Raw genomic sequence first — 44,381 nt, 5'->3', positions numbered from 1 at the left:
AGCAGGCGATCATCAGGTTGCAGACCATCTCGGCCGAGACGCCCGCCGTGGTCGCCGACCACGCCATGATCTCGCGGTCGCAGGCGTCGATGGCAAACAGCACGCGGACGACCGCTCCGTCCCGGCAGCGCAGTTCGAGGTGATCCGAGCACCAGCGCACGTTCGAACGCAACGCCACCACGGTGCCGTCGTGGGTGCGGCCGGGCCGCCGGGCGGTGTGCGGCGCGAGGGTGAGCCCGTTCGCCCGCAGGATGCGCAGCACCCGCTTGGCATTGACGCTCGCTTCGCCGCGCGAGTGCAGTGCCCGGTTCACCAGTGCGGTGACGCGGCGATAGCCGTAGCTCGGGCGGGCATCGACGATCGCGCGGATCGTCGGCAGCAGCTGCGCATCCTCGGGCTTGTGGTAGAGGCCGCGCGGCCGAACAGGTCGATTCAGGCGCTCGGCCAGGTGGGAGCGGGCTACACCGAGCGTGTCGGCGACCGCTTTCACCGCGAACCGCCCGTCGAACCGCCCCAGGAGCTGAGCGGCGAGGTCGGTTTTTTTGTGCGGGCGAGGTCGAGCGCCTCCTTCAGGATCTCGACCTCCATGGTCTTGCGCCCGAGCAGGCGTTCGAGGTCGCGCACGCGCCGCTCCAGCTCGCGAACCCGGCTGGTTCCAACGACCTCCTCGTCGGCGTGCACGGCCTGATGGCCGCCCTCCAGCATGCGCCGCTTCCACGAGAACAGCAGGCTGGGCGAGAGGCCGTAGCGGCGGGCGACGAACGACACGGACGAGCCGGGCTGCTGGCTCTCCTCGACGAGGCGGATCTTCTCGGTGGTGGACCAGCGCCGTCGACGCTGAACGCCAGTCAGGATCTCGCCGTGCACCGGCGGGGCGGTCGGATCGGATGACATAGCCTTACCCATAGGCCAACGCCTATGCCTTCGTGAGCTATGCCGCCTGTCCGGTCAAAACGGGGTGCGGTTCACGTGGTGGCGTGAGGGCAGGGTGGTGCAAAGAACATGCGGACACCAAGTTTTGCTCTCTGACCGATCACCGACTATGATCATGATGAAAGGGTCTCTGCCCTTCCTAGGCTATGGGATCGGATGGTTAATAGATCTTAGCCGAAACAGTCGATCCTATGCGTCATGTTCCATAAGATATCTTATGCGAATTCGAAATTCGTCCTTCCATCATGCTTGGAGCCGGACCAAAGGCAGGGTCATGTGGTGGAATTGGCCGGAAATTTGTGCCCGATGTGCCTACGAAAGTGCGAAAGCTATGCTTTGCACGGAGCCCATGTTGCAGAATGATCTTGGGAGGGGCATCAGGCGCCCTTCCCTGCCTATTCCGCCATCTTAAACGCGCTTCCGTCTACACTTTCACTCTTGAACGTAACGGAAGAAAGTAATTTATATCTAGATCTATTTCAAAGTCGACTTGCTTCTCGATCCAGACGAAGAAGTAATTGTGCTGCATATCTTACTGCGCCAGCTTCGACCCAGTATCTTATGGTCTTGACAGGTGCCGCCGGACGTGACTCCAAGGTCGCGACGTGGCTTCGAGCGCGTAGTGTAAAGCTCGTTCGATCTAATTGATCTATACCTTCGTAACGGCTTGGCCATAAGTGCATCGCATCAGTCGAGCGGATCCGTTCAATGAGGTCGGACATTGTTGAACCAGCGGGTGCGATGTCGCGTACGCATCCCCGCGTACCGTGGACGTCGAAAATTACCTCGTTCCGGAGCTGTCCGCTTCTGACATCGGCGACACGTCCGGCTGGCCAAGATAGACCAGCTCTGCCCAGTGGCATGATGTGAGGCAATCGGGCCGTTCGACGGTTTATGGGGGACATACGCGCTTCGTTGACCAATCGGTACTCCCAGGGCCCCCTATGGAGTCGGTCGTGCACGATCTGCCCGTCGCCTCTCCATCCCAGAACGATTAGGTCCTCACCGGCTTGGACCTCGAGCGTTTGTTGCAATGCGCTAGCCTGGTTCCAAAGCGTCTGCGTGTTCCAAAAGCCTTGGCGACGACGAAGGGTGCCGGGCTCCGCGATCCGGTGCGTGACGACGAAACCGCAGCGTATGGCCTGACAGACGCGCACGGATGGTTCAGGGGATATATCGGTGCCGTCCTGCGACAAAATTCCTAGAGCGGCCTCGCGTATCACGTGCCTGAGCAGGGGAACTTCGATGGGCAGGTAGTCGGGTTCTTTGGTCTACATGGGGCCCTCGGAAGTTGGACCCTTCTTCACATCACCCGAGTTTTGCTTTCAGTCAAATGCGTGCTCCGCAGACGCTGTTGAGGGCGCGCTGCGATCACGCTGGGGTAGCTGAAGTCAGCAAAGCCTATACCAAGCAGACCTGCACCGCCCGTGGCAGCATCGGCGATCCGGAAGGTGGAGTGGTACTCGCGGTCAGGCGATGGTCGTACTATAAATTTGGTGAGTAGCATGAGGGCGACCAGAGGCGGGGCCGAACATCGCCCTTCACAATCCTCAACGTGATCGTGAGGGACGGAGCGCCATGGCAAATCGCTTGACCGGCAAGTCAGTCGCTCAGTCAGCTCGGCCCAAAATACCGGTCAGGTCAATCCGACTCAATTGATTTGCGATGATGTAATTCGCATAGCAAAAATTCTGGAATGCGGCGATTAATTCTGTATCATCGGCACTTATACTACGATATGCTGCCCCGAGTCATCACGAAGTCATCGCGAAGGACGGCTGCAGCCCGCGACCAGGGCGGCGAGACCGCTCCGGGCGCCGGCCAGAGGGATCCGCTGCGTGTCGCCAGAGAGCGTCACGCGAAGGGTCTTGCCGGACAGGATCCGCACCCAGTCTTGCGTCAACGTTGTCGTGGTCTGGAGCACGATCTGGTCGTCGAGTTCCAGCTGTTTCGCCCGCATCGGCAGCGAGAGCGTGCCGCCCTCTGAGGCGAACTCGACCTCGGCCCGGGTGCCGTCCCGAGCGCGGTCTCTGTCGTCGTAGTAGTCGACACTCAGCTGTCCGCCCCGCGTGTCGCAGGTGAGCGCGAGGCCCTGCGCGCCGCTGTCCGGAATCTCGTAGGCAAGATGGACGCGACCGTCCCCTTCCCGCTTCTGCCAGCGCATCTCCTGCGCCATCGCAGGGACTCCAAGACAAGACCCTAGAATTGCCACGGTAAGAAAAGTGATCTCACGGCGCATGGCCTTCGATGTCCTCACGCTTCGTCCATGGAGTTGCTGCATGATGGGTGGATTCTGTTCCGCGCGTGTATCCGGCCGGTGGCGCGTGCTCGATGATGCTGCGTGCCAGGCCGGAAGGCCGTGGAAGCCCCCGGCGCTGTCGGGCGGCCTGTCGTCGCCCGACATGTGACCGTCTTCGTCGACGCCGGGTCGAGCGCCAGCCCTTGTCCGCATGGTCGAAGGCGTGTGCCTCGGGCGATCCGGGGGCCGCCGTCGATCGCGCGGAGCGCCAGAGCCGTCACGATCGCGTCCGGGAATACGCCGAACCCGTCTTCATTCCTCTCACACGCGCCCTGCGGCCGTACGGCTGCGCGCCGGCGTTGCCTCACGGTGGCGCTCCCTCTGTCATGCGAACCGCAGCCAGCAGAACAGAGCCACGGTGCCCAAACCTGTCCGATGGCATCGTCGGAGCCGGTGGCCCTGTCCAGAGGACTAGCTCATCGCCGCGCCGTGACGTTCGCTGCAGCGCGGGGTACCATGCGAGGGCGCTAGACATGGACAAGCCCCGTGCTCTTCCGGCGCAACACCGGCCGGACCCGGAGCCGACGGCACGGATGCTGCCGGCGCGCTGCGCGAGATGGATGAAGTCTTTGGGAAAGCGTCCGGGACGCGTCGGCAGGATCTCGACAACGGTGCAGGACCGGCTCGACCGCCCGCCCCTCGATCCGTGCGAGGCACGGGGAGATACGGGTCACAGCGCCCTCCCCTCTCCGCGGCCATCGGGCGTCCCCGGAGGGCGGCGTGCCCGTCGACCGAACCTTCCGGCGCTGACGAGGATCGTGCATGCCCCGTTTGGCGATCACCGGCACTGAGCAGCGATACAACACGGTCGCGGCCGTCGAAGACGGCGGGCGGTGGCGCATGATCCTGCCTTTTCCGCAGGACTCGATCCGGGCCGCCGCCCTGGTCGGCGCTGCGGGACTGGTCTGCCTGTCCGATGACGGGGAACTCTGCCTGATCGACTGGCGGGCGGGCCGGGATCGCGTGCGGCGCCGCCTGCCGGGCGAGGGACCCTTCAATCACAAGCTGTTCGTCACCCGCGATGCCGACCGGATCGCGGTCTATCGGAGCCATGGTCCGAAGAACGACGAGCAGTACTTCGACGACATCGTCGTCCTGCGGGCGTCGGATCTCGAGATCCTGCAGCACGGGCGCGGACTCGTCTGGCATGCCGATGGCCCTGTCGGGTCCCTGTCGCCCGAGGAGGCCTATCCGCCGCGCCCGGACGGGCCGACCATCCTGACCATTCACGGCGACCTGTTCGAGGATCCCGGAGGGCGACTGGCCTTCATCGGCTTCCGGTGCGGGCCGGGCGGGTCGGCCTACGGGCTGTGTCGGCTCGAACGGGCCGGCGCGACGCTGCGCTACGACCCGCTGCCGGACGCGGTGAAGCCCTACTGGTTCAGCCCCAGCGGCCGCTACGCCGTTACGCCGCACTCCGATCCCGCGCGCGGGGGCCCACCGGAGGCAGCGGCCGATACGGGGGACGCCGGCCCTCCCCGCCTCGGACAGGCCGTCGAACTCTGGACGACCGGGCCCGTCGCCCGCGCGGCGACGCTCGTCGCGCGGCCCGGCTCCGAGCCTCCGCGCGCGATCACCGAGGTGGCCTGGGAGCCCGACGAGCGGGCGTTCTGGATCAAGTCGGGGTATTTCTGGGATCGGACCACGGACTTCCAGCGCATCGGCCTGGACGGCACGCGCTCGCCCGTCTTCTCCTTCGCGCGCTACGACGGCGCGAAGGCCGTCTCCGCCTTCGCCGACGTGGCGGATGCGGAGCGGGTCGAGATCCGCTTCTTCAGCGACTCCGTCTACATCCCGCGCGCTCGATGCGCCGACGCGGCGCCCGCCCGGACGATCACCCCGGAGGAGGACGGCTATCGGCCCCGGCCGTCGGCAGGCCCGAGCGCGTCGGCGGTCCGGTGCTTCCTGGCGCGCTCGCAACCGGTGGTCACCGTCGCGGCGTTCTCGGCCGCCGCCATCGCCGAAGCCCTGGACGCGCTCACCGGCCGGATCCGAGCGGATCTGGGGGGACTCCTGCGGGGCGACGTGCTCGCGTTGACCTTCGAGGTCGGCGGGCGGGCGATGACGGAATCGGCCTTCTTCGCGCGCATCGCCCGCGAGCGCGTTGCCGTGGTCCCGGCGCTGCGCGCACTCCTCACGACTTATCTCGCGGTCCAGCCGGGGGTGGTGGAGGCCAGGAAGCTGTATCGCCAGCTCTGGGGGCCCGAGGACGATCAGGGTGCGCTGGCACCGGCCATGCAGGCGCTGCTCCACCTCGATCCGACGGCCCACGACGTCTTCCGCGACTACCTCGCCCAGCGCGACGGGGAGCACGAGGTCTACTCCACCGACGTGATGATGAGGACCTACATCGCCGAGGCGGGCTGGCGCGACCGGGCCATGATCCGGTTCGGCGTCTATTTCGCGCTGATCCGGTACAGGGATGGCCTGATCACCCTGAGTGGCGGATTCCTGGAGGAGTACGGCGTCCTCGATGCCGCCGAGGGCCTGCTGGAGCCCGCCGACTTCGCCGCGCTCATCCTCGAGGAACTCGACGGGTTCGCGGCGCGCCCCGATCTCGACTGTCGCCTCGGGAGGGACGACCTCTACCGCGAGCTCCGCGCGAGCCTCGCGACCACCGCTTACGGGCGGACGGTCCTGACGGCGCTCGCGGCCCGATCCGCCGCGTCGTCCCGCCTCGCGTGAACGACCCGCGCGCATCGCGCGGCGGTCCAGCCTCCGCGGGGCTGCCGGCCGAACCGACCTGTCCCCACTGACGTCCGGGCCGACAACCGATACGGTGGCGGGCGATGTACAAGCTCCCGCCCGGCAGCCTCTACCGGCTCCGCACCCTCGCGCAGACCGGCGCCCGCTTCTATCAGGTCAGCGGCTACATGCGGCGCATGGAGGTCCTGGGACTGGTTCTCGCGACGGGTCGGACGGATCCGGACGCGAAGACCGTCGAGTACCGCATCACCGAAGCCGGCCGAGCCGAACTCGAGGAGCGTCACGGTCCGGCCTGGCCCGGCTCGGCCGAGGACGAGGCCTGACGCGCGGCGACGGCGCGACCCGAGCGCGATGGCCGGTGTCGCAGCCGCCGCGCGGCGCGAGCGGTTCAGGGAGAGGCCGCCGGCAACGGGGCCGTGACCGGGGCCGTGCCGGCGGATCGTCGACGGCTATCGGCTGCTGCCACCGCTGCCGCCCTGCGGCGACGGGCGCTCCGGCTGGTTGGCGTTGCCCGCGGCTGAGGAGCTGTTGGAACGCGTGTCGGCGGCTTGCCCGGTCGGCGACCCCGTCACCGCGCCCGGCGCGCCGGTCGCGCCCGATTGAGGCGTGACGACGCCCGAGGAGGTCGGCGGCGCGCCCGGCGCGGTGGCCGGCGCCTGCGCGTAGGCCGTCCCGGCGAGGACGGCCGCCAGCGGCGCAGCGGCCGAGAGAGTACGCAAGAGAGTACGGTGTTTCATCGGGACCTCAATCATGGATTAAAGTCTTCAACGCCGGATGCGGGAAGAAGGTTCAGGGCGGACGAGAGCCGCCTTCGCGGATCTCGGTCCTGAAACGGCCCCGTCCGGCGATGAGCCGGACGGGGGCTCGCGGGTCGCCCCCGGATCAGGCGGCTCGGACGGTGGCCATGAAGCGCCCCACCTCGGCAGCGAGATGCTCGGATTGGCGCGACAGCTCGGAAGCCGCTCCCAGAACCTGGCTCGCCGCCGCGCCCGTCTCCTCGGCCGCGCCGGCCACGCCGGCGATGTTGCTGGTCACTTCGCCGGTGCCCATCGCGGCCTGGCTGACGTTGCGGACGATCTCCTGCGTCGCCGCGCCCTGCTGCTCCACGGCCGCGGCGATCGAGGTGGCCACGTGGCTGATCTCCTGGATCCGCACGGTGATCGACCCGATGGCCGATACGGCCTGACCGGTGGAGGCCTGAACCCGGGCGATCTGCCCGGTGATCTCCTCGGTGGCCTTGGCGGTCTGCTCGGCCAGAGCCTTCACCTCCGTTGCCACGACCGCGAAGCCGCGGCCGGCGGCACCCGCGCGGGCCGCCTCGATGGTGGCATTCAGGGCGAGCAGGTTGGTCTGTCCCGCGATGGTCGAGATCATGCCGACGACGTCGCCGATGCGCGCGACCGACGCGCTCAGTTCCTGCACCAGCGCGCCGGTCTGGTCGGCCTCGTTGACCGCCACCCGCGCCATGTCGGCGGAGCCGTCGACCTGCCGGCCGATCTCCTGAACCGAGGAGCCGAGTTCCTCGGCGGCGGCGGCGACCGTGTTGACGTTGCTGGCGGCTTCCTCGGCCGCGGCCGCCACGGTGGTCGACCGGCTGGCCGTCTCGGTGGCCGTCGCCGTCATCGTCTGCGCCGTGGCCTGGAGTTCGGTGGCCGAGGACGAGACCATGCCGATGATCCCGCCGACCGCGCGCTCGAAACCGTCGGCGAGCTCGACCATCGTCCGCTTGCGTTCGACGGCCGCCGCCGCGTCGGCAATGCGCCGGATCTCGGCCTGCTCGGCGGCCTTCTGCGCCACCATGGCCTTGATGCCCTCGACCGCCTTGCCGACGGCACCGATCTCGTCGCCGCGGGCGGCCTCCTCGATCTCGGCGTCGACCTCGCCCCTGGCCATCCGCTGCAGCACGCCGACGAGGCTGGCCAGCGGCCGGTTGATCCCGAACAGCACGATCCCGCCGAGGATCCCGAATGCGACGAGAAGGCCCGACGCGGCGATGACCGTGAGCGTCAGCTTGATCTGCTCGGCGACGGCGACGGCGTGGTCCCTGGAGGCTCTGAGCTCCCTGGCGTTCGTCTCGGTCCGCATCTGGACGCCTTCCAGCACTTTGGCCCGCGCGGGGCGGCCCTCGTCGACCGAGATCGTCCGGGCCCCTTCGGCATCGTTCTTCATGCCCAGGGCGATGGCGCGGTCGGCCGCCGCGAAATACGCGCCCATATCGACCTTGATGGCTGCGTTCGCCGAATGCCGAGCCGGGGTGTCCGCGAGGGCGATGAGGCGGTCGATCGCCTCGTAGGCGAGCGTCCGCTCGCGCTGGAAGTGCTGACGCTCGGCAGCCATCGTGGCCGGATCGGTCTGTATGATGATGTTCTTCTCAGAGATCGTCGCGTTGCTCATGGCCAGCGCCATCTGCAGCGCTGTGACGGCGCGAACGGCGGCCACGTCGACGATCTGCTGGGTGTTCTTCTCGAGCTCGTCGATCGCCGACCGCGCGAAGAAGACGATGCCGATGGCGGTCGCGAGCAGCAGGGCGGCCGGTATCGCGATCTTGGTGCCCAATCGCAAATTGCGAAACCGACCCATGACATCCCCTCCAGTGTTCAGGATCGCAGAGAGCTCCGCAGCTTGCTCAATGCGGAAGGCGTTGAGCCAAGATGCGGGTGCGAAACTAAATGCAGGTTAATGATCGCAGTCTTCTTGCCAGGGATATCCAATAGTGATTTGAGGTTGCGCGCTCGGCGTCAGAGCGTGATCAATAAAAACCGCGCTCGTCCGGGATTAAAATTCCGCGGCGTGCTTCACAACCGCTGGATGAACTTCCGTCGAGCGCGTGACCGCAATCACGGACACCTTCCCGCGGCGGTGTTCCAACGTCGCGACCCGGGCGCAGCGACGCTGCCGGGGGGTGACCATCCGGACGAACCGGAGAAGCACTGCCGGCGGGCCGGGCGGCTGGCTCGGACCGTTGGCGGACCGTCTGCCCGGATGCGGAGGCGAGGTGGCGCCACCCCCGACCCGATCACACGGTTCCGCCGGACGCTCCGACTCGCCGCGGCGGGTGATGCCGGCCCGCAGATCCGCGCGATCGCGCGCCGTTCCCGACCTGCCGCGGAGCGCGGATATCCTGTCCGCTCGTGGACCGTTCGCGAGGCACGCAGCCCACCCTCCTCCGCGAGCGGGGAGGCCCGGGCCGCGCCGCATCGGCCAGCGTCTGATAACCCTTTCTTATCAGACGTAGCGTCACGCTCAGGCGCGACCGAGGGAGAGAGCCATGACGCTGCCCGCCACGCTTGCCGCCCGCGCCCGCGCCTTCGCCGACGAGGCGCTCTCGGAGAATTCCCGTCGGGCCTACCGCGCCGACTGGCAGCACTACGCGCGCTGGTGCAGCGGCCACGATCTCGCGCCCCTCCCCGCGGGTCCCGAGCAGGTGGCGAGCTACCTCACCTCCATGGCCGAGACCCACAAGCGCGCGACGATCGAGCGTCGGCTCGTCACGATCGGTCAGGCGCACAAGCTCCAGGGGTTGCCGTGGGTCCCAGCCCATCCGGCCGTCCGGGCGGCGCTGCGCGGGATGTTCCGGCGCTACGGCAGGCCGAAGAAGCAGGCCGCCGCGCTCGGCGTGCCCGAAACGCTCCGGATCGTCGCGGCCTGCGAAGGGACGGTCGCCGCGCTCCGGGACCGCGCCCTATTCCTGTTGAGCTTCGCCGGCGCGTTCCGGCGCTCCGAGGTCGCGCGGATCCGCCACGAAGATCTCGCGTTCCGGGACGGCGCCGTCGATGTCTTCCTGCCGCATTCGAAAGGTGATCAGGACGGCGAGGGCACGGTCGTGACCGTCCTGGCGGGCGGGAGCCCCGCGACCTGTCCGGTTGCCGCGCTCCGGCGCTGGCTGCAGGCGGCGCCGGCCGACGGCTACGTCTTCCGGGCCGTCCGGGCGGACGGCACCGTGATGGACGACGGGCTGCATCCGGACTCGGTGGGCCGCATCGTTCAGAAGCGCGCGGCGGAAGCCGGCCTCGTCGCCGGACCGCGCGAGCGCATCTCCGCCCACGGGTTCCGCGCGGGCTTCATCACCGAGGCGTACAGGCGCGGATCGCGCGACGAGGAGATCATGGCGCATTCCCGCCACCGGGATCTCAAGACGATGCGGGGCTACGTCCGCCGGGCCAAGCTCGCCGACGCGCATCCGGGCCGCAACCTCGGCCTCTAGCGCCGGGGCGGCGCTTCGGGCCTTCGGGAAGCCCGCGGTCGCCGCCGCGGCGGCCGTCGACCGTTTCACGGCAGGGAATGGTGAATTGCGACGACTCGCTGTTCCGGAGCGCGCCGCGTCCCTGCATCATGGTCGCGCCGTCGGGTTCGCGCGTCCGGGCCGCGGCCCGGTCAGGCCGATCGCCGTCCCGCACGGCGGTCGCGCCGTCCGACCCGGCGGTGACGATCCCGACGCATGCCGTCCCGCCAGGATGAGGCGCGCGATGACGCGACACACGCACGGAGACGAGATGACGGGGCGCGGACCGGCCCGCGCGACGCGGCGGCGTGTGCTCGCCGGCGGCGTGCTGGCGACGGGCGCGGCGGCGTCGGGCGCCGTGCGGGCGGAGGTCCACCCCGCGCGGGCCGGAGACGTCCGCCACGGCACGGTCCGGGCCGACGGCGTGGACGTCTTCTACCGGGAGGCCGGTCGCCCCGACGCCCCGGTCATCCTGCTGCTGCACGGCTTCGCCAACTCGTCCTTCTACTTCCGGCACCTCATGCCGAGGCTGGCCGATCGCTTCCGCCTGATCGCGCCGGACCTGCCCGCCTTCGGGTTCACGCACGTCCCGGTGGATCGCGCTTACGTCTACGACTTCGCGTCGCTGTCGCGCACGACGGAGGCGTTCGTCGGCGCGCTCGGCCTCGACCGCTACATCCTCTACACGTTCGATTACGGGGCGCCGGTCGGATGGGATCTGGCGCTCGCCCATCCCGACCGCGTCGCCGGCATCGTGTCCCAGAACGGCAACGCCTATCTCGACGGGCTCGGCGACGCGGCCTGGGCGCCGCTGCGGGCCTACTGGGCCGCGCCGAACGCGGCCGCCGTCGCGGCGATCCGCGCCCGCATGACCCTCGACGGCGTCAGGGCCGCCTACGTCCAGGGTGTGCCCGACCCGTCCCGCATCGAGCCCGAGACCTACACGCTCGACGCGGCCATCCTGGCGCGGCCGGGCAACGTTGACCGGCAGGTCACGCTCAAGCTCGACTACAAGCGCAATCTCGAGCGTTACCCGCTGATCCAGGCCTTCTTCCGCGCCCGCCGCCCGAAGCTCCTCGCCGTCTGGGGGCGCAACGACGCGTTCTTCATCCCGCCCGGCGCCGAGGCGTTCCGGCGCGACATCCCGGAGGCCCGCGTCACCTTCCTCGACACCGGGCACTTCGCCCTGGAGACGGACGGCGACGCGATCGCGGAGGAGATCCGGCGCTTCTTCTGACCCTCTCCACCGGGCATGGCGCGGACCGGATCGGACCGCCGCATCCGACACTATCCCCGGCCTGATCGTGACCCTACGGTCGCGGACCTGGATCACGGAGATCGGGCGGGTCGCGCCCGTCGAAAGGGAGATCGCGGTGCCGCAACCCCAGTCCGCCTCGTCGGCCATGCTGTTCCACATGGTCTCCGGAGGGCCGCAGCCGGTCGCCCCCTTCAGCCACGCGGTCGAGGTCGACGGCTTCGTCTTCGTCACGGGTCAGATGCCCGACACGCCGGACAGGCCCGGCGTCCTGCCCGACGGGATCGAGGCGCAGACCCGCAACGTGATGGCCAATCTCGCGACGGTCCTGGCCGGCCTCGGCCTCGGCCTCGAGAACGTCGTCGTCGCGCGCGCGTTCCTGACCGAGTTCAAGCGCGACTACGCCGCCTTCAACGCCACCTACAGATCCTTCTTCCCGCCCGACCGGCTGCCGGCCCGCACCTGCGTGGGCACGACCGGGCTCGCCTACGACGCCCTGGTCGAGATCGACCTGATCGCCCACCGCGGCGGCGCGACGTCGCCGTCGTCGGACGCGCGATCGGGCTGAGCCGCGTCCTCCGCGCCCGGGCCGATCGGACGCGTCCGCGCTCAGCCTCGCAGCTGGCCGCCGCCGCGCACGACCAGGCCCAGGCCGACACACGCCGCGGTCAGGCCGAACACGACGACGTAGAGATGGTCGACCTGCAGTCCGGCAGCCGGGTAGTAGGCCGACCTCATCCATTCCGCGACCTGCAGGGCCGGATTGAACTTGGCCCAGTAGTACAGCCGTTCCGGCAAGTAGCTCGGCAGGAAGAGGACGCCGCTGGACACGTAGAGGATGATGCTGAACAGGGCGTAGCCGATCAGCCATCCGGGGAAGAAGCCGATGATCGCGACGTTGATCGTGCCGATCCCGATCCCGAGCGCGATCGCGGCGAGGTAGCCGCCCACCGCCGTCAGCGGGTCCGCCGGGACCGGGTTCGTGCCGAGCGCGACCAGGACACCGCTCACGACCAGCAGGGCCAGGAAGCCGGTGACGATCTCGACGAGCACGCGGGAGAACACCAGGTCGAACAGCCTGACCTGCGGGTAGTAGGTCAGCGGCCGGTTGACGATCACGGACTTCATGACTTCGCGCGAGATGTACTGGAAGACGAGCACGGGCACGGCGCCCGTCGCGAAGAACAGGGCCCTGTCGTCGCCGAGCGGCGCGGGCAGCTTCTGAACCGTGTAGATCGTGATCAGCACGAAGACGTGCACGCACGGCCAGAGAACGACGACCCCGTAGCCCCACATCGACGCGCCGAAGCGGGTGCGCATGTCGCGCAGCATCAGCGCGTGCAGGACGTGGAGGTAGGCCTCGACCGCGTTCCTCCGCGGCTTCACGCTCGTTCGCGCGCCCATGGACCATGGCCTCTGCTGTCCGACGGCGGTCGGGAGGGGACGACGGTGCGGATGTCCGGGGGCCGGGGCGATGATCGAGGTCGGATCCGCCCGGCCGCATCGGCGCCTAGGCGGCGCGCGCCCGCGACGCGTCCCGCAGGCGCGTCACCGTCAGCCAGGCCGCGGAGACGAGGAAGTAGAAGGCGCCGAACGCCGCGTAGGGCGCGACATCCACGATCCCGGGGACCGCGGCGCCGGCCGCCTGCCGGATGAAGAAGCCGCCGGCGAGCGCCGATTGCGCGCCGCTCAGGACCATGGCCCACTGGGCGCCGGCCCGCCAGCGGCGCGCGCCGGTGAGAAGCTGGAGCAGTCCCGAGAGGATGGCCCAGGCGCCGAACACCGCGAGCACCGCGTTCGGGCCCCGTCCGAGGGCGACCGCGACCGCGACCGCGATCGCGGTCGCCGCGCTGATCGCCGCGTTGAGGGCCTGGCTGGGACTGCCCGCGAGGCCGCCGTTGCGCCGGGCGTCGGCCAGGTTGGCGAGCGCGTCCCAGGCGGGATAGGCGACCAAGAGCGTCGCGGCGACCGCCGGCATGCCTCTCCCGAGGCCGAGCGCGGCGGCCACCCAGGCGGCGGCGACGCCGGCACGCACGAAGTAGTAGGCGGTGAGCCAGGGCAAGGCAGGACCGCGATCGCGCTGCGGGTCGGTTCTCATCGTCGGCTCCTTCGTGTACTGAGCGCGGCTCGACGGACCGGATCTATTCGTGAACAAGGCAGATGGACACGATAGATGCCGATTTATAGCTTCGTAGATCCGGACGCGCCGAGCGAATACGCGCTTCGATGGGCCCACGTTTAGGATCGGGAGCCGGGGCCAGCCATGTCGGAAACGCTGGAAAACTTGACCGATCTTCCGGAGGGCGGGCCGCGCAGCGCCGCGTCCGGCGACCTGCTGTCCCACGTGCTCGCGCAGATCCGCCTCACCGGGGACCGCGTCGAGTCCCGGCCGGTCGCGCCGGGCGAGCGCCTGGATCTGGATGCCGGCGCAGGCCACGTCCTCGTGGTGATCGCGGGCGCCCTCATCCTCGAAGGCGACGGCGAGTCCCTCGCGGTCGGCCCCGGCGACCTGCTGTTCCTGCCCCGCGGCCTCGGAACCGGGCGGTTGGTCGCCGCCGAGGGCGCGGACGTCGTCGCCTGCCGGTTCTGGTTCGATCCCTACACGCTCCGCAGCATGATCGCGCTCCTGCCGAAGCAGATCTGCATCCGGCGCGAGGAGGGCGCCGGATGGCTCGACGGCCTCGTGCATTTCCTGCTGGTCGAGACGACCGACGCCGAACCCGGCGCGGCCCTGATGATCTCGCGCATCATCGACCTCGCGGTCATCCGCACGCTGCGGACCTGGGTTCATCTCGGCCGGACGTCGGGGTGGCTGGCCGGCCTGGCCGATCCCCGCATCGCCCGCGCCCTCAAGGTCATGCACGAGAGGCCGCTGCAGCGCTGGAGCGTGGAGGCCCTGTCGGACGTCGCCGGCATGTCGCGGTCGAGCTTCTGCGAGCGGTTCAACGCGCTCGTAGGTCGCTCACCCCTGCGCTACCAGAACGAGTGGCGCCTGAACCTCGCGCGGGACATGCTCGCCGCGGGCGACGCCCGCGTCGGCGAGATCGGCCTGCGCGTCGGATACGAGTCGGAGGCGGCGTTCAGCCGGGCCTACAAGGCGCTGTTCGGCCACTCGCCCCGGGAGGCGACCGGTCGCGCCGCCGGGGCGCGGTCGGAAAGCTGAGTTCCGGCGCTCCGGCAGGCTCCGCCCGGGCCGATGCCGGCCGATCCCGTGTCAGCTCCCGCGATAGGTGGAGTAGCTCCACGGCGTGATGAGCAGCGGGACGTGATACTTGGCGTCCGGGTCCGAGACGCAGAAGCGCACCGGCACGCGGTCGAGGAACGGCCGCTCGGCGCCGGCACCCGTCCCGGCGAAATAGGCGCCAACGGCGAAGACGAGCTCGTAGGTCCCGGGCGTCAGGGCGTCGCCCGCGAGCAGGGGGGCGTCGGTCCGTCCGTCGCCGTTGGTCGTGGCCGACGCGACGGTCTCCCCGGTGCCGTCCCCGCTGCCGTCCCCGGCGAGGCGCCGGAGCTCGACGGTGACCCCGGCCGCCGGCTTGCCGGCGGCCGTGTCGAGGACGTGTGTCGAAAGATGGCCCATCGGCGTCCTCCCGGACGGAAAGGCCCGCGCCCGCGGCCCGAGGCGGGCGAAGGTCTGTCGGGCCGAAGGAGACGGTGGAGACGAGCACGGGGCGGGGGGCTCGGACAACCCGGAAAGCGCCCGGCATTTTCCGAACGATTTTGAAGGTCCTTGGCGCCGCGGCGGGTCGCTGCCGGCCGCGGTTCGGGGCACACCCGGGGTCGCGGCTCGGGCCGAACCACGAGCCGACATCGAGGCCGAACCCGGCCCCACGACAGATCGCGGAGGATCCGTCCCATGTATCCGATCCTGCACGAATGGGGCGGGTTCCTCATTCGATGGACCCACGTCGTCGCCGCGATCGCCTGGATCGGCGCGTCGTTCTACTTCATGCATCTCGACGCCAGCTTGCGCGCCATTCCGGCAATCCCGACCGGCAAGGGCGGCGAGGCCTGGGAGGTGCACGGCGGCGGCTTCTACCAGGTGCGCAAGTATCTCGTCGCGCCCGACCGGATGCCGGAGCACCTGATCTGGCACAAATGGCAATCCTACGCGACCTGGCTGTCGGGCTTCTCGCTGCTGTGCTGGGTCTATTACGGTCAGGCCGACCTCTACCTGATCGATCCGGCGGTCCGCGTGATCACGCCGATGACCGGGGCGGCCATCGGCCTCGGCGCCCTCGCCCTCGGCTGGCTGATCTATGACGGGCTCAACCGCTCGCCCCTGGCCAACCGGCCGCCGCTGCTCGCGGCCGCCGTGTTCCTCACGGTCGTCGCCTTCGCGTACGGCTTCCAGCAGGTCTTCTCCGGCCGGGCCGCGATGCTGCACACGGGCGCGGTGATCGCGACCTGGATGACCGGCAACGTGTTCTTCGTCATCATGCCCAACCAGCGCAAGGCGATCGCCGAGCTGGTCGCGGGCCGGGTCCCGAACCCCGCCTGGGGCAAGCAGGCGAAGAACCGCTCGTCCCACAACAACTACCTGACGCTGCCGGTGCTGTTCTTCATGCTGTCCGGCCACTACCCGATGGCGTGGTCCTCGCCCTACAGCTGGACCATCGTCGGCCTCGTGGTGATCGCGGGCGGCGTCGTCCGCCACTACTTCAACGTGCGCAACGCCGGTGGGGGCGACCGCTGGTGGACCTGGGGCGTCGCGACGGCCTGTGTGGCGGTGGCGGTCGCGATCAGCGTCGCCTCGTCGCCGGGCGCCCGCGAGCAAATCGGCCTGTCGACCGCCGCCGAGGCGGCCCCGGCTCCGGCCCCGGCGATCAGCCTCGCGGCGGCCGGGGCGGGCGCGCTCGAGGGCCCCGCGGTCGACGACGCCGTGATGGCCGTGGTCGGGACGCGCTGCGCCATGTGCCACGCCGCCGAGCCCCTGTGGCCGGGCCTGACGAGCCCGCCCAAGGGCGTGCTCCTCGACAGCCCCGAGCACGTCGCGCGCTTCGCGCCGGCCATCCGCCTGCAGGCCGTCCTGACGCACGCGATGCCGCCGAACAACATCACCGACATGCAGCCCGAGGAGCGCGCGGCGCTCGCCCGCTGGCTCGCCGCGCGATAACCGTCGGACCCCGTCTATTCGCGCCAACGCAGGATCCCGCCCGTGACCGCACCGGATACAGACGGCCCCCCGCGCGACTTCGTCGGCTACGGCGAGGCGCCGCCCGACGCCCGCTGGCCCGGCGGCGCCCGCGTCGCCGTCCAGTTCGTGCTGAACTACGAGGAGGGCGGCGAGCGCTCCGTCCTCGACGGCGACCCCCACGCCGAGATCTTCCTCTCCGAGATCGCCGGGGCCACGCCCTTCCCCGCGCGGCACATGAGCATGGAGAGCCTCTACGAGTACGGCGCGCGCGCGGGCGTCTGGCGGATCCTGCGCCTGTTCCGCGAGCGCGGCGTGCCCCTCACGGTCTTCGGCGTCGCGCAGGCGCTCGCCCGCAATCCGGCCGCCGTCGAGGCCTTTCTCCGCGACGGCCACGAGATCGCCGGCCACGGCTGGCGCTGGCTGCCCTACCAGGACGTCCCGGAGGCGATCGAGCGGGAGCACCTCGCCCGCGCGGTCGAGACGATCCGGAGCCTGACCGGCGAGACGCCGCTCGGCTGGTACACCGGCCGCGACAGCCCGAACACCCGGCGGCTCGTGGTCGAGCAGGGCGGCTTCCTCTACGATTCGGACAGCTACGCCGACGACCTGCCCTACTGGGTCCGCGTCGCCGGCCGGGACCACCTCGTGGTGCCCTACACCCTCGACACCAACGACATGCGCTTCTCGATCCCCGGCGGCTTCCCGTCGGGCGAGCAGTTCTTCGCGCACCTGCGCGACGCCTTCGACTGCCTCTACGAGGAGGGGGCGAGCGCCCCGAAGATGCTGTCGATCGGGCTGCATTGCCGCCTCGTCGGGCGCCCGGCGCGCCTGCCGGCCCTCGCCCGGTTCCTCGACCACGTCCTGGCCCGTTCCGACGTCTGGGTGACCCGGCGGATCGACATCGCCCGGCACTGGGCGGCCCACCATCCTCCCGGCGCCCCGGCGGCGGGACCGACCCCGGAGAGGACAGGTCCGTGATCACCATCGCCGCGCTCAACGCGCTCGCGCGCGACGCCTTCGTGGACCTCCTCGCCGAGGTCTACGAGCACTCCCCCTGGGTCCCCGAGGCGGCCTTCGACCGCGGGCCCTTCGCGGGGCGCGCGGACCTGCACGCGGCGATGGAGGCGACGGTCGCCGGCGCCGACCGCGTCCGCCAGCTCGCGCTGCTGCGGGCGCATCCCGAGCTCGCCGGGCGGGCCGCCCAGCGCGGCGCGCTCACCGCGCATTCCAGCCGCGAGCAGGCGGGAAGCGGATTGCTGGGCGGCCCCTCCCCCGCGGTGGCGCGGCTGCGGGACCTCAACCGGGCCTACGCCGAGCGCTTCGGCTTCCCGTTCATCATCGCGGTCCGGGGCCTCGACCGCGACGCGATCCTCGCCCGGCTGGAGCAGCGGCTCGGCAACCCGCCGGAGACCGAGCGGGCCGAGGCCCTGCGGCAGGTTGGACGGATCGCCGCCCTGCGCCTTGAGGCCCTCGTCGCGGCCTGAGGCGCCCGCCTCAGACCGCCCGGCCGCCGACCAGGGCGAGCTGCTCGCTCACGTGCTGGCGCAGGGCCTCGTGCGTCATGTCGACGAAGGTCTTGGTCCGGGCCGACAGCATCTTGCGGGACGGGTAGAGCAGGCCGAGCGTCACGCTGGTCGGCGGGGTGTGCTCCAGGACCGGGACGAGCCGACCCTCGGCGATGTGCGCCGCGACCTCGAACAGCGGCTTCAGGACGATGCCCTCGCCGGCCAGCGCCCAGGCGGTGAGCGTGTCGCCGTCGTCGGCATCGATGTGCCCCGAGACCGGCAGGGTCACGGTCTCCTGCCCGTCGACCAGGGTCCAGCGGAACTGCTCGGCGCCGGGATAGCGCAGCAGCAGGCAATCGTGCTGCAGCAGGTCCGCCGGCTCGGCGGGCGCGGGGTGCCCGGCCAGGTAGGCCGGCGCCGCGCACAGGACCCGCTCGATCTCCGCGACTTTGCGCAGGGTGAAGGTGGAATCGCGCATCTGCGACAGGCGGACCGCGACGTCGACCGCCTCCTGCACGAGGTCGAGGAGGTGCTCCGACAGGCGCAGCCGGACATCGGTCTCGCCGTGGCGGGCGCGGAAGCGGGGCACGAGCGGCGCGACGACCCGGCGGCCGAGGCCGAGCGGCGCCGTCACCTTCAGCACCCCGCGCGGCACCGCGCCCGCGGTCTCGACGCTCTTCTCGGCTTGCTCGACCGCCGCGGTGATGTCGAGGCAGCGGTCGTAGAAGATCCGGCCGGCCTCCGTGAGGCTCATGCGCCGCGTCGTCCGGGTGAGCAGGAGGCAGCCGAGATGCTCCTCCAGGGTCTGGATCCGGTAGCTCACCACCGACGGTGACAGCCGCAGCGAGCGGCCGGCGGCCGAGAAGCTTCCTGTCTCCGCCGAGCGCAGGAAGATGCGGATGCTCTCCAGGGAAATCATGGGCGGGGATCGTTAGGAGCAGTTCGGACCTGTCAACGGACTGTCCCGCCAATGTGAACTCGGCGTCCGACCCGATCATCCTCCGCGGCGTGACGCTTCGGTCGGTGCAGCCCGCTCCGTCATTGCGAGCGCAGCGAAGCAACCCAGGGCTGCGGGACATCGGGGAACGTGGTGCCGGCTGGATTGCTTCGCTCCGCTCGCAACGACGGCGGAACCGATCTGATCGACCGAAACGGCATCAGAAGACGTGGAACGCGACGCCGGCGAGGAAGCTCTTCTCCTCGGTGCCCTTGAAGGTCGCGGTCTCGACGTTCCCGAACTTGTTGTGCCAGTACTGGAACCCGACGAAGACATCGACCCGGTTGGGCTGATCGTAGACGAGCTTGCCGAGATCGAGCACGAGGTTGGTGCGCGACAGGAATTCGAGCCCGCGGGGCGGGTTGAAGGCGAAGGCGGCCGGGTTGCTCACGCCCCGCCCCTTCGGCAGCACGATGTTGTTGAAGCCGACGAGGCTGAGCGGCAGCCCCGTGAAGGTCAGGGGAAAGTTGTAGACCAGCTCGAATTCCGGGACCGTGTCGAAGCTCTGGTCGCGGTCCGGCTGGAGATTGAACCCGTTCCGGTTCCACTCCTTGTAGGCTTGCACGGAGAGGTTGAGAAAGCCCGCCGGCACGTCGAAGGCGAAGTTCAGGCCGCCGACGATGTCGCGCTTCTTCGAGCCGAAGGCGTCGTTCTGGGCGTTGGCGTCGAAGCCGAAGGCCAGCGACACCTCCTTGACGAGGCCGGGAACCGTGAAGGCCTTCGTGCCCGTGAGCGCGTTGAGGCTCAGCGTGCCGCGATACAGCCCGTAGGCTTCGGTGTTGCCGTAATCGGCGAAGAACGGGGCGGCGACGGAGCCCGGCGCGTTGGTGGTGCCGGCCGGGAACTGGGACCCGGACTTGAGGATGTCGAGGGAGAAGAAATTCGTCCCGTAGGCCCAGGCATCGGCGTGGGAGATGTTCAGGATGTGCTTGGGCGCCGCGCGGGAGACGAAGCTGCCGTCGGGGCGCTGGATCTGGATTCCTGGCGAGACGGTGGGGAACTGGTAGCGGTAGCTGATCTGGGTGTCGGCGAAGAGGAAGAACGGGCCGTCCTCCACCACCGTCGTGGCCTCGGGCGCCACCGGCGCCGAGGAGGCCGTCCCGAGGTCCTGCGCCCCCGCCGCGCACGTCATCCCGAGCGGCAGCAGCGCGGCCGCGATCCGACAAGCCATGGTCATGTCCGCCCCCTCCTCCCGGCCGCCTTCAGTGCGAAGCGTCGGCCCGCAAACCCGCGCGCTGGCGCGCGACCTCGTCCGGCGTGACCGCCTGACCCTGCCCGCCCCACTCGGCCCGCATCCAGGTCGCGAGGTCGGCGAGCGCCGCGTCGTCGATCAGGGCGGCGAAGGGCGGCATGGCCTCCATCCGCTCGTTGCCCGGGAAGCGCTGCGCCGGGAGCCCGACGAGGATCGCCCGCAGGAGACCGCCCGCGCCCGCGACCCGCATCGCGGTGTTCGTCCGCAGCGGCACGGAGACGTGGGGGATCCCCTCCCCCGCCCCGCCGTGGCATCCGGCGCAGAGGCCGGCGTAGCTGGCCCGACCCCGGGCCGCGACCGCCGCGGGGATCGCCGCGGGGGGGACGGCGACCGGCGTCTCGGGCTCGGCGGGCAGGGCGTCGCGGTCGAACAGGTAGGCGGAGAGCGCCGTGAGGTCGGCCGCGTCCATGTGCTGTGTCGAGAAATGCACGACGTCGAACATCTGGTGCGTCGCGCCGCCCTGGGCCGAGAGCCCCGTGCGCATGAACCCGACGAGCCCGTGCGGGGTGAAGCCCATACGCGCGAGGCCCGCGGGCGTGATGTCGGGCGCCTCGACGCCCTCGATCGTGGCGCCGCGATAGACGGCGTCCGGGCGCATGGCCTGGATCACGGTGCGCGGCGTGTGGCACTCGCCGCAATGGCCGAGGGCGTCGGCGACGTAGCGGCCCCGGTTCCACAGGGGTGAGCGGCCCGGATCGGGCGCGGCGACGGTCGCCGGCAGGCTCAGGAGGTTCCAGGCCGCCAGGGTCCAGCGCTGGTCGAACGGGAAGGCGAGGGTATTGGCCCTGTTCTCCACCGCGACCGGCGCGCGGGTCATCAGGTAGGCGTAGAGGGCGTCGACATCCTCCGGCGTCAGGCCGCGATACGACGTGTAGGGCATCGCCGGGTAGAGGTGGCGTCCGCCCGGCGCGATCCCGTCGCGCAGGGCCCGGTGGAAGTCGGCGCGGCTCCAGCCGCCGATGCCCTGCGGGCTCGGCGAGATGTTGGTGGCGTGGATCGTGCCGAAGGGCGTCTCCAGGGGCAGTCCCCCCGCCCAGGGGGCGCCGCCCCGGGCCGTGTGGCAGGCGAAGCAGTCGGCCGCGGCGGCGACCTTGGCGCCGCGGGGGGCGAGGCCGCGCACGGCCTCCGCGCTCAGCGGGGTCTCGACGGCGCGCGCGACGACGCTGCGCTCCAGGGCGCCGAAGGCGACGAGGCCGGCCGCCGAGACGGCCACCGCGAGGGCGGCGGCGAGCCCGGCGCCGACGCGCCGCGCGGGGGTGGTGAGGGACGGGATCCGCACGGCGCGCCTCAGGCGGTCACGAGACCGGGGGTCGCCAGCACGAGGTCGCGCACCGCCTGATGGTAGCGGACGTAGCCCGTGCAGCGGCAGATGTGGCGGTCGAGCGCCTCGGTGACGACCCGCTCGACCTCGTCGCGGCGGATCGGCTCGCGGCGCAGGCGCTCGATCAGCACGCTCGCCCCGGTGACGAAGCCCGGCGTGCAGTAGCCGCACTGGAAGGCGAAATTCTCGATGAAGGCCTGCTGGACCGGCGAGAGCACGACGGTGCCGTCCGGCGCGGTGCGGGCATGGCCCTCGACGGTGCGGATGCTCCGCCCCTCGAACCAGTGCGCGCCGGTGATGCAGGCGCGGATCTCCCGCGGGCCGGCCGCCTCCTCCAGCATCACCGTGCAGGCGTGGCAGATGCCCTGCCCGCAGCCCATGCGGCTGCCGGTGAGGCCCAGCCACTCGTGCAGGACGTCGAGCAGGCTCGTGCCGACGGGGACGGGGATCGGACCGACCGCCGCGCCGTTCACGCGGAGCGAGAGGTCCTTGATCTCGATGGCGGCGCTCATGCCAGTGCCTCGCGGATGCGCTCGGGCCGGATGGGGAGTTCGTGGAAGCGGTGGCCGATCGCGTGCGCGACGGCGTTGGCCAGCGCCGGGACGACGGCGATCATCACGACCTCGGCGATGCCCTTGGGCGGGTCGGTCTCGGAGAGCGGCGGCAGGATCTCCACCGTCTGGTTCCACGGGGCCACGTCGCGGGCGCGCGGGAGCTCGTAGCGGTTCCAGTTCCACGTGCCGTCGCCGGGGCCGTCCTCGTAGAGGGGCAGCACCTCCTTGAGGGCGTGGCCGATCCCCATGGCGAGGCCGCCCTGCACCTGGCCGGAGACCAGCTCGGGCACGATCTGGCGGCCGCACTCGAGGATCGAGTGGTGGGACAGGATCGTCACGTCGCCGCTGGCGGTGTCGACCGCGACCTCCGCCAGGGTGGCCATCGGCGCGTAGTAGGTCGTGCCGACATTGTTGCGCTGGGTCGGCGGGTAGAAGACCGCCGCCCGGGGCACGAAGTGCCAGCCCGCATCCGCCATCAGGGCGCGGCGCTCGGGCGGGGCCCCGGCGCCGTAGCGCACCGCCAGGGCGTCGACCGGCAGGCGCGTCCGGCCCGTTGCGGGCAGGTCGAACTCGGCCTCGGCCCATTGCCAGCGGTTGAAGGTGTGGAGGGTCACGCCCACCGGCAGCCCGAGCCGGTGCGCCTCGGCGGCCACCGCCTCCAGGGACAGCGGCGGCAGGCCGCCGCCCAGCACTTGCCCGTCCACCAGCCGCAGGTCCTCGCGGGCGACCACGTGGTAGGAAGCCAGCGCCCCGCCGCCGCCGCCCCGCGCCCAGAGCGCGCGGGCGGCGGGCCAGACGGCGTGGTCGACGAGGAACCGCGCGGCCGTCCGGGTGGCGTGGCCGAGGTAGTAGGCGGAGTTGGTCGCGCTCATCGGCGAGGTGAAGCGCGGCGTCCAGCGGGGGTTCTGCGCCCGGCGGTCCTCCTCTTCCTGGGACGTCGTGTAGGGCTGGTCGGAGGTCTCCAGCGGCATCTCGGGCCAGCGCACCACGCCGAACGCGGTCTCCGAAGGCACCCGGCCGAGGATCTCGGCCACCATGACCGCCTGCGAGGTGGTGACGCCCGGGCCCATCTCGTGGGCGACGTGGCGCAGGCTCAGGCGGCCCCGCGGGTCGAGCTCCAGCGACGCGACCGCCGCCTCGGCGCCCGTGCCGTAATCCTTGTGCACCTGCGCGAAGCCGACGCCGTAGCGGCGGCCGGGATGGACGGCCTCGTAGGCAGCCTTGCGCGCCGCCCGGTCCCGCCAGAGCGGGTGCGCGGCGGCCTTCGTCAGGATCTCCGCGTTGCGCAGCGCCCCGGCCGGGACCGCGCCCTGGCTGTTGCGCTGGCCCGAGCGGAGCACGTTGCGCAGGCGCAGGTCGATCGCGTCGATGTCCAGGAGCGCCGCCGCCTCGTCGACCATCATCTCGGTGGCCGACATGGTCTGGAGCGTGCCGAAGCCCCGGGTCGATCCGGCCTCCACGGCCCGCGAGGCCAGGGCGATCGCCTGGAAGTCGCTCTTCGGCAGGTAGTAGATCGACTGCGCCGCGGTGGCGCCGACGAAGGAGACCGCGACGGAGTAGTTGGGGCGCCCGCCGCCGTCGCAGGCGAAGCGCCCGGTCATGGCCCGGAACCGGCCGCTGGCCCGGTCCACCAGCAGGACGTTGTCCATGCGGAAGGCGTGGCGCTTCAGCCCGTTCTGGAACTGCTCGAACCGGTCGTTGGCGAGGCGCACCGGCCGGCCGCCCGCGTAGAGCGCGGCCACGACGCAGAGGAACGGGAAGATGTGGTGGTCCTTCGTCCCGTACCCGACCGTGTAGCCGACCTTGAGATCGACCTCCCTGAGCGGGAACCGGGATTTCGAGACCAGCGCGGCGGCGGCCTCGGCCACGTCGTAGGGCGACTGCGTCGCCATCATCAGGCGCAGCGTGCCGGTGGCCGGATCGTACCAGACGTTGCCGTTGTCGGCCTCCATGGCCGAGGCGTCCGTCGACTGCGACCGGTAGGTCCGCCGCATCACCAGGGCGTCCGCGCCGGCGCCGTCGATCTCGGCGGCGATGGCGGCCGCCGCCGCCATGCCCCGGGCGAAGGGGCCGTCGTCGCCGGCCTTCGGCCAGGCGGGCTCGTCGCCGGAGAAGCCGGCGAAGATCGGGGACTGCGCGAACGGCGAGAACCGGTCGGGCGCGTCCGGCGCGTCGCCCTCGATCCGCACCCAGCGCGAGGCGCCGTAATGGGCCGGCGGCCTGGGACCGGTCTCGGCACCGTACTGCACGACGTCGTCGGCGAAGCGCAGGGCGCGCTTGGCCGCGGCGAAGCGCGGGAAGTCGGCGTAGATCAGGATCGCCACCGGCTGCCCGAGCAGGCGCGGCGTCTCGCCCTGCGGCACGAGGAACCAGTCGCCGAAGAAGTCGGCGTGCGGGACCGAGACCCCGTCCGCCACCAGGTCCTCGTGCCGGACGATCCGGTCCGGCCGCAGGGCGGCCGGGAGCCGCGACAGGTCGAGGCCGGCGAAGCGGCGGTCGGCGCGGGTCGCCGCGACGAGGAAGGCGTGGGCTTGGCCGTCGGGCCAGCCGGCGAGGTCGCGGGCCCGGTAGTCGCGGGAGAAGGTCTTGGCGCCCGTGACCTTGGCGACGGCGTCGAGGCGGTAGCGGGGCCGGCCCGGCGCGGCCCACGGGGAGCCGGCGGACAGGCCGCTCTCGGCGAGCTGCGCCCGGGCCGGGGGCGCCAGGAAGGAGACCTTCACGGCGACGCCCGCCGCCGCGCCGGCCTTCAGGAAGTGGCGCCGCGAGAGCGCCTTGGTCGCTTCGGCCGACATGGCTTCTCCCCTCAGGCCCGGTCCAGGACGGCCGCGTGCGGGAAGGCGGGCTCCGCGTCGGCGACGCGGTGCTCGGCCCCGGCACCGAGACGGTCCGAGTTCAGCAGCAGGTTGAGGACGATCGCCCCGATGGCGCCGAGGGTGATCCCGCTGTGCAGGATCGGCCCGGCCCAGTCCGGCGCCGTGGCGGCGAAGAGCTTCGGCGCCGCCATCGGGATCAGGCTCAGGCCGATGCTGACCGCGACGACGATCTGGTTCCGGCGATCCCCGAGATCGGCGCCGCCCACGATCTTGAGGCCCGCCGCCGCGACCATGCCGAAGATCACGATGCCGGCGCCGCCGAGCACGGCCGGCGGGATCGACGCCACCGCGAAGGCGACCTTGGGCAGGAGGCTGACGCCCAGGATGATGAAGCCCGCCGCGACCGTGACGTAGCGGCTGCGCACCCGCGTCATGTTCACGAGGCCGACGTTCTGGGAGAACGAGGTGTGCGGGAAGGTGTTGAGGCAGCCCGCGATCAGCGTCGAGAGCGAGTCCGCCATCAGGCCGCGGGTCAGGGTCCGCTTGTCCACCGGGCGCCCGACGATGTCGCCCACCGCCAGGAACATGCCGGTCGACTCGACCAGCGTGACCATCATGACGATGCACATCGCCGCCACGGCCGTCAGGTGGAAGGTCGGCCAGCCGAAGTGGAACGGCGTGACGAGGGCGATGAGCGGGCGCTCGGCCAGCCCGTCGAGGCGGAACAGGCCGAGCGGCCAGGCGAGGCACAGGCCCGCGGCGAGGCCGATCAGCACGGCGACGTTGGCGACGAAGCCGGTGGCGAAGCGGCTGACCACCAGGATCACCGCCAGCACGAAGGCCGCGACGCCGAGATGGACCGGGGCGCCGAAATCGGCGGCCCCGAAGCCGCCGCCCGCCCAGTTGATCCCGACCGGCAGCAGCGTGACGCCGATGATCAGGATGACCGTGCCGGTGACCAGCGGCGGGAAGAAGCTCGCGAGCCTGGAGAAGAACGGCCGGAGCAGCAGGCCGAACACCCCCGCCCCGATGGTCGCGCCGAAGATGCCCGGCAGGCCGATCATCGGGTCCTGCGCCATCGCCACCATCGGGCCGACCGCCGCGAAGCTGACGCCCATGATGACCGGCAGGCGGATGCCGAAGATCCCCAGGCCGAGGGACTGGATCAGGATCGCGATGCCCGTCACCAGCAGGTCGCAGTTGATCAGGTAGGCGACCGTCTCGGTCGGCAGGTTCATCGCCGCGCCGAGGATGAGCGGCGGCGCGACAGCCCCCGCGCTCATCACGAGCACGTGCTGCATGCCGTAGGCGAGGAGCTTGGGAAGGGGCGGGATCGCGTCGACCGCGTCCACCTCGCGCGTTGTCCTGTCGTGAGACGTCATGGGCGTGTCCTCCGCCAGCCGGGACCTGTCGAGGCGTCGTCCCGTGATGGTGTCGTCGGGGACCCGGCAGCGGTGGCCGGACCTCTTCCGGGTCCGGGCCGCCAGGAGCGGGTGTGGGGCCAGTCGCAGGGCGGGCCGTGGCGGCACGCCCGGGGGGCGGGGGAGCGGGCTCTCGGCGGCCGCTCCGGGGTCATGCGCTGCCGACTTGGCTGGCTCTCAAACCTTGCATGGCTGGCCGCGAATGCCATGCCGGGATTTCGGAAGCAGTTTGCGAAAAATCGCCAAGGTGGCCGGTGGCGGCTGCCGTATGCTGCGGCCCGCTGACGGCCCCGAGACGGTGCGCCCGGCACGGCGTTCCTGCTGCCAGAGGGCGGCATCTGGCCGTGGGGAGGCGTCGCGGCCCGTCCGGCGCGACCTCCAGGGCGTACCCGGAGAGACGCGATGACCTCCCTGCTGCTGACGAACGCCGACATCCTGGTGACGATGGACGCGCAGCGCCGGGAGATCCCCGGCGGCGCGGTCTACGTGGAGGACAACCGCATCGTCGCCGTCGGCCCCGCCGCCGAGGTGCCGCAGCGGGCCGATACCGTCCTCGACCTGCGCGGCCACGCGGTGATGCCGGGCCTCGTGAACACCCACCACCACATGTACCAGACGCTCACCCGCGCGGTGCCGGCCGCGCAGGACGCCGAGCTATTCGGCTGGCTGAAGGCGCTCTACCCGATCTGGGCCCGGCTCACGCCCGAGATGGTCCGCGTCTCGACGCAGACCGCGATGGCGGAGCTGATCCTCTCGGGCTGCACCACGTCGAGCGACCACCTCTACATCTACCCGAACGGTTGCCGGCTCGACGATTCCATCGAGGGTGCCGAGGAGATCGGCATGCGCTTCCACGCCGCCCGCGGCGCGATGAGCGTCGGGGAGAGCGCGGGCGGACTCCCGCCGGACTCGGTCGTCGAGGACGAGGCGGCGATCCTCGAAGACACGCGCCGTCTGATCGAGCGCTGGCACGATCCGGAGCGCTTCGCCATGCGCCGGATCGTGGTGGCGCCCTGCTCACCGTTCTCGGTGAGCCGCGGCCTGATGCGCGATGCCGCCGAGCTGGCCCGGCACTACGGCGTCTCGCTCCACACCCACCTCGCGGAGAACGACGACGACGTCCGCTACAGCCTGGAAAAATTCGGGATGACGCCGGCGGAGTACGCCGCCGACCTGGGCTGGACGGGCCCGGACGTGTGGCACGCCCACTGCGTCAAGCTCGACCGCGCCGGCATCGCGCTGTTCGGCCGGACCGGGACCGGGGTGGCCCACTGTCCCTGCTCCAACATGCGCCTCGCCTCGGGCATCGCGCCCGTCCGGCAGATGCGGTGCGCGGGCGTGCCGGTCGGGCTCGGCGTCGACGGCTCGGCCTCCAACGACGGGTCGCACATGCTGGGCGAGGCGCGGCAGGCCATGCTGCTCGCCCGCGTCGGCTTCGGGCCGGCGGCCATGACCGCGCGGGAGGCGCTGGAGATCGCGACGCTGGGCGGCGCGAAGGTGCTGAACCGGGACGATATCGGCGCGCTGGCCCCCGGCATGGCGGCCGACATCGTCGCCTTCGACCTGCGCGGCCTCGGCATGGCGGGGGCGCTGCACGACCCCGTCGCCGCCCTCACCTTCTGCGCGCCGCAGACGGTGGCCTGGAGCGTCATCAACGGGCGGATCGTGGTGCGCGAGGGCCGCCTGACGACCCTCGACGCCGGGGCGCTGACCGCCCGCCACAACGCCCTCGCGGCGGCCCTCGTGCGGGACGAGGCGTAGGCCGGCCTACTCATCCTCCGCAGAGGGGCTCGCGGATCCAGACATCGGGTTCGGCGGCGCGGCTCCAGGATCGGGCGAACGTCGATGTCCGCTGGAGATTTGAGAAGATCCTGGCATCCAGAGCTGGAGGCTGGAGTAATGCCCTCTTATAATCTCTTCGATTGACAATCCATGCGCGGCTGTCTTTGCGAGCGAAGCGAAGCAAGCCAGAGCCGCGCAACGTCTGTAAAGGTCGCGCGACCATGGGTCACTTCGCTTTGCTCGTGATGACGGCGAGGAATGCGTCGACCGCAGCATTCGGACGAAAGATGTATTACCTTCGGGTCGAGACCGTCAGACATCCACCTCCGTCGCCAGCCCCTTGGCCACCGCGCGGTCGACCGCCACCGCGGCGACCGCGAGGTCCTGCAGCCCGACCCCGGTGCCGTCGAACAGGGTGATCTCGGACTCCGAGACGCGGCCGGGGTGATCGCCGTTGATCACCGCCCCGATCTCCACGATGGAATCCGCGGCGAGGAGCCCCCGCGCGACAGCGTGCTGCGCCTCGCCGATGCTGACCGACTGCGCGACCTCGTCGGTGCACACCGTGGCGGCGGCGAGCAGTTCGGCCTCCACCTCCTGCTTGCCGCGCGTGTCCGTCCCCATGCAGGCGAGGTGCGTGCCCGGCCGGACCTGCGCGGCCTTCAGGATCGGCGCGAACGAGGACGTGATCGTCACGACGACGTCGGCCTCGGACCCGAGCCGGTCGAGGTCGACCGCCTCGAACGCCACGCCGTGCTCCCGCGCCACCGCCTCCATCCGGCCGAACATGCCGGGATGCAGGTTCCACGCGAGGACCCGCTCGAACGGCCGCTGCGCCAGCGCGGCGCGCAGCTGGAACGCCGACTGGTGGCCCGCGCCGATCATGCCCAGCACCCGCGCATCTTTGCGGGCAAGGTGCCGGACGGAGATGGCGCAGGCCGCGGCCGTGCGCAGCGCGGTGAGGAGGTTCCCTCCGACGACGGCCCGGCAGCGGCCGGTATCGGCGTCGAACAGGAACACCGTCGACTGGTGGTTGGTCAGGCCCTTCGCGGCGTTGCCGGGCCAGAAGCCGCCGGCCTTGAGGCCGAGCGCGAGGCTGTCCCGGTCGAAGCCCGACTTGAAGCCGTAGAGCGCGTCGGCGTGGCCGATGGCTTCCCGGACGACCGGGAAGTTGCCGGCTCGCCGCCGCGCCATGGAGGCGAAGACCTGTTCGACGGCGGTAAAGCACTCCGCCTCGGTCAACAGCCCGTCGATCGCGTGCTCGGGAACGATGATCATCGCGGATGTGTCCTCAATTCGTGAGCCGGCATGTCGCCCCCGTCATCGCGGGCGTCGCGAGGCGACCCAGGGCAGCGGGCCCCGTCGAGGCGCGTCCCCGGATCGCTGCGCCGCGCTCGCGATGACGGACGGTGTGCAGGGTGCGTCAGTAGGCCTTGCCGCGGGCCGAGACCGGCCAGAGCGTCTCGACCCGGCCGTTGCGGACGCCGACATACCAGTCGTGGACGTTGCAGGTCGGATCGCAGTGGCCGGGGACGAGGCGCAGACGGTCGTTGACCTTCAGCCGGCCCTCGGGATCCTCGATCACCCCGTGCTCGTCCGAGCACTTGATGTATTTCACGTCGTCGCGGCCGAAGACGAAGGGCAGGCCCGAATCGACCGACTGCACCTTAAGTCCCGCGTCGCAGATCGCCTTGTCGGCCTTGGCGTGGCTCATCACGCTGGTGAGGATGAACAGGGCGTTCTGCCACTCGCCCGCGTCGATGCGCTTTCCGTCCCGGTCGCGGATACGCCCGTAATCGGCGTCCATGAACGCGTAGCTGCCGCATTGCAGCTCGTTGTAGACGCCGGATCCCGCCTCGAAATAGTAGCTGCCGGTGCCGCCGCCGCTGACGAGCTCCGGCTCGAGGCCCTCCCGGTTCAGCGCCGCGACGGCGTCGCGCACCTGGGCGATGGCCGCGTCGAGCTTGGCCCGCCGCTCCTCGTAGCCGTCGATGTGCTGCATGGCGCCCTGGTAGGCCTGGAGGCCCGCGAAGCGCAGGTTCGGCGCGGCCGCGACGGCCTGGGCGATCGCCACCACCTCGGGGGTCGTCCGCACGCCGCAGCGGCCGGCGCCGCAATCGATCTCGACGAAGCAGTCGAGTTGCGTGCCGTGCCGCTGCGCCGCCGCCGAGAGGTCGGCGACGTTCGCCACGTCGTCGAGGCAGACGATGATGCGGGCACCGTGCAGCGGCAGCCGCGCCAGACGGTCGATCTTGCCCGGGTCGCGCACCTGGTTCGAGACCAGGATATCCTTGATGCCCGCGCGGGCGAAGACTTCCGCCTCCGAGACCTTCTGGCAGCAGACGCCGCAGGCGCCGCCGAGGCTCTGCTGGAGTTTCAGGATGTCGACGGACTTGTGCATCTTGCCGTGGGCGCGGTGGCGCATCCCGTGCGCCTTGGCGTAGTCGCCCATCTTGCGGATGTTGCCTTCCAGCGCGTCGAGATCGACGATCAGGCAGGGCGTCTGGATCTCGTCCTCGCGCATGCCGGGCAGCGCGGGGACGTCGAAGCCGACTTCGAGATCGGCGGATCGGGCGTTCATGTGCATCGTGGGCCTCCCGTTATTGCCAGGGCAGCGCGTCGAGATCGACGTTCCCGCCCGTGATGATCACGCCCACCCGCTTGTTCGCGAAGAAAGGGCGGTTCTTCAGCACTGCCGCCAGGGCGACGGCGCTGGACGGCTCCATGACGATCTTCAGCCGCTTCCAGATCAGCTGCATCGCCGCGACGATCTCGGCCTCGGAGACCGTCAGGATATCCGCGACGTGGTGGCGGACGAAGTGCCAGGTGAGGTCCTTCAGCGGCACCTTCAGGCCGTCCGCGACCGTCACCGGCGCGTCGTCGGCGATGATCCGTCCGGCCTTCAGGCTGCGATGGGCGTCGTCGGCCTGCTCGGGCTCCGCCGCGTAGACGGCGATGTGCGGGGCGAGCCCGGCCAGCGTCAGGCAGGTGCCCGACACCATGCCGCCGCCGCCGATCGGGGCGATCACCGCGTCGAGATCCGGGACCTGCGCGATCAGCTCGCGGGCGCAGGTCGCCTGCCCGGCGATGACGCGGGGATCGTTGTAGGGATGCACGAACTCCGCGCCGGTCTCGGCGACGACCTCGGCGAACACGGCCTCGCGCGATGAGGTGGACGGCTCGCACTCCACCACCCGGCCGCCGTAGCCGCGCACGGCGTCCTTCTTCGCCTGGGGCGCGGTGCGCGGCATCACCACCGTGCAGGGGATGCCGCGCCGGCCCGCCGCGTAGGACAGGCAGGTGCCGTGGTTGCCCGACGAGTGGGTCGCCACGCCCCGGGCGGCCTGCGCCTCGGTGAGGCTGAAGACGGCGTTCGAGGCGCCCCGCGCCTTGAAGGCGCCGGCCTTCTGCAGGTTCTCGCACTTGAAGAACAGCTGCGCGCCGGCGGCTTCATCGATGATCCGCGAGGTCAGGACCGGCGTCTCGTGGATGTAGGGCCGGATGCGCTCGTGGGCGGCCAGGACGTCGTCGAGGGTGGGCGTGATCAGGGCGCTTTCCATGGCGCGCCCCCTCAGGCGGCGGCGCGCAGGGCGGCGGCCGGGGCGCGGCGGTACACCGCCTGCGCGGCCGCGACCCCCGATCCCAGCGCGATGCGCAGGCCGAGATCGACCATCGCCATCTCGGCGGCTGCGATCCCCGACAGCGCCATCACATCCGTGAGGCTGCCGAGGTGGCCGATGCGGAAGACCTTCCCGGCGACCTCGCCGAGGCCCACCCCGAAGGCGACGTCGTAGTGGCGCGCCGCGTGGGTGACGATCCGCGTGGCGTCGAAGCCCTCCGGGGTGCGGATCGCGCTCACCGTGTCCGAGTAGAGGTCCGGGCGCGCGGCGCAGAGTTCCAGGCCCCAGGCGGCGACGGCGGCGCGGATCCCGTCCGCGATGCGGCGGTGCCGGGCGAAGACGGTCTCGAGCCCCTCGGCCAGGAGCAGTTCCGTCGACAGCTTCAGGCCGTTCAGGAGGCCGACCGCCGGCGTGTAGGGATAGGCGCCGTTCGGGTAACCCTTCGCCATGTCGCGGATGTCGAAATAGGTCCGCGGCAGCGTCGCCGTCGCCGTGGCGGCCATGGCCTTGGGCGAGAACGCCACGATGGCGAGGCCCGCGGGCAGCATGAAGCCCTTCTGCGAGCCCGTCACGGCGACATCGACGCCCCACTCGTCCATGCGGAAATCCATGGACGCGATCGAGCTGACGCCGTCGACCAGCAGCAGAGCCGGGTGGTTGCTGGCATCCAGCGCGCGGCGCACGGCGGCGACGTCCGAGCGGACGCCGGTCGCCGTCTCGTTGTGCGTGACGAGCACGGCCCGGATGCGGTGCGCCTTGTCGGCCGCGAGGGCCTCGGCGAAGCGATCCGCCGGAAGCCCCTCGCCCCACGGGGCTTCGATCATCCGGACATCAAGGCCGTGGCGGCGCGTCATGTCGATCCAGCGGTGGCTGAACATGCCGTGGCGCGCCGCCAGCACCGTGTCGCCGGCGCTGAGCGTGTTGGAGAGCGCGGTCTCCCAGCCGCCCGTAGCCGTCGACGGGAAGATGAACACCTCGGCGTCCTCGCTCTTCAGGACCTTCTTCACGCCGGCGAGCGCCGGATGAAGGATCTGCGCGAAGAGCGGCGACCGGTGATCCAGCGTCGGCATGTCGGCCGCGCGGCGAAGCACTTCCGGCATGTTGGTCGGGCCGGGAATGAAGACGGGATTCTGTGCGAACATCGGCGGCGCTCTCCTCCAATACGGGAACAATAGCACCGCCGATCCCGTATTGATATTTTCTTGAAAAACTTTTTCATACGGGGTCGGAGCGCGGAAACGCGCGCCGCGACAACGCCTTACCTTTTTCCGTTGTGAGAAAAATTTTTCCATCCTAGGGATGGGTTGGGTGGGCTAGGGCGAGGGCGCCATGGATTCGGGAAACCGGCGGCGCGGGCGGCCGAAGGGGTTCGGAGGCGCCAAGCCGGCGGCGACCATCCAGGCGCTTGACCGCGCCCTCGATGTCCTCGACGTCCTGGCGGGCGGCGACGGGCTGACGCTCTCGGAACTAGCCGGCAGGCTCGAGCAATCCGTGGCGACCATGCACCGGGTCCTCGCGACGCTCGAGCGCCGCGGCCTCGTCGAGATCAGCGCCGACAAGCAGGAGTGGCACGTCGGTGCGGAGGCCTACCGGCTCGGATCGGCGTTCCTGCGCCGCCACAACGTCGTCGAGCGGAGCCGGTCGATGATGTGGACGCTGATGCAGGAGACGGGCGAGACCTCCAATCTCGGCGTCGAGAAGGACGGCAACGTCCTGTTCGTCAGCCAGGTGGAGACCCACGAGACGATCCGCGCCTTCTTCCCGCCGGGCTCCCTGTCGCCGCTGCACGCGTCGGGCATCGGGAAGGCTCTGCTGAGCACCTACGCGCCGGCCCGGACCGAGCGCCTGTTCCGGGGAAAGACCTTCGCGCGGTTCACCGACAAGACCATCGGCTCACTGGACCAGTTGCGCGACGACGTCGAGGCGACCCGCCGCCGGGGCTACGCGATCGACGACGAGGAGCGGAGCATCGGGATGCGCTGCGTCGCCGCCCCGATCCTCAACGTCCACGGCGAGGCTATCGCGGGGATCTCGGTGTCGGGGCCGACGCACCGGCTGTCCGACGAGAAGCTGCGCGCGATCGGCGAGCGGGTGCGGAGAGGCGCCGCTGCGGTCTCGCGCGCCCTCGGCGCGCCCGCCGCGACGATGACCGCGACGCCCGACGCGCCGGGCGAGCCTGACCAGGACTGACCAGCGGTGCGGCGAGGCGCGCCCTAGCGCCCGGGATGCGGGCGGCGCGGATCGACGGTGCCGACCGCCGACGGGGGCCTGCCGTCGCCGTCGAGGATACCGGCGCGCCCGTCCGGCGCCGTCCGCGAATCCGCGAGCGTCGCGCGGCCCTGGAGGCCGCCGGGGGCGGTGACGGCCGGGATGCCGGCGGGGGCGGTGAAGCTCTGCGCCAGGGCGGGCCCGGACAGGCCGATCCCGATCACGGCGCCGATCAGAAGACGAGAGGTCATGGCGGAGGTCCAGCTCAGGTCTGTCGCCGGGATCATCCCGGCCGCGTTACGCCTCGATGTGGGATCCGCGACCCCGGGGTCCAACACGCGGGATGAGCCCCCGTGCGCCCGCGCACTGCGCCGCGTGCCGCGCCGCCCGGGCGGTGCCGCCCCGCGGCCCGCGTCCGCCCCGCAGGGCTCCGTGACCGTGGCGGGCGAAAGTCCGGAACGGAGAAGCCGAGCTTCGAGTTGAGGGGCCGCTGAATCAGGGGCCATCCGTGAGACCGTCTCTCCTCGCCACGCTCGGGCTTCTGCTCGTCGCCTACCCGCACGCGTCCGGGGCGCAGGGCGTTCCAGACTCGCGAGGCGTCCAGAGCGTCCAAGACGTGCAGGATGTCCGAGACCTGCCGGCCGCGACCGTCGAGCCGGGCGAGCCTCGCCCGGGACCGCCCCCGCCGCTCCCGGACATCTCGGACCCGAACGGCCGGGCCGGCGAGGCCCTGAACGAGCCCGGCGAGCGCTCCGGCATCCCGAAGGCCCTGCGCTCCTCCGGATCGAAGGCGGGCGGGCCGGCCAACGATCTCAACCCGAGCGGGCAGGCAGAGGCGCCGGCACCGCCGAAGGGCGACCTGGGCCGGGTCATCGCCGGCAAGGAGCTGTTCCACGGCAATTACTGCGGCACGGGTCAGCGCGGCGAGGGGCTGCCGCCGACCGACGCCCTCGATGCCGCGTGCATGCGCCACGACGCCTGCTACGACGCGGCGGGCTACCGTTCGTGCGCCTGCGACGCGACGCTGAGGCGCGAGGCTTCCACCGTGTCGGACAGCCCGGACGCGGCGCTGGAGGTGCGGCGCCGGGCGCTGAGCGTGATCGAGGCTACCGCCGCGATGGCGTGCCGCGCGCCCTGAGCGCCCGCCGCGATGCGGGGATCTCGCCCCGGTGACGCCACCATGGACTTGCATCCCGGCGCATGCCTGCTTTCACGGGCCGCAGTCGAAGTCCGGTCTCGCCCCTTGTCCCACCGCACCGCATCGCAGGGTCCTGTCGCGCCCGCCGCCCGCCGCGGGGCGGGCGCGGCGCGCTGGATCCCGCCCGCGATCCTGGCCGCCGGCCTCCTCGCGACCGGGCTGAGCACGGCCCTCACCTGGCAGGCGGCGGCGCTGCGCGACCGCATGACCTTCGAGCACGCCACCGAGATCGAGCTGCGCACGGTCGAGGACCAGTTCCGCACCTACACCGCCCTCCTGCGCGGCGCCGCCGGCCTGTTCGCCGCCGAAGGCGCCACCGTCACGCTGGCCCAGTTCCGGGCCTACGTGCAGCGGATCGAACTGCAGCGCCTCTATCCCGGGTTCCTCGGCATCGGCTTCACGCCGACCCTGCCCGCCTCCGCGCGGGAGACGTTCGCCGCGCGCGCCGCGGCCCTGGGCGTCGAGAATGCCCGGGTCCGGCCGCCGACCGACAACCCGATGATCAGCCCGGTCCTGTTCGCCGAGCCGCCGAACCCGCGCAACCTCGCCGCCATCGGCTACGACGTGATGTCGGACCCGGTGCGGCGCGACATGGTCGAGCGGGCCCGCGACACCGGCCAGCCGGCCGCCTCGGCGCGGATCCAGCTCGTGCAGGAGATCGACGCGAACAAGCAGGCGGGCTTCCTCGTCGCCATGCCGGTCTATGCCGGCGGCGCCGTGCCGCCGGACCTCGAGGACCGGCGGCGGCGCTTCCTGGGCTTCGTGTTCGGCGCCTTCCGGGCCGACGACCTGTTCAACAGCATCGTGGCGGCGGAGGCCGAGGAGGACGCGGCCTTCGCCATCTACGACGGCGCGCCGAGCGAGGCGAACCTGCTGCACCGGTCCGCGCGGGCCTCCGCCGCCGGGGCGGGGCGCCTCACCCGCGAGGCGCATCTCGAGCTCGGCGGCCGCACCTGGACCGTCGCGTTCGCGCAGCGCGTCTCGCCCCGGCGCGGCTCGGCGCTGCCGGAGATCTGGCTCGTCTGCGGCGGCGGCCTGTTCGCCACCGCCCTGCTGGCCTTCGCGGCCTACCGGCAGCGCCGCACGCAGGACGAGATCCGCCAGCTCAACGCGTCGCTGGAGGCCCGCGTCGAGGAGCGGACGCGCGATCTCCGGGCGGCGGCCGACCGTCTGCGGCAGGCCGGGGAGGAGCGGGCGCGCATGGAGGAGGCGCTGCGCCAGTCGCAGAAGATGGAGGCGGTGGGCCAGCTCACCGGCGGCCTGGCGCACGACTTCAACAACCTTCTGGCGGGCATCTCGGGCTCGCTGGAGCTCATCGAGGCCCGCATCGCCCAGGGGCGGTCGAAGGATGTCGGCAAGTACATCGCCGCCGCCCAGGGCGCCGCCCGGCGGGCCGCGGCGCTGACCCACCGCCTGCTCGCCTTCTCGCGCCGCCAGACGCTGGCGCCCAGGGCGATCGACGCCGATCGGCTGGTCCGCGGGATGCTCGACCTGATCCAGCGCACGGTCGGGCCGAGCGTCGAGGTGCGGCACGTCGGGGCAGACGGGCTCTGGGCCGCGCTCGCGGACCCGTCCCAGCTGGAGAACGCGCTCCTGAACCTCTGCATCAACGCGCGGGACGCGATGCCCGGGGGCGGCCGGATCACCATCGAGACCGACAACCGCTGGATCGACCGGCAGCAGGCCGACGCCCAGGACATGCCGGAGGGGCCGTACCTGTCGCTGTGCGTGTCCGATACCGGCACCGGCATGCCCCCGGAGGTCGTCGCCCGGGCCTTCGACCCGTTCTTCACCACCAAGCCGATGGGCGAGGGCACCGGCCTCGGCCTGTCGATGATCTACGGCTTCGCCAAGCAGTCGGGCGGTCAGGTCCGGATCACCTCGACGGTCGGCCAGGGCACGAACGTGTGCATCTACCTGCCGCGGCACTTCGGCGAGGCGGACGCGGACGGCCCCGACCCGGCCAGGGGCCTGATGGCGCAGGCCGAGGCGGGCGAGACCGTGCTGATCGTGGACGACGAGCCGACGGTGCGCATGCTGGTGACGGACGTGCTGAGCGACCTCGGCTACACGGCGATCGAGGCCGCGGACGGCGCGGGCGGCCTCAGCGTGCTGCAATCGGGTGCGCGGATCGACCTGCTCGTCACGGATGTCGGCCTGCCCGGCGGCATGAACGGGCGCCAGATGGCGGATGCCGCCCGGGTCGGTCGACCGGAGCTGAAGGTGCTGTTCATCACCGGCTTCTCCGAGACCGCGCTGCCGGGCGACGGGCGTCTCGAGCCCGGCATGGCGGTGCTGACTAAGCCCTTCGCCGTGGAGGCCCTGGCCGCCCGCATCCGCGAGCTGATCGCGCGCTGAGCCGGGCCGGCCGCGACGGCGGCGCATCGCCTGTCTCGAGGTGCGCCGGATCGGCGCAGGGCGCCCTCGGGCGGCACGGCCGCGGCCACCGCCGCCCTGCCATTCGTTGAGATCGCGGCCCCGGAGGCCTATGCAGGGACACCATGGAACTCCAAGCGTCCACCGCCCGTCCCCTGGCGCCCCCCGTCCGAACGCCGTCGCCGCGCGGGCCCGCTGCGCCGTTCCTGCCCATGAGCCGAGCCGAGATGGCGGCCCTGGGATGGGAGTCCTGCGACATCGTGCTGGTGACCGGTGACGCCTACGTGGACCACCCGAGCTTCGGCATGGCCATCATCGGCCGGCTGCTCGAATCGCAGGGCTTCCGGGTCGGCATCATCGCCCAGCCCGACTGGCACTCGGCGGAGCCGTTCAAGGCGCTCGGCAAGCCGAACCTGTTCTTCGGCGTCACCGGCGGCAACCTCGATTCGATGGTGAACCGCTACACGGCGGACCGGCGGCTGCGCCACGACGACGCCTACACGGCCGGCGGCGAGGGCGGCCGGCGCCCGGACCGCTGCACCATCGTCTACACGCAGCGCTGCCGCGAGGCCTTCAAGGACGTCCCGGTCGTGCTCGGCGGCATCGAGGCGTCGCTGCGCCGGATCGCGCACTACGATTACTGGTCCGACAAGGTGCGCCGCTCGATCCTGGCGGACGCCAAGGCGGACCTGCTGATCTACGGCAACGCCGAGCGTGCCGTGGTCGAGGTGGCGAACCGCCTCGCGGCCGGCGAGGCGCCGAACCAACTCGACGCGATCCGGGGCGTCGCCCTGTTCCGCCGCGTGCCCGCCCACTACACCGAGCTGCCCGCCGACGACCTCGACTCGACGGACGAGGCCGCCACCCGCCGGCCCGGCGAGACCGTGATCCGGCTGCCCGCCTACGACGAGGTCAAGGACGACAAGGAGGCCTACGCCCGCGCCTCGCGCGTGCTGCACCGGGAGGCCAATCCCGGCAACGCGCGCCCCCTCGTCCAGCGCCACGGCGACCGCGACCTGTGGCTCAACCCGCCGCCGATCCCGCTGACCAGCGACGAGATGGACGCGGTCTACGACCTGCCCTACGCCCGCGCCCCGCACCCGTCCTACGGCGACGCGAAGATTCCCGCCTGGGACATGATCAAGTTCTCGGTGACGATCATGCGCGGCTGCTTCGGCGGCTGCACCTTCTGCTCGATCACCGAGCACGAGGGCCGCGTCATCCAGAACCGCTCGGAGGGCTCGATCCTGCGCGAGATCGAGCGGATCCGCGACAAGACCCCGGGCTTCACGGGCGTGATCTCGGATGTCGGCGGGCCGACGGCGAACATGTACCGGATGGCCTGCAAGGACCCGAAGATCGAGGCGGCGTGCCGGCTGCCCTCCTGCGTCTTTCCGGACGTCTGCCCGAACCTGAACACCTCGCACGACGACCTGATCCGGCTCTACCGCAAGGTCCGCGAGGTGAAGGGCGTCAAGAAGGTGATGGTCGCCTCGGGCGTGCGCTACGACCTCGCGGTGAAGAGCCCCGAATACATCAAGGAGCTTGTCACCCACCACGTCGGCGGGCGCCTGAAGATCGCGCCCGAGCACACCGAGCGCGGCCCCCTCGACAAGATGATGAAGCCAGGGATCGGCACCTACGACCGGTTCAAGGAGATGTTCGACGCCGCCGCCAAGGAGGCGGGCAAGAAGTACTACCTGATCCCGTACTTCATCGCGGCGCATCCGGGCACGACCGACGAGGACATGATGCACCTCGCGCTCTGGCTCAAGAAGAACAACTACCGCGCCGACCAGGTCCAGACGTTCCTGCCCTCGCCGATGGCGACGGCAACCGCGATGTACCACACCGAGATCAACACGCTGCGGGGCGTGAAACGTGGCGGCAGCGAGTCGGTCGAGGCGATCAAGGGGCTGCGCCAGCGCCGGCTGCACAAGGCGTTCCTGCGCTACCACGACCCCGAGAACTGGCCGCTGCTGCGCGAGGCGCTGCGGGAGATGGGCCGCGCCGACCTCATCGGGCCGCGGCCGGACCAGCTGGTGCCGTTCTCGCAGCCGCCGGGGACCGGCGCCGGTGCGGGCCGGACGGGGGGCCAGCCGCGACCCCGCTACACGGGCGGCGGCCAGCGCTTCACCACGAAGGGCGTGCCGCTGCGCAAGTGACGGTTCGTGACGGGTCCGGCGCGCCGTAACGAATTGATACGCGCCGGCCATATTGCCGCGCGGCCGGCCGGTCAGCCTCACCGGCGATCGACACGGAGGTCGCGATGGCTGTCGCCTGCCCTGTTCTGACGCCCGAAGAGCGCAAGGCGTCCGAGATCCTGGACGCCGCGCAGCGCGCGATGATGGAGACGGTGCAGGCGGCCGTGGCGGAGGCCGCCGCGCGGGTGCGCCAGCAGAATCTCGACGCCGGCCTCGACCTCGCCCCGCCGCCCAGGGCCTATTTCGAGTCCGTGGTGCACCAGCGGATGTACCTGACGCTCTGCGGGGCGGCGGTCGGCACGTTCGCGGGCGGCGATGCCAGGACGGCGATCGGTCTCATCCGGAATCAGCAGCTGATCGCCAACCGCTACTGGGGGGCCGGGATCGCGGTGACGCCGAGGGCGCCGTGACGGCGGCGCCCGAGAGCGCCGCCGGGATCGTCCTGGCGCGCGTCGACCGGCTCGCCGGGATCAGCGCCTACCCGTGGACCCTGACGCGGCGCGTCTTCAGCCCGCAGCAGGCCGAGGCCGAGGCGCTCGTCATCGGCTGGATGGCGGAGGCCGGCCTGTCGGCCCGGCGCGATCCCGCCGGCAACCTCGTCGGCCGGATCGAAGGCGCGGTCCCGGGCGGCCCGGCCGTCGTCGTCGGGGGCCACGTCGACACGCGCGAGGATGCCGGCCGCTACGACGGGACGCTCGGCGTGCTGATCGGCATCGCCGCCGTCGAGCGCATGATCCGGCACGGACCGCCGCCGCGCCACGCGGTCGAGGTCGTCGCCTTCGTCGCGGACGCGGCCGGCCGGTTCGGTCCCCGGCAGCTCGGCAGCCGGGCTGTGGTCGGGCGGCTCGCCCCGGACGCGCTGGACTGGGACGACGCCTACGGCGTCACCCTGCGTCGCGCCCTGGAGGCGCACGGGCTCGACCCGGCGCGCCTCGCGAGCGCGCGCCGGGCCTCGGACGCGATCCTGGCCTATCTCGAGGTCGCCGCCGAGGCCGGCCCCGTGCTGGAGCGATCGGGAGCGCCGGTCGGGATCGTGCAGGCCCTGTCGGAATCGACGATGCTCCGGGTCACGCTGACAGGCGCCGCCGTCGACGCGGCGGCGAACCCGATGCCGGGCCGGCGGGACGCCCTCGCCGCGGCGGCCGAATGCGTCCTCGCCGCCGAGCGCGTCGGCCTGGCGCGGGAGGGGGTCACCGTCACGGTCATGCGCCTCGACGTCGCGCCGGTGCCGACCTTCGTGGTCGCGGGGTCGGCGACACTGGGCGTCCGCGTCGATTCCGCCGACGACGGCGCGCGGCGCGCGGCCGTGGCGGAACTCGCCGCGGCGCTCGAGGCGGTCGCGGCGCGGCGCCGGCTGGGGATCACCGTCGAGCGCAGCGTCGATCCCGATGCCACCCGGTGCGATCCCGGTCTGGTCCGCCTGTTCGAGGAGGCCGTCGCGGCCGCGGGACACCGCGCCGTGCGGCTGGCGCAGGGCGTGACCACCGACGCGTCCCACATGGCCCTGCTCGGACCGATCGGCCTCGCGCTGATCCGCTGTCGGGGCGGCGTCGGCTGGGGGGCGGCGGGGACCGTCGACCCGGCCGACGTCGCGATCGGCCTCGACGTGCTCGCCGGCGTTGTCGGCGCGCTCGCGGGCGGCGCGCCCTCCCCCTGCGAGCCGCGGGACGGGCACCTCAGCCCGCCTTGGCCGGCAGGGTGAAGAGGTCGATGAAGGACCGCGCCAGGTCGGCGGGGCCCGCGACGGCGAGCGTCCCGCCGGCGCCGTCCCGGTCCAGCGGCGCCTTGCCGTAGACCGTGCGGCGCATCGCCATCGTGTCGCCGGTGAAGGCGAGGTCGGGCGCCTCGGCGACGCCCCGCCGCACGCGGATCCCGTCGCCGGTCACCGTCGCGACGAAGTCCTCGCCGGGGAAGTGGAAAGCGACCGTCGCCGACAGCGCCGCCGCCCGCCCGCGGTCGACCAGGGCCTCGAGCGACATCATGGCCGACGCCCCCGACATGAACAGGCTCGGATCGTGCCGCGGCGAGCGGGCGGCCCAGCGGCCCAGGTCGCGCATCAGGGGCGCGGCCTCGCGGCCCCAGTCGGTGAGATCGTAGACCTGCACGTTGGCCGGCGACGGCAGCCGGTACCGCAGGGCGATGCCCGCCGCCCCCAGGCTCTCTAGCCGCTGCGTCAGCACGTTCGCGCTGATCCCCGGGAGGTTCGCCCGGATCTCGCTGAACCGCCGGGGGCCGTAGACCAGCTCGCGCATGATCAGCAGCGACCAGCGCTCGCCGATGAACTCCAGCGCGAGGGCCGTGCCGCAGGCGTCGTCGTACAGGCGCTCGCGAGGCCGGGATGCTAAATCAGTTATTTTTTCTGACTTCATGGTTGCTTTGTGTAACCGAGAATGCGAGCCTGGGCAAAGCGGGGCCGGAGGGGGCGCCGCGCAGCGGCCGCAGAGCCGATTGTCACGGAGGAGCGCCCGATGCCACCCGCCGAGGGGACACCCATCTGGTTCGAGCTGAACGCGTCCGACCCGGACGCCGCGCAGGCCTTCTACGAGGCGGTCGCCGGCTGGCGCGTCGCGCCGTCGCCGATGCCCGAGCACGGCGGCTACCGGATCGCGGAGGCCGACGGGGCGCCCGTGGCCGGGATCCGGCGGCCGATGCCCGAGGCCCCCGGCGTCCCCGGCTGGGCGGTCTACCTCGCGACCTCGGACGTCGACGCCCTGGCTTCCCGCGCGGTCGATCTCGGCGGCGCGGTCCGGTTCGGGCCCGTCGACATCCCCCATGTCGGCCGCTTCGCCATGGTGAGCGACCCGCAGGGCGTGGTCTTCGCCGCGATGGATCCGGCCCGTCCCGGCGCGAGCCGGGCCTTCGGGCCGGTGCCGCTCGAGACGGAGCGGACGCGCGGCCACGGCGTCTGGATCGAGCTCGCCACCCCCGATCCCGCGGCGGCCCTCGCCTTCTACGGGGCGCTGTTCGGCTGGGAGAAGCTCGGTGCCATGCCGATGGGCGACTTGGGCGAGTACGCCTTCATCGGGCGGGGCGACCTGCGCCCCGGCGCGATGATGTCGAGCGCGGCCACCGGCGCGCCGGCCCGCTGGAACTGGTACATCCACGTCGCCGACATCGACGCCGCGCTCGCGACCGTCCGGGCGGCGGGCGGCACGGTCCTCCAGGGACCCGACCCGATCCCCGGCGGCAGCTACGCGGCCAACATCGCCGATCCGGCGGGCCACCAGCTCGGCCTCGCCGGCCCGCGGCAAGCCACGTGAGGAGCGTCCGGCCATGACGAGCGACAAGCTGACGACCTGCCTGTGGTTCGATCGCGGCGAGGCCCGCAAGGCCGCGGACTTCTACGCCGCGACCTTCCCCGACAGCCATGTCGGCGCGCCCATGAACGCCCCCTCGGATTTCCCCGGCGGGTCCGCGGGCGACGAACTCACGGTCGCGTTCACCGTCCTCGGCCGTCCGTTCGTCGGCCTGAACGGCGGCCCGGCCTTCCGGGCCAACCAGGCGGTCAGCTTCATGGTGCTGACCGACGATCAAGCGGAGACCGACCGCTACTGGGACGCCGTCGTGGGCCACGGCGGCGCGGAGAGCGCGTGCGGCTGGTGCACGGACCGCTGGGGCTTCTCCTGGCAGATCACGCCGCGCGCGCTCCTGCACGCCAACAGCCACCCCGACCGGGCTGCGGCCCGGCGCGCGTTCGAGGCCATGATGACCATGCGCAAGATCGACATCGCCCGGATCGAGGCTGCCCTCCGCGGGGACTCCGCCCATGCGTAAGATCACCGGCTCCCTCTTCCAGTCCCTCGACGGCGTGATCCAGGCACCGGGCGGTCCGGAGGAGGATCAGACCGGCTTCGCGCACGGCGGCTGGACCTTCCCGTACTTCGACGCGTCGCTCGCCGGGCCGATGGGCAAGCTGCTCGGCGGCGATTACGAGCTGCTGCTCGGCCGGCGCACCTACGAGATCTTCGCCGCCTACTGGCCGCACAACGCCGAGCAGCCGATCGGCGCGACCTTCAACGCGATCCGCAAGCATGTCGTCACCGGAAGCGACGCCGCGCTCGACTGGAACAACAGCCGCCGCCTCGCCGGCGACCCCGTCGCGGCGGTCACCCGCCTCAAGGAGAGCGAGGGCCCCGACCTCCTCATCCAGGGCAGCAGCAGGCTCTATCCGGCGCTGCTTCCGGCGGGCCTCATCGACCGGCTCGTCCTGATCACATTCCCGGTCATGCTCGGCCGCGGCAAGCGCTGGTACGCGGACGACCCGGCGGCGGCCCGCACCTGGACGCTGGTCGAGCAGAGCCACTCGCCGAAGGGCGTCCACGTCGCGGTGTTCGCGCGGGACGGGGCGGTCCAGACCGGCAGTTTCGCCAGCAAACCACCCAGCGCGGACGAGATCGCGCTCCGCGAGCGCCAGGCGGCGGGTCGCTGGTAGACCGCCGCCTGCGGCAGCGACCGGCCGGCCGTGCGCACGGCACGGGGTCGTGACCCGTCGGAAGCCGGCAGGTCCCGTGTCAGCCTTCCCTCAAACCTGTTGGCGGCCGCGCCGCGGCCGGGGTAGCCTGCCGCCAGGCCGATGCT

At 71.5% G+C, this 44,381-nt stretch carries 37 protein-coding genes and 1 pseudogene; 19 read left to right on the top strand and 19 right to left on the bottom strand.

Annotated features, from left to right (window positions below; all coding sequences use genetic code 11):
- Positions 1-906 (bottom strand): annotated as a pseudogene (locus H288_RS34055) (IS3 family transposase); the annotation flags it as partial.
- A gap of 1,789 nt (positions 907-2,695) precedes the next feature.
- Positions 2,696-3,109 (bottom strand): hypothetical protein, encoded by a 414-nt coding sequence (locus H288_RS0120970; protein ID WP_020094541.1) that lies wholly within the window; start codon positions 3,107-3,109, stop codon positions 2,696-2,698.
- Positions 3,110-4,072: 963 nt separating this feature from the next.
- Here H288_RS0120970 and H288_RS0120965 point away from each other — a divergent pair.
- Positions 4,073-5,917, top strand: a complete 1,845-nt coding sequence (locus tag H288_RS0120965) for a hypothetical protein (protein ID WP_103985151.1) — start codon at positions 4,073-4,075, stop codon at positions 5,915-5,917.
- Positions 5,918-6,021: 104 nt separating this feature from the next.
- Positions 6,022-6,261 carry a hypothetical protein gene (locus tag H288_RS0120960; RefSeq protein WP_020094539.1) on the top strand — a complete coding sequence of 80 codons (240 nt, stop codon included), beginning with the start codon at positions 6,022-6,024 and terminating at the stop codon, positions 6,259-6,261.
- Positions 6,262-6,387: 126 nt separating this feature from the next.
- Here H288_RS0120960 and H288_RS0120955 read toward each other — a convergent pair whose 3' ends face one another.
- Together H288_RS0120955 and H288_RS0120950 are read right to left on the bottom strand one after the other, a co-directional pair.
- Positions 6,388-6,690, bottom strand: coding sequence for a hypothetical protein (locus H288_RS0120955; protein WP_234083300.1), 303 nt, complete (start codon positions 6,688-6,690; stop codon positions 6,388-6,390).
- A 130-nt stretch (positions 6,691-6,820) separates the two neighbouring features.
- Entirely contained in the window at positions 6,821-8,518 is a 1,698-nt protein-coding gene (locus tag H288_RS0120950) for a methyl-accepting chemotaxis protein (protein WP_026605157.1), read from the bottom strand.
- Positions 8,519-9,206: 688 nt separating this feature from the next.
- On the opposite strand from H288_RS0120950, the gene H288_RS0120945 reads away from it, so the two are divergent.
- The 3 genes from H288_RS0120945 (at position 9,207) to H288_RS0120935 (ending at position 11,983) form a co-directional block, all read left to right on the top strand.
- Positions 9,207-10,142, top strand: coding sequence for a site-specific integrase (locus tag H288_RS0120945; RefSeq protein WP_020094536.1), 936 nt, complete (start codon positions 9,207-9,209; stop codon positions 10,140-10,142).
- A 289-nt stretch (positions 10,143-10,431) separates the two neighbouring features.
- On the top strand, positions 10,432-11,397 hold the full coding sequence (locus H288_RS0120940) for an alpha/beta hydrolase (protein ID WP_020094535.1): 966 nt from the start codon (positions 10,432-10,434) through the stop codon (positions 11,395-11,397).
- A 166-nt stretch (positions 11,398-11,563) separates the two neighbouring features.
- Positions 11,564-11,983: a RidA family protein gene (locus H288_RS0120935; RefSeq protein WP_026605155.1), complete on the top strand. Its 420-nt coding sequence runs from the start codon at positions 11,564-11,566 to the stop codon at positions 11,981-11,983.
- Positions 11,984-12,024: 41 nt separating this feature from the next.
- Here H288_RS0120935 and H288_RS0120930 read toward each other — a convergent pair whose 3' ends face one another.
- Both H288_RS0120930 and H288_RS0120925 read right to left on the bottom strand, forming a co-directional pair.
- Positions 12,025-12,819 (bottom strand): ABC transporter permease, encoded by a 795-nt coding sequence (locus tag H288_RS0120930; RefSeq protein WP_020094533.1) that lies wholly within the window; start codon positions 12,817-12,819, stop codon positions 12,025-12,027.
- A 106-nt stretch (positions 12,820-12,925) separates the two neighbouring features.
- Positions 12,926-13,513, bottom strand: a complete 588-nt coding sequence (locus tag H288_RS0120925) for a DUF308 domain-containing protein (RefSeq protein WP_026605154.1) — start codon at positions 13,511-13,513, stop codon at positions 12,926-12,928.
- 165 nt (positions 13,514-13,678) lie between these two features.
- Here H288_RS0120925 and H288_RS0120920 point away from each other — a divergent pair, with 165 nt between their 5' ends.
- On the top strand, positions 13,679-14,578 hold the full coding sequence (locus H288_RS0120920) for an AraC family transcriptional regulator (protein ID WP_026605153.1): 900 nt from the start codon (positions 13,679-13,681) through the stop codon (positions 14,576-14,578).
- A gap of 51 nt (positions 14,579-14,629) precedes the next feature.
- On the opposite strand, the gene uraH is transcribed toward H288_RS0120920, so the two are convergent.
- Positions 14,630-14,995 carry a hydroxyisourate hydrolase gene (gene uraH / locus H288_RS0120915; RefSeq protein ID WP_020094530.1) on the bottom strand — a complete coding sequence of 122 codons (366 nt, stop codon included), beginning with the start codon at positions 14,993-14,995 and terminating at the stop codon, positions 14,630-14,632.
- A gap of 276 nt (positions 14,996-15,271) precedes the next feature.
- On the opposite strand from uraH, the gene H288_RS0120910 reads away from it, so the two are divergent.
- Genes H288_RS0120910 through uraD form a run of 3 tightly spaced genes read left to right on the top strand, consistent with a single transcriptional unit; the run spans position 15,272 to position 18,036 of the window.
- Positions 15,272-16,531, top strand: coding sequence for a urate hydroxylase PuuD (locus H288_RS0120910; RefSeq protein WP_020094529.1), 1,260 nt, complete (start codon positions 15,272-15,274; stop codon positions 16,529-16,531).
- A 42-nt stretch (positions 16,532-16,573) separates the two neighbouring features.
- Entirely contained in the window at positions 16,574-17,530 is a 957-nt protein-coding gene (gene puuE / locus H288_RS0120905) for an allantoinase PuuE (RefSeq protein WP_020094528.1), read from the top strand.
- Complete coding sequence (gene uraD, locus H288_RS0120900) at positions 17,527-18,036, top strand: 2-oxo-4-hydroxy-4-carboxy-5-ureidoimidazoline decarboxylase (RefSeq protein ID WP_020094527.1); 510 nt, start codon at positions 17,527-17,529, stop codon at positions 18,034-18,036. The genes puuE and uraD overlap by 4 nt, the downstream gene beginning before the upstream one ends.
- Positions 18,037-18,046: 10 nt before the next feature.
- Here uraD and H288_RS0120895 read toward each other — a convergent pair whose 3' ends face one another.
- The 6 genes from H288_RS0120895 to H288_RS0120870 form a co-directional block, all read right to left on the bottom strand.
- Positions 18,047-18,976: a LysR family transcriptional regulator gene (locus H288_RS0120895; RefSeq protein WP_020094526.1), complete on the bottom strand. Its 930-nt coding sequence runs from the start codon at positions 18,974-18,976 to the stop codon at positions 18,047-18,049.
- Positions 18,977-19,214: 238 nt separating this feature from the next.
- Positions 19,215-20,231, bottom strand: a complete 1,017-nt coding sequence (locus H288_RS0120890; RefSeq protein WP_020094525.1) for a hypothetical protein — start codon at positions 20,229-20,231, stop codon at positions 19,215-19,217.
- Between the two features lie 25 nt (positions 20,232-20,256).
- Complete coding sequence (locus H288_RS0120885; RefSeq protein ID WP_020094524.1) at positions 20,257-21,585, bottom strand: c-type cytochrome; 1,329 nt, start codon at positions 21,583-21,585, stop codon at positions 20,257-20,259.
- An 8-nt stretch (positions 21,586-21,593) separates the two neighbouring features.
- Positions 21,594-22,139, bottom strand: a complete 546-nt coding sequence (locus tag H288_RS0120880; RefSeq protein WP_020094523.1) for a 2Fe-2S iron-sulfur cluster-binding protein — start codon at positions 22,137-22,139, stop codon at positions 21,594-21,596.
- Positions 22,136-24,973 carry a molybdopterin cofactor-binding domain-containing protein gene (locus tag H288_RS0120875; protein WP_020094522.1) on the bottom strand — a complete coding sequence of 946 codons (2,838 nt, stop codon included), beginning with the start codon at positions 24,971-24,973 and terminating at the stop codon, positions 22,136-22,138. Before H288_RS0120875 ends, H288_RS0120880 begins: the two co-directional genes overlap by 4 nt.
- An 11-nt stretch (positions 24,974-24,984) precedes the next feature.
- A complete protein-coding gene (locus H288_RS0120870) occupies positions 24,985-26,376 on the bottom strand; it encodes a nucleobase:cation symporter-2 family protein (protein WP_026605151.1) in 1,392 nt (463 codons plus the stop codon).
- 441 nt (positions 26,377-26,817) lie between these two features.
- Between H288_RS0120870 and H288_RS0120865 the strand changes: the two genes are divergently transcribed.
- A complete protein-coding gene (locus H288_RS0120865; protein ID WP_020094520.1) occupies positions 26,818-28,176 on the top strand; it encodes an 8-oxoguanine deaminase in 1,359 nt (452 codons plus the stop codon).
- Between the two features lie 333 nt (positions 28,177-28,509).
- Here the strand turns inward: H288_RS0120865 and bhcD are convergent, their stop codons facing one another.
- The 4 genes from bhcD to bhcA form a co-directional block, all read right to left on the bottom strand.
- A complete protein-coding gene (bhcD, locus tag H288_RS0120860) occupies positions 28,510-29,475 on the bottom strand; it encodes an iminosuccinate reductase BhcD (protein WP_020094519.1) in 966 nt (321 codons plus the stop codon).
- A 145-nt stretch (positions 29,476-29,620) separates the two neighbouring features.
- Positions 29,621-30,784, bottom strand: coding sequence for a 3-hydroxy-D-aspartate aldolase BhcC (bhcC, locus tag H288_RS0120855; protein WP_026605150.1), 1,164 nt, complete (start codon positions 30,782-30,784; stop codon positions 29,621-29,623).
- 13 nt (positions 30,785-30,797) lie between these two features.
- On the bottom strand, positions 30,798-31,757 hold the full coding sequence (gene bhcB, locus H288_RS0120850; protein ID WP_020094517.1) for a beta-hydroxyaspartate dehydratase BhcB: 960 nt from the start codon (positions 31,755-31,757) through the stop codon (positions 30,798-30,800).
- Between the two features lie 11 nt (positions 31,758-31,768).
- A complete protein-coding gene (bhcA, locus tag H288_RS0120845) occupies positions 31,769-32,959 on the bottom strand; it encodes an L-aspartate--glyoxylate aminotransferase BhcA (protein WP_020094516.1) in 1,191 nt (396 codons plus the stop codon).
- A gap of 187 nt (positions 32,960-33,146) precedes the next feature.
- Here bhcA and bhcR point away from each other — a divergent pair, with 187 nt between their 5' ends.
- The gene (gene bhcR / locus H288_RS0120840; RefSeq protein WP_020094515.1) at positions 33,147-34,007 is read left to right on the top strand and encodes an HTH-type transcriptional regulator BhcR; all 861 of its coding nucleotides are present in this window, start codon (positions 33,147-33,149) and stop codon (positions 34,005-34,007) included.
- 23 nt (positions 34,008-34,030) lie between these two features.
- Here the strand turns inward: bhcR and H288_RS0120835 are convergent, their stop codons facing one another.
- Positions 34,031-34,276: a hypothetical protein gene (locus H288_RS0120835; RefSeq protein WP_042670232.1), complete on the bottom strand. Its 246-nt coding sequence runs from the start codon at positions 34,274-34,276 to the stop codon at positions 34,031-34,033.
- Between the two features lie 257 nt (positions 34,277-34,533).
- On the opposite strand from H288_RS0120835, the gene H288_RS0120830 reads away from it, so the two are divergent.
- From H288_RS0120830 to H288_RS32600, 5 genes are all read left to right on the top strand, one after another.
- A complete protein-coding gene (locus H288_RS0120830) occupies positions 34,534-35,163 on the top strand; it encodes a phospholipase A2 family protein (protein ID WP_026605148.1) in 630 nt (209 codons plus the stop codon).
- Positions 35,164-35,268: 105 nt separating this feature from the next.
- A complete protein-coding gene (locus H288_RS0120825; protein WP_020094512.1) occupies positions 35,269-37,581 on the top strand; it encodes a CHASE domain-containing protein in 2,313 nt (770 codons plus the stop codon).
- Positions 37,582-37,724: 143 nt separating this feature from the next.
- Positions 37,725-39,764 (top strand): YgiQ family radical SAM protein, encoded by a 2,040-nt coding sequence (locus tag H288_RS0120820; protein WP_026605147.1) that lies wholly within the window; start codon positions 37,725-37,727, stop codon positions 39,762-39,764.
- A gap of 104 nt (positions 39,765-39,868) precedes the next feature.
- The gene (locus H288_RS35135; protein ID WP_020094510.1) at positions 39,869-40,213 is read left to right on the top strand and encodes a hypothetical protein; all 345 of its coding nucleotides are present in this window, start codon (positions 39,869-39,871) and stop codon (positions 40,211-40,213) included.
- A complete protein-coding gene (locus H288_RS32600; protein ID WP_020094509.1) occupies positions 40,210-41,505 on the top strand; it encodes a hydantoinase/carbamoylase family amidase in 1,296 nt (431 codons plus the stop codon). The genes H288_RS35135 and H288_RS32600 overlap by 4 nt, the downstream gene beginning before the upstream one ends.
- Here the strand turns inward: H288_RS32600 and H288_RS0120805 are convergent.
- A complete protein-coding gene (locus tag H288_RS0120805; RefSeq protein WP_026605146.1) occupies positions 41,480-42,172 on the bottom strand; it encodes a helix-turn-helix domain-containing protein in 693 nt (230 codons plus the stop codon). The genes H288_RS32600 and H288_RS0120805 overlap by 26 nt on opposite strands.
- A 99-nt stretch (positions 42,173-42,271) precedes the next feature.
- Here H288_RS0120805 and H288_RS0120800 point away from each other — a divergent pair, with 99 nt between their 5' ends.
- From H288_RS0120800 to H288_RS0120790, 3 genes are read left to right on the top strand one after another with little or no spacing between them, the layout of a single operon-like run.
- On the top strand, positions 42,272-43,063 hold the full coding sequence (locus tag H288_RS0120800; RefSeq protein WP_020094507.1) for a VOC family protein: 792 nt from the start codon (positions 42,272-42,274) through the stop codon (positions 43,061-43,063).
- Between the two features lie 13 nt (positions 43,064-43,076).
- Positions 43,077-43,577 (top strand): VOC family protein, encoded by a 501-nt coding sequence (locus H288_RS0120795; protein WP_020094506.1) that lies wholly within the window; start codon positions 43,077-43,079, stop codon positions 43,575-43,577.
- Complete coding sequence (locus tag H288_RS0120790) at positions 43,570-44,235, top strand: dihydrofolate reductase family protein (RefSeq protein ID WP_020094505.1); 666 nt, start codon at positions 43,570-43,572, stop codon at positions 44,233-44,235. The genes H288_RS0120795 and H288_RS0120790 overlap by 8 nt, the downstream gene beginning before the upstream one ends.
- Positions 44,236-44,381 lie beyond the last annotated feature (146 nt).

Origin of the sequence: Methylobacterium sp. 285MFTsu5.1 (assembly GCF_000383455.1) — a bacterium.
Classification (GTDB): domain Bacteria; phylum Pseudomonadota; class Alphaproteobacteria; order Rhizobiales; family Beijerinckiaceae; genus Methylobacterium.
This window is presented reverse-complemented; position numbering and strand designations above follow the sequence as displayed.

What these genes read in the sequence shown, in the direction of transcription:
- H288_RS0120930 (WP_020094533.1), bottom strand. Translation starts at nt 12,819, where the DNA reads ATGGGCGCGCGAACGAGCGTGAAGCCGCGGAGGAACGCGGTCGAGGCC.
- H288_RS0120955 (WP_234083300.1), bottom strand. Translation starts at nt 6,690, where the DNA reads ATGATTGAGGTCCCGATGAAACACCGTACTCTCTTGCGTACTCTCTCG.
- bhcB (WP_020094517.1), bottom strand. Translation starts at nt 31,757, where the DNA reads ATGGAAAGCGCCCTGATCACGCCCACCCTCGACGACGTCCTGGCCGCC.
- H288_RS0120865 (WP_020094520.1), top strand. Translation starts at nt 26,818, where the DNA reads ATGACCTCCCTGCTGCTGACGAACGCCGACATCCTGGTGACGATGGAC.
- bhcR (WP_020094515.1), top strand. Translation starts at nt 33,147, where the DNA reads ATGGATTCGGGAAACCGGCGGCGCGGGCGGCCGAAGGGGTTCGGAGGC.
- H288_RS0120925 (WP_026605154.1), bottom strand. Translation starts at nt 13,513, where the DNA reads ATGAGAACCGACCCGCAGCGCGATCGCGGTCCTGCCTTGCCCTGGCTC.
- bhcD (WP_020094519.1), bottom strand. Translation starts at nt 29,475, where the DNA reads ATGATCATCGTTCCCGAGCACGCGATCGACGGGCTGTTGACCGAGGCG.
- H288_RS35135 (WP_020094510.1), top strand. Translation starts at nt 39,869, where the DNA reads ATGGCTGTCGCCTGCCCTGTTCTGACGCCCGAAGAGCGCAAGGCGTCC.
- H288_RS0120890 (WP_020094525.1), bottom strand. Translation starts at nt 20,231, where the DNA reads ATGACCATGGCTTGTCGGATCGCGGCCGCGCTGCTGCCGCTCGGGATG.
- H288_RS0120835 (WP_042670232.1), bottom strand. Translation starts at nt 34,276, where the DNA reads ATGACCTCTCGTCTTCTGATCGGCGCCGTGATCGGGATCGGCCTGTCC.
- H288_RS0120795 (WP_020094506.1), top strand. Translation starts at nt 43,077, where the DNA reads ATGACGAGCGACAAGCTGACGACCTGCCTGTGGTTCGATCGCGGCGAG.
- H288_RS0120790 (WP_020094505.1), top strand. Translation starts at nt 43,570, where the DNA reads ATGCGTAAGATCACCGGCTCCCTCTTCCAGTCCCTCGACGGCGTGATC.
- H288_RS0120960 (WP_020094539.1), top strand. Translation starts at nt 6,022, where the DNA reads ATGTACAAGCTCCCGCCCGGCAGCCTCTACCGGCTCCGCACCCTCGCG.
- H288_RS0120820 (WP_026605147.1), top strand. Translation starts at nt 37,725, where the DNA reads ATGGAACTCCAAGCGTCCACCGCCCGTCCCCTGGCGCCCCCCGTCCGA.
- H288_RS0120910 (WP_020094529.1), top strand. Translation starts at nt 15,272, where the DNA reads ATGTATCCGATCCTGCACGAATGGGGCGGGTTCCTCATTCGATGGACC.
- bhcC (WP_026605150.1), bottom strand. Translation starts at nt 30,784, where the DNA reads ATGCACATGAACGCCCGATCCGCCGATCTCGAAGTCGGCTTCGACGTC.
- H288_RS0120940 (WP_020094535.1), top strand. Translation starts at nt 10,432, where the DNA reads ATGACGGGGCGCGGACCGGCCCGCGCGACGCGGCGGCGTGTGCTCGCC.
- H288_RS0120950 (WP_026605157.1), bottom strand. Translation starts at nt 8,518, where the DNA reads ATGGGTCGGTTTCGCAATTTGCGATTGGGCACCAAGATCGCGATACCG.
- H288_RS0120800 (WP_020094507.1), top strand. Translation starts at nt 42,272, where the DNA reads ATGCCACCCGCCGAGGGGACACCCATCTGGTTCGAGCTGAACGCGTCC.
- H288_RS0120945 (WP_020094536.1), top strand. Translation starts at nt 9,207, where the DNA reads ATGACGCTGCCCGCCACGCTTGCCGCCCGCGCCCGCGCCTTCGCCGAC.
- H288_RS0120880 (WP_020094523.1), bottom strand. Translation starts at nt 22,139, where the DNA reads ATGAGCGCCGCCATCGAGATCAAGGACCTCTCGCTCCGCGTGAACGGC.
- uraH (WP_020094530.1), bottom strand. Translation starts at nt 14,995, where the DNA reads ATGGGCCATCTTTCGACACACGTCCTCGACACGGCCGCCGGCAAGCCG.
- H288_RS0120875 (WP_020094522.1), bottom strand. Translation starts at nt 24,973, where the DNA reads ATGTCGGCCGAAGCGACCAAGGCGCTCTCGCGGCGCCACTTCCTGAAG.
- H288_RS0120965 (WP_103985151.1), top strand. Translation starts at nt 4,073, where the DNA reads ATGATCCTGCCTTTTCCGCAGGACTCGATCCGGGCCGCCGCCCTGGTC.
- H288_RS0120870 (WP_026605151.1), bottom strand. Translation starts at nt 26,376, where the DNA reads ATGACGTCTCACGACAGGACAACGCGCGAGGTGGACGCGGTCGACGCG.
- H288_RS0120935 (WP_026605155.1), top strand. Translation starts at nt 11,564, where the DNA reads ATGCTGTTCCACATGGTCTCCGGAGGGCCGCAGCCGGTCGCCCCCTTC.
- H288_RS0120895 (WP_020094526.1), bottom strand. Translation starts at nt 18,976, where the DNA reads ATGATTTCCCTGGAGAGCATCCGCATCTTCCTGCGCTCGGCGGAGACA.
- H288_RS0120805 (WP_026605146.1), bottom strand. Translation starts at nt 42,172, where the DNA reads ATGAAGTCAGAAAAAATAACTGATTTAGCATCCCGGCCTCGCGAGCGC.
- bhcA (WP_020094516.1), bottom strand. Translation starts at nt 32,959, where the DNA reads ATGTTCGCACAGAATCCCGTCTTCATTCCCGGCCCGACCAACATGCCG.
- H288_RS0120970 (WP_020094541.1), bottom strand. Translation starts at nt 3,109, where the DNA reads ATGGCGCAGGAGATGCGCTGGCAGAAGCGGGAAGGGGACGGTCGCGTC.
- H288_RS0120920 (WP_026605153.1), top strand. Translation starts at nt 13,679, where the DNA reads ATGTCGGAAACGCTGGAAAACTTGACCGATCTTCCGGAGGGCGGGCCG.